Here is a 56,467-nt window from a genome sequence, read left to right as displayed (position 1 = left end):
GATCGCGAGGCCGAGCGCGAGTGCGATGACGCCGAGAGCGGGGATCACGCCCTGCTTCAGGGCGGCGGAGGCCTTGGAGCGGTCGGAGAGGATGAGCACGAGGCTGGCCGCGACCATGGAACCTGCTCCGGTGAAGACGAGGGCCGCGCCGACCGGGACGTTCCCGGCGATGACGAATGCGATGCCGATGAACACCGTGATCGCGAGGAAGAGGTTGTAGAAGCCCTGGTTGAAGGCGAGGGCCTTCTGCGTCTCGGCCTGCGCGACCGTTCCGGTGCCGAACGTCTTGCGGGCCCGCTCGCTCGTCCAGACGATGGACTCGAGGTAGAAGATGAAAACGTGGATGAGCGCTGCGAGGCCCGCGAGCGCAAGACCGACGATGATCATGAGCTGTTCCCTTCCGGCGGTGGACACCGCAGTTTCTGTATCGCTTGGTTCAATATATACTGAACTGACCGATACACAAAAGGGGGCGCGGCGCATGGGCCGAACGCAGAGCTACGACCGCGACGACGTCGTTCGCGCGGCGCGGAGCGTCTTCTGGGAGCAGGGCTACGAAGGCGCGCCGTTGCCCGAGCTCGAGCGCGTCACCGGCCTGAACCGATCGAGCATCTATCACGCATTCGGCTCCAAGCGCGGCCTTTTCGACGCCGCGGTCGAGAGCTACCTCGACGAGATCATCCGGCCCCGACTGTCGCCTCTGACCGTCGATGAGGTCGCCCCGGGCGCCCTGGAGGAGTACCTCCTCGGCCTGCGAACCGCCCTCAAGCAGCCCGCTTCGCTTCCGGCGTCGAGCGGGTGCCTGCTCGTGAACACGGCAGCGGCGCCCATCGGGCGCGACGAAGCCGTCGCGCACGTGATCGCCGGGTACCGATCCGAATTGCGCTCAGCCTTCGGTCGCGGTGTCGCCGCCCGCCGCTCCGACCTCGACGGTGCTCAGGTCGCGACCCTGGCGGACGCGTGCACGGGGTTGGTCGTGTCGGCCTTCGCCCTCGCGCGCGTGGATGCCGCCGGTGCGGCGGACGCTGTCGGCACGGCGATCGCGCTCGTCACAGGGTCGCCGCAGTCCTGACAGCGGCGGGCGGGTCCGCAGGGCGTCGGCCGGTGATCCGCTTTACGCCCCTCCCTTGACTTTTGGCAAGCGTTCGCGCCGAGTTTCGGCCGAGACCTACGGTGAGCCCGTGGAGCACAGCGATCAGTACACCTTCGACAACCCGGTGACCCGATACGACCGGGTCGAGCCGCCCGTCCAGCACCAGCCCGAGCCGGGCATCCAGGCCAACATGCAGCCGGTTCCCGACCTCGGCGAGCAGACGTACCGCGGTTCGGGGCGCCTGTTCGGTCGCAAGGCCCTGATCACCGGCGGAGACTCCGGCATCGGCGGCGCCACCGCGATCGCCTTCGCCCGGGAGGGGGCCGACGTCGTGATCGTCCACCTGCCCGCCGAGCAGCGCGACGCCGACCGCATCCTCGGCCTCATCGCCGACGCCGGCGTGCGCGGGCATGCCATCGCCGCTGACATCTCGACGGCCGAGGCGTGCCGTGCGCTCGTCGCGGAGGCCGCCGACTTCCTCGGGGGCATCGACATCCTGGTCAACAATGCGGGAAAGCAGGTCGCGGTCGAACGGCTCGAAGATTTGACCGACGAGCAGTTCGCCGCGACCTTCCACACGAACGTCTTCGCGAACTTCTGGATCACGAAGGCGGCTCTGCCCCACCTCCCGGCGGGCGCCTCGATCATCAACACCGCCTCGCTGGAGGCGTACAAGCCGGCACCCGACCGGGTCGACTATGCCGCGACGAAGGCCGCGATCAACAATCTCTCGAAGGGGCTTGCACAGCAGCTCGCGCCCCGCGGCATCCGGGTCAACGTCGTCGCGCCCGGTCCGACGTGGTCGGCGCTCCAAGTGAGCGACGGCGTCTCGGACGACCAGATGCAGGCCTTCGACGACGAGAGCACCTACCAGCGCGCCGGCCAGCCCGCCGAGATCGCTCCCGCCTTCGTCTTCCTCGCCTCTGCCGAGTCGAGCTACGTCTCCGGCGAGACCCTCAACGTCAACGGGGGCATGGTCACCCCGTGAGCGACACCCCCTTCGCGGTCGTCTCGCTTCGCGGGGACGTACCGCAGCTCGACGACGCATCGGACGATTCCGTCGGGGCGTTCCGGCAGATCACGGTCGACCCGGCGCTCGGCGCCGACGCTCTGATCGAGGCCATCGCCGCTGCCGAGATCACCACGCCGTGGATCCTCGTGGCCGGCCACGACGATCACGGGCTCGCGGAGGATCTCGTCGAGCGGATTCTCGACGGCGCGCTCGGCGTCTTCGGTCTCGCCGGGCTCGTGGTCGAGGGGGCGGTGATCCCCGACGGCATCCGCGAGCACGAGGTGCCCGCGACCCTCGTGACGGAGGACGTCGCGGCGTCGGTGCGCGACCTCGCGGCCGACATCGCCGCGTGGGGGCCGCGCGTTCCCGAGGCGTGGGCGCAGGTCATCGCGTCGTCACGGACGGATGCCGCCGTGCGCGCCACCCTCGCCCGACGTGCGCTCGTCGACGATCCGGCCTACCGTCCGACGGCCCTCACTCCCGCGCAGCTGGCGCTCCTGCGCGACGTTGCGCGCCGCATCATCCCGCAGGGCGCAGGAGCGACGATCGATCTCGCTGCCCGCCTCGACCGCATGATCGAAGCGGGGGAGAGCGACGGCTGGCGTCCCACCGGCATGTCGACCGATGTCGAGGCATACCGGGCAGGACTCGATGCACTGGCCGCCATCTGGATGCGCGGACCTGCCGCCCAGGATGCCGTCATCCGTCAGGTGATCGATGGCGAAGCCCCCTCCGGCACGGTCCTCACCCCCGATCAGCTGAGCCTGTGGTTCGAGGACGCCCGCAACGACCTCGCCCGCGTCTGGCTGTCGCACCCGGCGTCGCTCGCACGTGTCGGCTACACCGGCTTCGCGACCGGCGGAACCGGGCCGGAGCCCGCCGGCTACCTCGTGCTGGCCGCGGGCGAGCGCGAGGAATGGGAACCCGAAGAGCTCGGACGCCTCGGCGCCGCGAAAGGACGCACCGCATGAACCTCTCCGGAATGCGCCGATACGACCTCGACGAGGTCGTGGATGTCGTCGTCGTCGGGACCGGAGCCGGCGGCGGGCCGTTGCTCAGCAGGCTCGCCGAGCGCGGACTGCGGGTCGTCGCGCTGGAGGCCGGACCGAACCTCGAGATGGACGAGTTCACCCCCGATGAGCGCGAGGCGACGCGCATCAACTGGATGTCCGACCGGTTCAGCGGCGGCGACACCCCCACAGCCTTCGGCCCGAACAACAGCGGCTGGGGCGTCGGCGGTGGGACGCTGCACTGGGGTGCGTTCACCCCGCGCCCGGACCGCCGCGACCTCTCGTTGCACAGCGAGACGGGGCAGGGCCACGACTGGCCGGTGGACTACGACGAACTCATCCGGTACATCGTCGAGGTCGAGCGGGTCATCGGCGTCAGCGGTCCGACTCCCTACCCGTGGGATCCGCAGCGCGAATACCTCGACGGTCCGACCCGCCGTAACGCGCCGGCCGATCTCGTGCTGCAGGGCTGCGAGCGTCTGGGGATCACCGCGACGGACGCTCCGGCCGCCATCATCACCAGCGATCGCGACCAGCCGCACTACGGCCTGCGTAAAGCGAGCATCGACGTCGGCGGCATCCATCAGGGCGACCGATTCGGGTACAAGGCGACGACAGCCATCACCTATCTGCCCGTCGCGGTCGCTCGCGGAGCGAAGATCCGGCCGGACTCGATGGTGCACCGCATCGAGCAGGATGCCGCGGGCCGCGTGACGGGCGTCGTCTACCTGCACGAGGGCGTCGAGTACCGGCAGCGCTGCGCTGCTCTGGTTCTCGCGGGCGGGGGCATCGAGACGCCGCGGCTCCTGCTGAACACCGGGATCGCGAACTCGAGCGGACAAGTGGGGCGGAACTTCCTCGCCCATGGCGCCGTGCAGGTGTGGGGCCGGTTCGACGAGAGCGTCCGGGGCTACCGCGGCTATCCGTCTGCGGCGATCACGGAGGACTTCGTGCGGCCCGAGGGCGTCGATTTCGCGGGCGGCTACCTCATTCAGAGTCTCGGTGTCATGCCGCTGACGTACGCGACATCGCTCGTGCGGGGCGGTTCGCTCTGGGGACAGGACCTCATGGACGCCCTCGACGCCTGGCAGTTCTCCGCGGGCATCGGGATCAACGGCGAGTGCCTCCCGTCCGACGACAACCGGCTGATCCTCTCGGACGAGACCGACGAGTGGGGCATCCCGCGCGCGGAGATCAGCTTCTCGCCCGGGCCGAACGAGAAAGCGATCGACGACCACGCCGTGGGAATCATGACGCGGATCCTTGACGCTGCGGGCGCACGCGAGACGCGCGTCCTCGCGCGGACGGCCCACACGATGGGCACGTGTCGCATGAGCAGCGATCCCGGTGACGGCGTCGTCGATCCGGAGGGTCGGTCTCACGACATCCCCAACATGTGGATCTGCGACAACTCGACGTTCCCGAGCGCGCTGTCGGCGAATCCGGGACTGACGCAGATGGCGCTGTCACTGCGCACGGCGGATCGGCTGCTCGCCTCGGCCTGATCGGCGGGAAGACGGGGAAGGGCGGATGCCGCGTGCTGCGGCATCCCCCTTCCCTCGTCCGTGCCGTGTTCGATCAGCTCTTCACGAGCTGCTTCTCGCGCTTGCGGGCGACGACGCGGCCCCGCACCGAGACGATCAGCACGAGCGCGAGGAGCGCGTAGAGCACGATCGTGATCGGGCTCTGGACGAGCACGGAGAAGTCGCCGTTGGAGCTCATCGCCGCGTCGCGCAGGCTCGTCTCGGCCAGCGGCCCCAGCACCATGCCGATGATCAGCGGCGCGAGCGGGAAGTCGAGCGCGCGCATGAGGAACCCGAGCAGTCCGATGCCCAGCAGCATGAGCAGGTCGAACGTCGAGCCCGAGGTCGCGTAGATGCCCAGGCCGCAGAACACCGTGATCCCCGCGTAGAGGTACGGGCGCGGGATCAGCAGCAGCTTCGCCCACAGCATCGCGAACGGGAGGTTCAGGATGAGCAGCACGACCATCGCGATGAAGAAGCTCGCCAGCAGCGACCAGACGAGGTCGGGCGCCCGGTCGAACAGCAGCGGGCCGGGCTGCAGGCCGTACTGGCGGAAGGCGGCCAGCATGATCGCGGCCGTCGCCGAGATCGGCAGCCCGAGCGCGAGCAGCGCACCCATCGCCATACCCGTCGTGGAGTTGCCGGCGGCTTCCGGAGCGGCGAGACCACGGATGGCGCCCTTGCCGAACTGCGGGTTCTTGCGCCGCGCGTCGAGTCGCTTCTCCAGGCCGTAGGCGAGGAAGGTCGGGATCTCCGAACCGCCGGCGGGCACGACGCCGAACGGCAGACCGATCGCGGTGCCGCGTGCCCAGGCGGGTGCGGCTTCTTTCAGCTCGCGACGCGAGAGCCACGGCCGTCCCGTCGGCTTGATGAGCGCTTTGTTCGAGGTATGCCGTTCGAGGCAGGCGACGTAGATGACCTCGCCGAGGGCGAGGATCGCGACCGTCACCGTGACGAGGGAGATGCCGTCGAACAGGTTGGGGGAGTCCATCGTGAAGCGCGGAGCGCCCGACACGCCGTCGATGCCGATCACGGCGATGCCGAGGCCGATGAACAGAGCGGTGAGGCCCTTGACGACGTTGTCGGTGACGACCGACGACGTGGCCGCGAACGCGAAGACGGCGAGCGCGAAGAACTCGGCGGGGCCGAACCTGCTCGAGAAGTCCGCGAGGGCTGGAGCGACGAAGACCACGACGATCGACGCCACGAAGCCGCCGATGAACGCGCCGATGGCTGCCGTTGCGAGTGCCTGTGCCGCGCGTCCGTTCAAGGCCATCTTGTGGCCCTCGAAGGTCGACGCGATCGCCGAGGCCTGGCCGGGCGTGTTCATGAGGATGCCCATGGTCGAGTCGCCGAACAGGCCGCCGAAGTACACGCCCGCGAACATGATGAAGGCGGCCGTCGGGTCGAGCGAGAACGTGATCGGCAGCAGCAGGGCGACCGCCATCGAGGAGCCGAGGCCGGGAAGAACGCCGACGGCCGTGCCGAGGAGGCATCCCACGAGCACCCAGAGCAGGTTGGCGGGGGTCAGTGCGCCGGCGAAGCCCTCGCCGAGAAGCTGAAGCACATCCATGTCAGAACCCTCCGAGGTTGCCGGAGGGGAGCGGCATCCCGAGCACCATGTCGAAACCGATGTAGGCGATCGAGCTCACCGTGAGCCCGACGACGAGTCCGCCGAGATGCCTCGTCGAGCCGAAGGCGCGCGCGACGCACCAGAAGAGGAGACCTGCCGCGATGATCCACCCCAGGACCTCGAGCAGGAAGGCGAAGCCGAGGAACGACAGGACGACCCACAGCAGCGAACGCACGTCCACCCGGACGGCCCGGGCGGGAGCGGAGCCGTCGGATTCGGCATCCGCTTCGTCGCCGCCGATGACGTCGGCGCTGACCGCTGCGATGTCGGGCTGTGCCGCCCTCGTCTCGCGCATCTCCTTCACCGCCGACACGACGAGGGCGGCCGCGAAGATGTAGAGCCCTCCGGCGATGATCGCGGGGAAGAACTGGGGACCGGGGAACACGGCGTTCGCCGGCACCTTCATCGTGAAGATCCCCACCAGCAGATAGGTGGCGAATGCGGCGATGATCACCGGCATCGTCAGCCCCTTGAGCAGGGCGGCGATGCCGGGGCCCGAGACGAGCCGCAAGCGATCGCCGACGACGGCCGAGGTCGCGGTCGGGTTCGGGGGGAACGTCATAGTCCCATCTCCTCGTACAGGTTCGTGATGCGCTCTTCCTCGTCGTCGAGGAACGCGGTCAGCTCGTCTCCGGTGATGATGCGCTCGGTCCAGCGGTAGCGCTCGATCGCGTCCTGCCACTCCGGGGTGGCGACAGAGTCGAGCACGAGCTCGGTCAGAGCGGTCACGTCGGCCTCATCGAGCCCCGAGGGCGCCGCGAGCATGCGCCAGTTCGACAGCGAGATGTCGTAGCCCTGCTCAGCGGCGGTGGGGATGTCGATGCCGTCGATCGGTTCCTTCGCGACGAGCGCGAGCGCCCGCAGTCGGCCCGCCTCGATCTGATCGATGTTGTCGGGGTAGCCGCCGGCGGCCGCTTTCGCGGTGCCGTTGAGGAGCGCCTGGATGGCCTCACCACCGCCGTCGGACGAGATGTAGGTCGTGTCGACGGGGTCGATGCCTGCGGCGAGGGCCAGGTCGGTGACCACGAGCTGATCGAACGATCCGCCGCCCGTCCACGGAATCGACTTCGGGTTCTCGCGCCAGGCGTTCACGAGGTCGTCGAGAGTCTCGTACGGCGAGTCGGCCGGCACGACGATGACGTCGTACTCCTCGACGACGACCGCGAGCGGAGTCACGTCGCTGAGCTTGGCGGCTGAGTCGAACTGGATTGTCGCCGCAAGCAGCCCGGTGCCGCCGACGAGCATGTTGCCCGGTTGGCCGTCGAGCACCGAGACGTTGCCGAGCGCGATCGTCCCGCCCGCGCCCGGCATGTTCACCACCTGCACGTTGTTGACGAGGCCGTTGGCCTTCTGCGCCTGCTGCAGCTCGCGGGCCACGCCGTCCCAGCCGCCGCCGGCGGCCGCGGGGGCGATGATCGTCATCGAGGCGTTGATCTCCTGGCCGGTGGCGGCCGAGGTGACCGAGCCGACCGCAGCGGTCGTGATGGCCGCCGCCGCGACGGCGCCCCCGATGATGCGGGCCGCGAGCGTGCGGCCGCGGTGCGCCGGGCGCGCGCCGGCGTCTGTCGCGCTATGCGTCATGATCACTCCATTCGCGCGGACATCGTCGTCTCCGCGAGATCGAATTAGGATGGCACTTCGCTGAGCCGCCCCCGAGCGTGGCGGCATTTGTTCTCATAGATGCGCACGGGCACGGCCCGACAGCGTCCGATCGCACGAGGAAGTGGACAGGATGCCGTTCACGGTGAGAGCGTCTGCCGCGCGCCTCGTGCTGCTCGTGCTCCCGTCGGTGGTGACCCTCGCGGCGTTGTCGGCCACGGTGGCCACAGCCCTCGCGGCGCAGGAACGGACGATCCGAGAGGCGACGACCGAACGCGTGCTCGAGGTGGCGTCGAGCCTCGCCGACCTTCCGGAGGTGCGCGAGGCCGTGACCGGAGCGATGAGCGCGGGGTCGCCGAGCGTGCTCGCCGACGCGGCCGATCTCGCGCCGGCGACCGCGATCCTGCAGCCGATCGCCGAGCTCGTGGGCGAGGCGGCCGGCGTCTACTACGTCGTCATCACCGACGACGAGGGTGTCCGGATCACCCACCCCCTCGCGTCCGAGCGCGGCGTGCAGGTCGAGACCGCCAACGCCTCCGTGCTCGCGGGCGAGACGTTCGTCGGCACGGAGGTCGGCGCCTCGGGGCCGTCGCTGCGCGCGAAGGTCCCGGTGCGCGGTTCGGACGGAACACCCATCGGGATGGTGGCTGTGGGGGTGCTCGAGTCCCAGATCGCCGGCGAGCTCGACGAGGCCGTCGGCGCCCTGCTGCCCTGGGCGATCGGTGCGCTCGTCGTCGCGACGCTCGCGAGCTCGATCCTGACCGCCGCGGTCGAGCGCCGGTTCCGCCGGCTGGATGTCATCGCCGCGGAGCACGCGCAGATGCGGCGGACGGCGACGGCGCTGCGCGAGCAGTCGCACGAGTTCAGCACACGGCTGCACGTCATCCACGGCCTCCTGTCGCGCGGCGACACCGACGAGGCTCGCGGATACATCGAAGACATCGCGAGCGTGCGCCGCCCCCTCGGCACCGGCGACGACGGGGCCCGCGACGACCAGCCCGTGCTCGCCGCGATGATCCCCACCGTGCGTGCCGAGCTGCACGAGATCGGGGCTCGGGTGCGCTTCGACCTCGACATCGATGACGACATCGACGAGGGGGTCGTGTCGGTGGTGTCGAACCTGTGCCGCAACGCGGCGGAGGCGGGCGCGGCGAATGTGATCTGCGAGCTGGGCCGCCGGGGGTCCCGCATCGTGGGCTCGGTCGACGACGACGGCCCGGGTGTCGAGCCGCGCGTCGCCCGCCGCATCTTCGCGCCCGGTTACTCCTCGAAGACCGACACGACGGGCCTCGGTCGAGGCTTAGGACTGGATGTCGTACGCCGAATCGTCACGGCCCGATCGGGCTCGGTCGAGGTCGGGAGATCGGCGCTCGGGGGAGCGCGATTCGCCTTCGAGCTGGAGGCTGCGCGATGACCGGACCGATCCGGGTCCTCGTCGTCGATGACGACCGCGGTGCGCGCGCCCTCCACGCGGGATTCGTCTCCGACACCCCCGGCTTCGTCATCGTCGCCACCGCGGGTACCGGCGAGGCGGCTCTCGAGCACAGCCGGTCCGGGGTCGACCTGATCCTGCTCGATATGCGGCTGCCCGGCATCAGCGGCATCGAGGTGCTCCACCGGCTGCGCACGCTCGGCGACGACGGACCCGACGTGCTGGTCATCAGCTCGTCGCAGGATCAGACCACCGTGCGTCAGGCTCTCGCGGCGCGGGTCGTCGGCTACCTCGTCAAGCCCTTCACGCAGGCCGCGCTGAGCGAGCGACTCGAACGCTATGCCGCCGACCGCGAGCGGATCGTCAGCGGCGACCGTGACGCGCTTCTGGCTCAGGGCGAGATCGACCGGCTGCTGTCGACCGGCACCATCCGAACCGCGTCGGTCGCGGCATCCGGATCGCACCGGGGGGAGGGACGGATGACGGGCGGTGGTGACCACGCCGGCCTGCCGAAGGGCCTCGCTGCGCCGACGCTCGCGCAGGTCGTCGCCGCCCTCGACCCGGTCGTCGCGCTCACGGGAGCCGAGGTGGCCGCGGCCTGCGGCATCTCTCGCGCTACCGCGAACCGCTACCTGACGCACCTGGTCGACACCGGCGTCATCCATCTCTCGCATCGCTACGGCAAACGCGGCCGTCCGCAGGTGCTGTACCGGCTCGCCCCGTCGCCCGAGCGGTGAGCGTCGCCGCGTCGTCGGCGGCTTCGGCGTGCCACCGACGCGCGGGCGTAGCCTGAACGGATGAGTACGCCCGAGGTCTTGCGATACACCGCGTTCAGCACGCGACCCGAAGGTGGGAATCCCGCCGGCGTGGTCCTGGATGCCGGCGCACTCGATGCCAGCGCCATGCAGCGCATCGCTGCCGACGTCGACTACGCCGAGACGGCCTTCGTCACCGGCACGACCGCCGACGGTGCACGCTCGGTCCGCTACTTCTCGCCCATCGCCGAGGTTCCGTTCTGCGGCCATGCGACGGTGGCCACGGCGGTCGCGCTCGCCGCGCGGGGCCAGGTCGCCTCCGACGGTGCGGTTCGTTTCGATACCCCCGTCGGCGTCGTGTCGATCGCGGTCTCGCGCGACGACGACGGCATCCGCGCGTCCTTCACCAGCATCGAGCCGTCGGTCCGCGACCTCGACGACGCCGATCTCGAGGCGATTCTCGGTCTGCTCGGCCTCACGCGGGCCGACCTCGACCCCGAGCTGCCGCCGCGGCTCGCGAACACGGGCAACACGCATCCGGTCATCGTGCTGGCAGAGCAGAGGACCTTCGACGACTTCTCGTTCGATCCCGACGCGGTTCGGGCGCTGCTCGACGACCGCGGGTGGCCCGCCACCATCACCGTTGCTTTCCGTGCGGCATCCGATCGCTTCCAGGCGCGAAACCTCTTTCCCGTCGGTCGAATCACGGAGGACCCGGCCACGGGTTCGGCGGCCGCATCGTTCGGTGCCTACCTGCGCTCGCTCGGGGCCGTCGACGCTCCCGCGGTCGTGGTCATCGAGCAGGGGGCCCATGTCGGCAGGCCGGGGGAGCTGACCGTCGACATCCCCGTGGAGGGCGGCATCACCGTCTCGGGTCACGCCGTCGCCATCGTCTGATCAGCTGCGCCTCGCCGTCGCGGTCACAAGCGATCGGTGCGGATGCGAGCGTTACGGCCGCCGAGCCACCAGACGAGCGGGCCGGCGATCGGGAAGACGAAGATCCCGATGATCCACAGCAGCTTGCCCCCGCCGGTGTAGCGAGGCGAGGCGAGGATCGAGATCAGGCTCGAGATGAACAGGATCGCGACGACGGCAGCGACCACGGCAGCGACCACGGCGGATACCACGGCGACCGACGTCGTCACCCCCGGCATCCACTCGCGAGGCAGCCACTCGTCTGAGACGACGAGGAATCGTGCGGTTTCGATCATGCTTCCAGCCTCGCCCCAGGCAGGGCTCGTGTCGTGAGCCTGTCGATGGTTCTCGCCTACGCCGGCAGGATGACGTTCAATCCGCGAAGAGAGTGATCAGCGAGATCGCCACGAACGCGATGAGCGGCAGCATCAGGATGCCGAGCGCGACGGCGTTGAGCACGAGGTGGTCGCGCAGCAGGGCGAGGTACTCGCGCAGCAACGCGCTCGGCCGGTAGTAGCGGGCGGTGCGCGCGCCGATCGCGTGGCCCGGCATGCCGAGGGTGCGCAGCAGCGTCGCGGCGCGGAACGCGTGATAGTCGCTCGTCACGGCGAGCACCGGGCCGGTGATGCCGCGTTCTGCGAGGATCGCGCGAGTCAGTGTGAGGTTCTCCTCGGTGGTGCGAGATGCACTTTCGACGAGCAGCCGATTCGCGGGCGCGCCGAGCTCGCCGGCGTACTCCGCCATCGCCGCCGCCTCGCTTCGCGGTTCGTCTGCGCCCTGGCCGCCCGAGACGACGAGCATCGCGCCGGGGGAGCGCTGCAGGGTCTCGACCCCGAGCGCCACGCGTTGGGCGAGCAGCGGCGGCACGCTCCCGTCTCGGCGCAGACCCGACCCGAGGGTGACGATCGCTGCCGGCGCGGGCGCGCGTCGCGCGAGGCGCGCGTACACCGCCGACCAGCAGAGGTAGGCGACGAACCCCATGCCGACGTAGCCGATCGGAGCGGCGAGCAGCAGAAGGATGACGGCGAGCTCGAACCATCCCGCCGTGACGGCGACGATGCCGAGCGCGAGGATGGCCAAGACGCCGACTCCGGCCAGGAGCGAGAGGCGGTTCGCCAGCGACCGTCCTTCGCGCTGGATCATCACCACGCCGTTGGCGAGCAGCGCGACGCCGAGTCCCACCGCTGCGAGCAGGGGGATGCTGAAGATCAGCACGAGCGAGACGACGCTGTTCCCGGGAACGGTCAGTGTCGCCAGGACGAGGCCGACGCCGAGGATGAAAACCGCCACCTCGGCCACGAGCGCACTCGCCGCGAGCGTCAGCAGGACGCCCGGCAGCAGTCGTCGCGGATCGCGGGCGGCGAGCAGGATGCCGAGCGCGGCAAAGAGCAGTGTGAAGAAGCCGGGCACGACCTCAGCTTAGAGACGGGGGATAAGACGCCGGATCCGGAGCTGGTTCATCGCCGACGGCGCGGGGCTGCCGCAAAGACCGCGCCATTCGCCGCAGCGCCCGGAACGTCGTCAGCCTGTCGGTGTCGTCGAGCCCCGCCAGCATCCGCAGTTCCACTCCGCGCACCGCCGCCGTCGCCGCGGCCAGTCGTTCACGCCCGCGCGCGGTGAGCTCCGTCGGCAGGGCCTTGCCGGCCGCGGGGGTGCTCGCACGCGTGACTTCGCCGTCTCGCTCCAGTGTCTGCAGCAGGACGTTCATGCTCTGCCGCGTGACGAACGTGCCGCGAGCCAGCTCGGAGTTCGACAGTCCGGGGCGCTGTGCGAGCAGCTCCAAGCACGAGTAATGGGTGATGTTCATGCCGAACGGGCGCAGCACGTCTTCCATCGCCGATCGAAGGGCACTCGATACCTCCTTCACGAGGTACCCCATCGACGTCTCGAGGTCGATGCCGTCACGGTCTTGACTCATGTCAGTATTCTGACATAGTAGTGGGTGTCAGATAACTGACATACGAAAGGATTCTGCTCATGCCCGTCACCGGACCCGACTTCATCTCCCTCCAGGTGCGCGATCTCGCGGCTGCCCACGCGTTCTACGAGCGGTTCCTCGGGCTCGAGCGATCGCCGCAGGGGCCGCCGCATGCCGTCGTCTTCTCCACCTCGCCGATCGCGTTCGCCCTGCGGGACCCGATGCCCGGCGTCGACCTCGACGCGCTCGAGCAGCCCGGCCAGGGCGTCGCGCTGTGGCTCCACGCGACCGGCGTGCAGGATATCCACCGCGAACTTCTTGCTGCCGGCCACCGAATCGTGTCTGAGCCTGTCGACGGGCCATTCGGGGTGACCTTCACCTTTGCCGACCCCGACGGGTACCACGTCACGCTCCACGACCGGGCCTGATCGACTGTTAGGTTCGCTGGGTGCAGAGTCTGTGGCAGCGAATCGGAACGGCCTCCGCCGCAACCCCGTTCGGCGTCATCGTCATGCAGACGATCGTCTGGGTGGGGATGTCGGCGATCTGGATTCCGTGGGCGATCAACGGTGGCGACGTCATCCGCATCGTGCTTGCCGTCATCTCGCCATTTCTCGCGCTCTACTGGGTGGTGGCGCTGATTTTCGGCATCCGTCGGCGGCGAGCATCGCGGACGTCCCGCGATTGATCATCTCCGCGCAGGACTTCGCCGCATCCGCGTGACCGCATCCGGGATTTCCGCGCGGGGCCGTGACCTGCGCGTTCAGCCGCCGGCATCGGCGTCATCCGCCTGATCGCGGCGACGCGCGTCGGCCGCGACGCCCAGCACGATCCCGAGGGAGAGGCCGATCGCGCCGCCGAGCGCGATGTTGTCGAACGCGAGCATGCCGATGGCGCTGCCGAGCGGAAGGCCGAGCGCGATTCCGATCGCGACCCCGTTCACGCCGCCGCTCTTGCTCGCGCTATCGCTATCGCTATCGCCGGATGGCGGCTGGGTCATGGGATCCTCCGTCCATCGAGGAGAACGAGAAATGGCTCAGGCCTGGAGGTGCCTGAGCCATTTCTGCGATCGGATGGGGTCAGTTCGCGGCGCGGTACGCCTCGATGACAGCGGCCGGAACGCGGCCGCGCTCGTTGACGGTGTGACCGTTCGAACGCGCCCATTCGCGGACGGCCGTCAGATCGAGGTCGCTCTTGTTCGCGCGCGAAGAGCGCGAACGCGAAGGCGTGTTCGCGCGGATCGAGCGGGCGACGTCCACGAACGGTGCCAGCGCCTTGTAGAACTTCTCGGCGTTGTCATCCGAGAGGTCGATCTCGTAAGCGCGTCCCTCGATCGAGAACGTGATCTGCTTTCCTTCGCCGCTCTCGAGGACGGTTCCGTCGAGATCGTCGATGAGCTGGGTGATTTGTTTGCGGGCCATGGCTGACATGTTAGCGGTTTCATCGCCTTGCGCATCACCAATTGAGAACACTATTTCGTGTCGTCGCCCCCGGAAGGCTCAGACCTCCTGTGCGCGCGCATTGGGAACGCAATGAGTCATCTGAAGACCGGCCACATCGCGCGGGCCGTTGTGCCCGAGATTGCGCAGTCGCTCGAGTTCGTCCTCGTTGAGTGTTTGGGATTGCAGAGGCGGCAGATCCTTGATCTCGTCCAGCGTGATTCCCAGGCCCTCACCGACGCGACGGCCGAGGTCGTCCTCCACCAGGTAGAAGTGCCAGAGCATCCGCTCCTGGACGGGACGAGCGGCCTGCCCGATCAGGTCGACGAAGTTCGCCACGAGGTCGTCGCGCTCCCAGTCCTCCATCAGCAGATAGCGCTGTCCAGCCTGCGTGTAGTCGTCGGTCCGGGGAATCCGCTTGCGCGTCAGCCGCCCCACGATCTCCGGCCCCTGCTCGTCGTGCGTCGGGTACTGGGCCTCCCGGAGTCCGCCGGTGATCGACGGCTCGTAGTTGACGTGGGGATTCTCACCGCCGTTGTCGACGTGGTACGCCATCTGTCCATCGCGGAGGTTCGTCGCCACCGATGCGTTCTTCGGGGAATTGACCGGCAGCTGCAGGTAATTCGGACCGACGCGGTAGCGCTGAGTGTCGGAGTACGAGAACGTGCGCCCTACCAGCATCTTGTCGTCGGAGAAGTCGAGGCCGTCGACGAGGACGCCGGTGCCGAACGAGATCTGCTCGTTCTCGGCGAAGAAGTTCGACACGTTCCGGTTGAGCACCATCTTGCCGACCACGCGCGGCGGGAACTCGTTCTCGGGCCACACCTTCGTGTCGTCGAGCGGGTCGAAATCGAGCTCGGGATGGTCGTGGTCGTCCATCATCTGCACCCGCAGCTCCCATTCGGGATACTCGCCGCGCTCGATCGCCTCGTACATATCGCGGGACGCGTGACCGAGATCACCGGCTTGCACGGCGGCGGCATCCGCTTCGGTCATCGAGCGGACGCCGACGGAGGGGATCCAGTGATACTTGACGAGCTTCGTCTCGCCTTGCTCGTTGACCCATTTGTAAGTGTTGACCCCGAAACCCTGCTGGGTGCGATAGTTCGCCGGGATGCCGCGGGGGCTGAAGAGGTTGACGAGCATGTGCATCGACTCGGGCGTCTGCGACATGAAGTCGAAGATGCGCGCCGGCTCCTGCCGGAAAGTGATCGGGTCGGGCTTGAGCGAGTGGATGACGTCGGGGAACTTGATCGCGTCACGGATGAAGAAGACACCGAGGTTATTGCCGACGAGATCCCAGTTGCCGTCTTCGGTGTAGAACTTCACGGCGAAGCCGCGCGGGTCGCGCGCCGCCTCCGACGAATCGCGTCCGCCGATGACGGTCGAGAACCGGACGGCGAGGTCGGTGCGCTTGCCCGGCTCCTGGAAGAGCTTCGCGCGCGTGAACTGCGAGATGGGCTCGTCGCCCCACATCCCGGTCGCCTCGAAGTAGCCGAAAGCGACGAAGCCGCGCGCGTGCACGACCCGCTCGGGGATGCGCTCGCGGTCGAAGTGGCTGATCTTCTCGAGGAAGTGGTAGTTCTCGAGCGTCGCCGGCCCGCGAGCTCCGACCGTCCGCTGATTCTGGTTGTCGTAGACGGGGTGTCCCTGTCGGGTCGTCAGCTCGGGACGGTCGTCGCCCTCAGCCGGGCCCTGGTTCGATACATCGGTCATCGCGTCCTCCGTATGGTTCGCATCGTCGTGGGGATGCGGGCGACGCTACGGGGGAGCGGATGCGGTCGGAAGGGGGTTGCGGGGGTGCCCCGCCGCCGAGCATCAAGAATGCCCCCTTCGCGGGCCGGGTCCCCGAGAGGAGTGTCCGAGCCGCGGCGGGGGCGGTGGTCGTGAACGCTCAAGCGCCGGTGGAGGCGAACTCCGGATGCAGCACCACCTTCGTCCAGCCGTAGTCGCGGTTGTCGAAGTGCTCGTAGGACCGCGGCGCGTCATCGAGGCTGAGGTCGTGGCTGACGACCTGCGACGGCGTCGCCTCGCCGCTGACGATCAGATCGCGAAGCGCCCGGTTGTACTTCTTCACCGGACACTGGCCGCTGCCGAGCTTCTGCCCGCGGAACCAGAACTCGCCGAAGTCGAAAGCGACCTGTCCCTGCTTCCCGAGCGGATCGGGCGAACCGAGGTCCTGCGGGACGAACACCCCGACGACGCCGATCTCGTCGGTGAACCTCACCGACTTCACGAGGCGGTTCAGGGTCAGGTTCGGCGGCCCGCTGCCGTCGGCATCGTGCGCGTGGTAGCCGACGCACTCGAATCCGTTGTCGGCGCCCAGCCCCATCGTCATCTCGTTCACCGCCTCGACGGGGTCGACCTTCGAGTCGTCGATCGTGATGCCACCGATCTCCTCGATCTTGCGCAGACTGTCGGGGTGGCGGTCGACGACCATCACCTTCGACGCACCCTTGATGATCGCGGAGTAGGCGGCCATCCATCCGACCGGACCGGCCCCGTAGATGACCGTCGGATCGCCGGGCTTCACGTGAGCGAGCTCCGTCGCGTGATAGCCGGTCGGGAAGATGTCGGCCAGGATCACGTAGTCGTTCTGCTTCTGCGCGGCATCCTTGCCGAGGCGCAAGCAGTTGAAGTCGCCCCCACGGAACGCGCAACAGCTCGGCTTGCCCGCTGGACCGTGGGCCATGTCGGCGAACCCGTAGGCGACACCGGCCCACGCGGCGTTCGGTTGAGCCGTCAGACAATGGTTCGTCAGCCCGCGTTCGCAGGCGCCGGTCCTAGCTGCACCACGCTGGGTTCGAGGTGCTCCATCACTGTGAGCTCAGAGATGGACATATCTCATACGTAGTGGACTCAGCGATGGCATCGTGGTACCGGCGCGCGCATATCGACGAACGGAACCGAATGACTCACGCACAATCCTTCCGCGTGCTCTGGCAGAGACGAAGCTGATTCGTGCTCGCGCATGATGCCCTGCCCGGTGGTGTGGGACTTAGACGAGTGGAGCTACTCAAGGGCCGAGGACACGTCGTTGTTTGCTCGCGAAAGCAAAGTGGTGATCGGCCGGCGTTCAGAGCTGGGCAACGCTGAGCAGTTGATGGAGTTTGGCAGCGTGCACCTCGTAGTGCCGTGCGGGCCCGATCTTCGAACTCTTCAAGCTCTCTTTGATGGTTGCGACTATTGCGCCTCGCTGCTTGGCGGTGTCCAGCTCTGAGTACCCGTCGCGCGACGCGTCGTTTAGGTATCGCGTCGCCTGCTCGCGAAGCTCGGCAGATGGCGCGAGGTAAAGCGCCGATTCAGCGCAAGCACCGCGCCCGGTAGCATGTCGATCTGCTTCTGGCAGCATTCCTAGCGACCAAGCGAGACCGCTGAGGGCGCGGGTGGCTTCATCAGAGGTCAATGCTCCCATGTCCGGCACATCGAGCAGTGCACACGCATTCAAGGCGGCTGAGTCCCGGTATTGACCAGCGCGTCCGGCTACACGAGCCCACGTGATCAGGAACTTTCGAAGAGTGAGCCTTAGGTCATCGAATCGATCGATAGACGTCCACGCTCTTTCCGCTATCAGTAGCGCATCGTCTATCTCGTCGAACTCCCGGTAAACGCTAACGCGGTAATTGACGAGTCGAAGCTGGCGGTCGTCGCCCCTCACCGCACCATCGGCCGCAGCGATAGCCAACGACTTACTCTCCAGATTCTGGCCTGCGTAAACGACTGCCAGGATGTCCTCGTCCCAACGCGAACCACGCGCGCCGCGGACCACGCTTGCGACGACTTCGCGCATCAGATCGACCTCATTGATCGCAAATTCCGGAAGCAGGTCGACTACCTCCTGCGCGATGCGGCGATGTCGCGGAACGATCGAGTCGCCGTGACGCTCGGCCGCAGCTTCACGACCGAGTCGGTAGACGACGAGACCCTCTACCTCCGTTTCGGACATGTCGAGCCACTCACCGAGGTAGGTCAACGGTAGGCGGGAGATGCCGTGGCGGTAAACGAGGCAGATGGCACCGTATGCCTCAAGCAGACTTCTACCGCCTGGCAACTTCACATGGTTCAGCCGCTTCATGAGCTCCCAGATATGCTGCCGAAAGTCATTGCCATAACGAGTCTCAAGCATCGCTCCCAGGAGTGCGCCCTCAGAGTTACCTTGGCTTGCTCCGAAAAGTGCGGAGGCGCGGTCTGCCGGCGTGAGCGTAAGCAACTTTCCCAATGCGCGATCGCCGAATTGCCCCCACGCTCGCGTTATTTGCTTCGCATCGCTCTGCGTGATCCCTCCTACTTTGAACACGCGCAACGCGCGCGACGGGATGCTCGCTGACTCCATCTGCACGGCCCGAGCCCAATCTCCATCACGAGCTGCAAGGAGAAGCTGGATGTCCGAGCGCCCGACACGATCTAGCTCTCTGACGACAGTTGCAATACGCTTAGCAAATAGGTCTGCGTCATCAATCACCACCCATACTCTTGAGCTTGTCACCGGAAGGCTTGTTACGTCGTGCGGTTCGAAACCTCCTGCCGCGCTCATCCAAAGCACCCGATTGCCAAGGTCCTCAGAAAGTCGCCCGGCGATCTGGCGAAGCATGGTGGACTTTCCTTCGCCAGTTGGCCCCGAAAGCAGGTACGCTACATGGTGCGCCGGCTGTTCCTTCAGAACGCGATCTATCTCCTGCGTGAGGTCAAGGCGGGGTGCACGATTGCCGATTGCATCCACCCAGGTCGGCGATCTCCCATCAAAATATGAGATCGCGGAGATTGGTGACGTGTCACGGGATAGGTGGCTCTCGATGAACTCAGAATCTATGTCTTCGAATGCTGGTACCCCAGAGCGTCCGGGCCGCCCGCTAGTCGTCTTACGAGAGCCGGGCCTCAACCGGTCTCGAACCGCCGTTTCGACTGCAGGAAGCAAGCTGTTCGCATCAACGTTCACGTAGGGCTGCAGGCGTCCCGGCAGTGCCTTGTCTGTGAGTCGCCCCAGCTCGGCCGTCGGACCGTGGCAACCCCAAAGTATCTCTATGTCGCGCTCGGCCCCCTCCTCTACGAGGCGCCAGATCGACTCGGTCAGGAGATCATCCCACCCGCCGTAACCGAGGACGATGCACGTCGTCCGAGTTAGCACCTGGCGCAGGCTACCCAGAAGTCGAGGTCGACTTCTGGTTAGTTGTGCGCCCGTGTGCAACGTGTCGCCTTGGTTCCAGTAACCGTGCAGATGGTTCACGGGTACCACACTCGGGAGTGGAGGCGTTGTTGGGATCGCGCCATCGACGTCTGCGCAGACGAGATGCGGAACGAGACCGGCGGCCCTCAGACTCGATTCAATCAGCGGGTCAAAGTTCGTCGTGAGAATCGGCCCTCGTGACTCGTGTGGAACGAGTTCAATCAAGCGCCCAAGTGCACCCAGCCCGCGCGGAATGAGCCAGCCGCGCCAGTCGCTGTCTAGTTGCTCCAGTTGAGCAGAGTCACCGAGGTACTCGCTGGCCACATCGGGGGGAATTTGGGGAGAGCGCGCAGTGAGGACAGCTAGGCGCACAACCCGGTTCAAACGGGATATTCCAGCCCGCTCGATTACGAACTGCGCTGCCGTTTGGTAGTGATCACGGGGCTGCGTTTGAGCGAGCAACTGCTCGAGGTCTCGCTCATCCTCGGGATCCTTGGACATCGATCGCTGGAACAGTTCCACCATTCGCTTGGTCGACGGAGCCGCTCCGTTCGAAATGCCGGCGCCGAGGATGAACGATATCGGTCGCTCGCCCTCGCTGACGACTGCGCTGCGCAGCCGGTGGACCATCGCCGCCTCTTGTGGGGTAGTTGTCACAGCTGCATCCAACCACATGGGCTCTTGCATCTTCGTTGCCAGCGAAGTCGTCATCAGTCCGGACGTCCGTCCATCGGAGCGCCGTCAATCCGCTGCCGTCGTCCGATCGGCGGTCGGTGCACGAGCGGCTAGTGGCGCGCACGACACAGCCGGTGGCCGCCCATGATCACTGGCTAAGAAGAGCCGTCCCATGAAATGCCGGCTGACCGCCCCGCATCTGAGCGGAAGAGAGTCCGGTTCTGGCAACTGCTCCCGCGAGTGAAGAAGCGGCTGCGATCGTGATGCACGCAGGCACTTTTCAATGAGACGCCGTGACCCGTTGTAAGAACTGCTCAAGAGTGTCAACGTCGTTACATGGTCCGAGGGCTCAGTCGCGGAGCTCGCCGGGATCGCAAAGCATCCCGATCTGGTCGTGTTCCTCGCTATACGGGCCTCCGACCGGGCGAGGCCACCGCGCTGCGCATCAAGCACGTCGACACCTTGCGACGCCGAATGAGAGTCGAAGAACGCAGTCGAGGTCGCAGTCAGATCATGATCGGCACACCGTACACGCACGAGAAGCGGACAGTGCCCTACCCGTGTTCTTCGGACCGGTCATCGAGCATCTGGTCGCCACGCGACCGAGAGACGCGCTGCTCTTCGGCGACGGCGACCACTTCATCCGACGAGCCAAGTCGACTACGGGATGGTTCAACAGCGCTGTCATGCAAGTCCGCGGTGAGACGCAGGAGCGCATCGAAGCAGCGACTGCTGCCGGCCTGCGTCCGCCGCATCCGTTCCCGCGCGTCGCACCTCATGACCTGCGCCACACAGCAGCGTCGCTGGCAATCAGCGCCGGCGCCAACGTGAAGGCGGTCCAGCGGATGCTCGGTCACGCGTCAGCCGCAATGACGCTCGACACCTACGCCGACCTATTCGACGACGACCTCGATAACGTGGCTGACGCGTTGGCTCGAGCCGCCGATGCGTCTGGCGTCGGAGACGTTCTCGCCTCGTCGGAGAGCGGCGTACGGGCGCGCAGCCGACGCGCTGCGTCGGCAGGCGACTCGACGACCGGGTACCTCGGACGCGCCCTCACGATCCGTTACCACGGCCGCGGTGCGGCTTGGCGAACTAGCAAACGTCCAGAATCTGACGTCAGAAGTGTTGCCATTCTGTTGCCACGAGGTGGTTCGTGGTGGATCCAGCATCTCAACGTCCCCAAAAAACAAGGGTTTCGACGTTATTTCAGAGGTGGGCCCCGTGGGGCTCGAACCCACGACCCGCGGATTAAAAGTCCGATGCTCTACCGACTGAGCTAGAGGCCCTGAGCTTCCCAGCTTAGTAGCCGCGGGGGAGGGGGCGAACCCGCCGGCATCCCGACCCGCCGACATCCGTCCGGACACGACAAAGCCGCCGGTGTGCTCGCACCGGCGGCTTCGCCTCGGCCACGGAGATACCGAGGCCGTGCCGCGGGAACCCCTCACCGCGGCTGTTCGGGTCACATCGGGGGCATCAGCACCGTGTCGATGAGGTAGACCGTGGCGTTGGCCGTCGTGACGCCACCGCAGATGACCGCGGCGCTGTCGTTGACCATGATGTTGTCGCCCGAGCCGGTGACGGTCAGGTCGGCACCGTTGACGGTGGTGTGGGTGCCGTCGATCTCGTCGGGCGCGATCTGGCCGGGCACGACGTGGTAGGTGAGGATCGACGTCAGCGTCGCCGAGTCGGTCTTCAGCGACTCGATGGTGGCGGGGTCGATCTTGGCGAACGCGTCATCGACGGGGGCGAAGACGGTGAACTCGTCACCGTTCAGCGTGTCGACGAGGTTGACGTCAGGGTTGAGCTGTCCGCTGACGGCGGCGACGAGGGTGGTGAGCAGCGGGTTGTTCGAGGCTGCGGTGGCCACCGGGTCCTGAGCCATGCCGGCGACCGAGCCGGATCCGTCCGGAACGGCTGCGGCGTAGTCGGCACAGCCGGGGCCGACGAGGTTGGCGGCCGGGTCCATCGAAGCGTCGGGCGAAGCCGTCTCCATGGGAGCGGCGGACGACGAGGGGGCCTCGGTCTCCTCGGTCATGGTGTCACCCGATCCCGACGAGCAGGCCGACAGAGCGAGGGCTCCGGCGAAGCCGAGGGCCAGGGCAGCAGTGAACTTCTTCTTGGTGCTGAGCATGATTGCCTCCGTGTGTTCTCCGCCGTGGGTCCGTCCCCGGCGTCGAGGGTTCTTCGGAGGCCCCCACCGATCGGATCGGAAAAAGTTCAAGAAAGTTCGAAACCGAGTTTTCAGGCATCCGAAGCACCCCTCTCATACGAAGAAGGGCGACACGGATGCCGTGACGGCCGTGGCCGCGAAGTGCGGCAGGTAGAGAACCGATAACAGGTCGGCGCTGCATCCGGGAACAGGTCGGAGGATGCGGCATGCTGGTAGCGATGGTCATAGATGGAATGGACGTGCCCGACGACGGGCCGTCGACGGATCACGTCGCGGAGCTGATCCAGCGTTGCGCCGACGGTGACCACAGTGCTTTCGCCCGCCTGTACGACACCCTGTCGGGGCGGGTCTTCGGACTCATCCTGCGCGTGCTGGTCGACCGCGCGCAGAGCGAGGAAGTGCTCCAGGAGGTCTTCCTCGAGGTGTGGCAATCCGCTTCGACGTTCGCTCCGAAGAAGGGGCAAGGAAGATCGTGGGTTCTCACGATCGCCCACCGCCGAGCGGTAGACCGAGTCCGGTCGTCGCAGGCGAGCAGCGATCGCGATGTACGTGCGGGCTACCGAGAGATGGCGACACAGCCCGAAGGCGTCGCCGAACAGGTGGAGCTGCGCATCGAAGGACGGCGCGTCGCTCGGGCTCTCAGCTCTCTACCCGAGGCGCAACGAGAGGCCATCACCCTCGCCTACTACGGGGGTTACAGTCAAAGCGAGATCGCAGCGCTGGTGGGAGCGCCGCTCGGAACGATCAAGACACGGATGCGTGATGGATTGACCAAGCTCCGTAGTGCAATGGGGGTGACATCGTGAACGAACAGACATTCGCCGAGCTCTCGGCAGGGTACGCGCTCGGAGCGCTGTCGCCTGAGGACGAGCTCGCCTATCGCGAGGCCCTCGACGCGCACCCCGAGTGGATGCCCCTGGTCGAGGCGGATGCCGAAGCGGCGGCTCTGCTGTCGGAAGGTGTCGCCGATGTGACGCCCCCGCCCGGCCTGAAAGCGAGCCTGCTCGCGCAGATCGGTGCGTCCGACGCCGTCGAGCCGCAGGCCGAGACGTCCGCATCCGTCGAAGCGCCGCGCCACGAAGACGACATCGCCGACCCGGCGGACGAGCTCCAAGACGACGACCCGCGGGCCGCGGCATCCGGCTACTCCGTCGGCTCTCCCGTGACCGAGGAAGTGCAGCTGGTGCAGCGTCGCAACTGGACGCGCAGCCTGTTCGCCCTGACCGCCTCGATCGCGTTGCTCGTCGGCATCGGCTGGGGCGTCGGCACCCTGACGCAGGGCATGCGCGCGCCGTCCGCCGAGAGCGTGCTCGCACAGATCGAGCGCTCCGACGACGCCCAGTCGAGCACCGCACAACTCGTGGACGGCGGCGAAGCCACTGTTCACTGGTCGCCGAGCGTCGACGGCGTCGTGCTCGTCGCCGAAGGCCTGCCCGAGATCGCCGACGACCAGTCGTACGAGGCATGGTTCGTGCGCGGCAGCGCGCCGATCCCGGCGGGCGCGTTCGAATCGAGCGACGGTTCGGCCGCCATGCTTCTCGAGGGTGACATGCAGCCTGAGGACGTCATCGCTCTCACCATCGAGCAGAGCGGCGGGTCGCCGAGCGGCCTGCCCACCACCGACCCCATCGTCGCGATCCCGACGAGTGCCTGACTGCCCGACCCCGTTATCCGGCAGCGGAACGGCTGGCCCCGCGTGGGCCGGCCGTTTCGTCGTTTCCAGCTTGTGCCCGCGAGGGCCGGAGGGCTGCCGCTCTCGCTTAGCCTGGAATGATGACGGACGGATCCCGGGACTACCACAAGCCCGTTCGGCGACCCGCCGACGAGTTCGATCGGCACTTCGCGGGTGAAGATCCGGCGGAGGTGTCTCGCGTCGCCCACGCGACGGCGGGTGCCCTGTTGTCGCGGGTGCGCGAAGACCCGAGCGACGCCGTGGTCGACCGCCTCGTCGGATTCACCGCCGAGCACGGCATCGACACCGTCGCCGAGCTGTGGTCGCGATCGCCCGCGAAGTCGCTGCCGGGCGCGCTCTGGCGGCTGTACCTCCTGCAGCTGATGATCCACCGCGACCCGCGCACGGCCGCGCTGCTCTACGAACGCGGACGGATCGTGCTGCGTTCTGCCGACGAAGTGATCGCCGGGGCCCCCACACCGGCGGGGCCGGAAGAGCTCGTGGCCCTCATCGACGTGATCATGCGCGGCGTCTTCCGCGGCGACTTCGCCGTCGCGCTCGAACGGGCCGCGTCGTTCTGCCGCGTGCAATCCGCCGGAGCGACCTCGGTGGCCGACGACCACGACGTCAGCGAACCCGACCGTTCGTCGGCGCTGACCGCGCGCGCCCTCCGGCTGAGCACGTACGCCGACGACCTGGGCTCGTGCGCGGGGCTGTGGCGCCGCGAAGCTCTCACCTGAGGCAGCGCCGGCGTCCGGAGAGAAAGCCGGCAAAGACCCCGGAAAAGAGAAGTGCCGGGCCGCAGAACGCCTCTCGGCGCGTGGCCGCTCGCAGCGGCTGAAGATGGAGCCCGGGGTTACTGCGGCCCGGCACATACAGTCTAACGGAGCCTCGGACGTGGGCATTCCCGGGGTAGACAAAACCGGTGGTCGGCCGGTACTGGAGGGGGCTCGCGGGCGGCGGCGGGCGGGCCGCGATGCAAGGGATCGTGGGCGACGCGCCGGGGGGGAGCGGCATCCGTACCGGGGTGTCGCGCAGGATGTCGTGCATCCCGGCACCGGGCGCGTCGTAGGCTCGGCGCATGGCACTGCGTTTCGCGCTGATGATCGACCCGCTCGCGGCGGATGACACCCGGTCGGACTTCGCGTCGACCTTCACCGCGGTCGATCCCGCGGCCCCGGCGCTGACGGTGGGAGAGCTCAGCACCCAGCGCGGCGACGGCATCTTCGAGTCCATCGGCGTGGTCGACGGCCATCCCCAGGAGGTCGAGGCGCACCTCGAGCGCCTGGCGCACTCCGCCGAGCTCTGCGACCTGCCGGCGCCGAACATCGCCCAGTGGTGGGCGGCCGTGGCTGTCGCGGCATCCGAATGCGGTTCGGGAGAGGGAGTCGTGAAGCTGATCCTCAGCCGCGGCATCGAGCACGGACCGACCCCGACGGCGTGGGCGACGGCAGCGGCGGCGGCGGACTTCAGCGAGCCGCGCGCGAGCGGCATCCGCGTCGTGACGCTCGACCGCGGCTACGCCATCGACGCGCCCGCGCAGGCTCCGTGGCTGCTCCTGGGTGCGAAGACCCTGTCGTATGCCGTGAACATGGCCGCGCTGCGCGAGGCGCACCGGCGGGGAGCCGACGATGCGATCTTCCTCAGCTCCGACGGGTTCGTGCTCGAGGCGCCGACGGCATCGCTCATCCTGCGGCGCGGCGACGCATTCGTCACCCCGGCGCCCAACGGCGGGATCCTGCACGGCACGACGCAGCTGAGCCTGTTCGAGCACCTCGCGGAGCGCGGCTTCGAGACGGCGTACGAGACGATTCCGGTCGACGAGCTGCGACGAGCGGATGCCGCGTGGCTGGTGTCGAGCGTCCGGCTCGCGGCTCCCATCATCGAGCTCGACGGCGCCGCTCTCGACATGGACGCCGAGTTCACGGCATCCCTCAACGCCTACCTGCTCTCGCCGCGCGACTGACCCCCGGTCCCGGCGGTCAAGGCCGAGGGTGTGGAGTGGGCATCAGGCGGATGCCGCGAGCTGCAGGCTCGGGTGGGAGCGCAGGGCGCCGAGGACGGCGGACTCGACGAGCTCCCAGTCGTGGCCGACGAGCGCGTAGTCGAAGCGCAGTGTCACGTAACCCCATGAGGCGGCGTTCGCGTCGCGAGTGAGGTCCTTGTGGCGCTTCGCCTCGCCGTGATGATTGGCTCGGCCATCGAGCTCGACGATGAGCCGGTCGCCGATCAGCGCGTCGACGACGCCGACTCCGAAGACGGAGACCTGCGTCCTCACCCGGAGGCCGTGCTTCCGTAGACGCCACCGCAGGAGCGACTCGAGTCCGCTGTCGGCATCCGTTCGAGCGAGGCGCACCGCTTCTCGGCCGCGAGCGTTGGAGTGCCGGCGAAGCCACCGCAGATCGTCCCTCGTGAGTCGGCGCTGTCGCAGCGCGGATTCGAGCGTGACGAAGAAGCGCTCAGGGCCGCGGCATCCGAGGATCTGGCGCAACACCTGCCGGAGGGGAAGAGGACCGGATGCCGCGTCACGTGCATCTCGGTCCCAGTGCTCGATGCACCCGCACGACCCGTGGTGGTGGGCTCGCTGGCCGGTCTTCAGCCATACGTGCGGTTCGTCGTCGTCATCGAGGGTCCAGAGGCCGTGATGCCTCGCGGCCGTCACGCATGCCATCGAGCCGCCGTGCGCTGCAATGGTTCGGGCCGAGGCGCGCGCGCCGGGGGAAGCGTACATGCCGATCCGGATGCGGCTGAGCCGGCCGGAATCGACCGCCGCGGTTCGCCCCGACACCCCGCCCGAACGGCATCCTCACCGGGGTGCCGGCACGGATCCCTTGCATCCGGGCACGACGGCCGCCCGAACGCCCGACGCAGCCCGCCGCACCGGGATGCAAGGCGGAAACGGCGACGCGCCGGGCGAGGAGTCCTCGCACCGGCGCGTCGCGCACGATCCCTTGCATCCCGGCCCTTGCCGGACCCGGCCCACGACGAGCCGGGGGCTCGACTCACCCGAAGCGGCCGGAGACGTAGTCCTCGGTAGCCTGCACGGACGGGGTGGTGAAGATCGACGTCGTGTCGTCGTACTCGATGAGCTTGCCGGGCTTGCCGGTTCCGGCGATGTTGAAGAACGCGGTCTTGTCGCTGACGCGCGACGCCTGCTGCATGTTGTGCGTGACGATGACGACGGTGTAGTCGCTCTTGAGCTCCTGGATGAGCTCCTCGATCGCGAACGTCGAGATCGGGTCGAGGGCCGAGCAGGGCTCGTCCATCAGCAGCACGTCGGGCGAGACCGCGATCGCGCGAGCGATGCACAGACGCTGCTGCTGTCCGCCCGAGAGGCCGGAGCCGGGCTTGTCGAGGCGGTCTTTGACCTCGTTCCAGAGGTTCGCGCCGCGGAGCGACTTCTCGACGAGCGCGTCGGCGTCCGACTTCGAGATGCGACGGTTGTTGAGCTTGACGCCGGCCAGCACGTTCTCGCGGATCGACATGGTCGGGAACGGGTTCGGCCGCTGGAACACCATCCCGACCTGACGGCGCACGAGCACCGGGTCGACCCCGGGTCCGTACAGGTTGTCGCCATCGAGCAGAACGCTGCCCTCGACGCGAGCGCCGGGGATGACCTCGTGCATGCGGTTCAGGGTGCGCAGGAAGGTCGACTTGCCGCAGCCCGACGGGCCGATGAAAGCGGTGACGCTGCGGGGTTCGATGTCGAGGGAGACGCCCTCGACGGCGAGGAAGTCGCCGTAGTAGACGTTGAGGTCGTTGACTTCGATGCTCTTGGACACGGAGGTTTCTTCTTTCGGGTCAGCGGCCGGTCTTGGGTGCGAAGAACTTGGCGATCAGGCGCGCCACGAGGTTCAACAGCATCACGATGACGATGAGGGTCAGAGCCGAAGCCCAGGCGCGGCCGACGAAGGCCTCGGCGGGGATGCCCTGGTTCATGTACTGGGTGTAGGTGAAGACCGGCAGGGTCTGCATACGACCGTTGAAGAGGTCGTAGTTCATGGATGCCGTGAAGCCGGCGGTGATCAGCAGCGGGGCGGTCTCGCCGATGACGCGCGAGATAGAGAGCATCACACCGGTGGTGATACCGGCGATGGCGGTGGGGAGCACGACCTTGGCGATCGTGAGCCACTTGGGCACACCGAGCGCGTACGACGCCTCGCGCAGCTCGTTGGGGACGAGACGCAGCATCTCCTCGGTCGAGCGGACGACGACCGGGATCATCAGCACCGCGAGTGCGACCGACCCCATGATGCCCAGGCGGATGCCGGGGCCGAGGAAGAGCGCGAACAGGGCGTAGGCGAACAGGCCCGCGACGATCGACGGGATGCCCGTCATGACGTCGACGAGGAACGTGATGCCCTGAGCCAGACGCTTCCCCTGGCCGTACTCGATCAGGTAGATCGCGGTGAAGATGCCGATCGGGATCGAGATCACGGCTGCGGCGAGAGTGATCAGGACCGTGCCCATGATGGCGTGCAGCGCGCCGCCGCCTTCACCGACGACGTTGCGCATCGACGAGCTGAAGAACTCGCCGCTCCAGCTGGGGGCGCCGAGCGTGATGACGGTGAAGGCCACCGAGACGAGCGGCACCATCGCGATCAGGAACGCGACGGTGACGACCCCGGTCACCAGGCGGTCGACCGACTTGCGGCGGCCCTCCACGGCGGCCGAGACCGCCGTGATGAGCACGAGGTATGCCACGGCCGACAGGATCAGCCATCCGGGGACGTTGAGCGCATCGCCGGATGCCGCGGCGATGACGCCGAAGAAGATGCCGACGACCACGAGCGAGGCGCCGAGGATCGCCCAAGGACCCCACTTGGGCAGGTGCCCCGTGGTGAGGCTCGTCGAAGCGCTGCGCGCCGACGTGCTCGGGGGAGTGAGAGTCGCGGTCATGTCAGTTGGCCCCCGAGAATTCCTTGCGGCGGCTCACGATGTAGCGCGCGACCGCGTTCACCGCGAAGGTGACGACGAAGAGGATGAGGCCCGTGGCGATGAGGACGTTGACGTTCGTCCCGTAGGCCTCGGGGAAGGTGAGAGCGATGTTCGCCGCGATCGTCGAGGGGTTGCCCGACGTGAAGAGCGCGAACGTGACCCCGCCGGACACGGACAGGACCATGGCGACGGCCATGGTCTCGCCGAGTGCTCGCCCGAGGCCGAGCATGGCGGCCGAGACGATGCCGCTGCGGGCGAAGGGGAAGACGGCCATCCGGATCATCTCCCAGCGTGTCGACCCGAGGGCCAGCGCGGCCTCTTCGTGCAGGGTCGGGGTCTGGAGGAAGATCTCGCGGCAGATCGCGGTGATGATCGGGGTGACCATCACCGCGAGGACGACGGATGCCGTGAAGATCGTGCGGCCCGTGCTCGAGACCGGACCGTTGAAGAGCGGGAACCACCCGACGTTGTCGACGAACCAGCTGTAGATCGGCTGCACCGCCGGTGCCAGTACGCCGATGCCCCACAGCCCGAAGACGACGGAGGGGACGGCCGCGAGCAGATCGACGACGTACCCGAGGGCCTGAGCCAGACGGCGCGGGGCGTAGTGCGAGATGAAGAGGGCGACGCCGAGCGACAGCGGCACGGCCATGAGCAGCGCCAGCGCGGCTGCCCAGACGGTGCCGAAGACGAGCGGCCCGACGTACGACCAGAAGTTGTCGGGCAGGATCGAGGCGTCTTCGTTGGTGGCGACGAAGGCGGGGAGCGACTGGATGACCAGGAAGATCGCGACCGCGGCGAGGGTCACGAGGATCATCGAGCCGGCGAAGAGCGCCGTGCCGGAGAACCAGCGGTCGCCCGCTCGGGTCTTGGCCTTCGGGGCTCCGGTGCGGGTGACCTCGGGTGTGGTGGTCATGGCTTCGATTCTGTGCGACGGACGGGAACCGCGCGAGGTGCCCGGTCCGGCGCGAACCGGACCGGGCACCCGGAGCGTATTACTTGATGGCCTCGATGGCCTCGGTCACCTGCGTGCGCAGGGTCTCCGAGATCGGAGCGGAGCCGGCAGCGGATGCCGCGGCATCCTGGCCCTCGGCGCTCGCGGCGTAGCTGAAGAAGCCCTTGACCATCTCAGCGGTCGCGGCGTCCTTGTACTCGGCGCAGCCGATGAGGTAGCTCACGAGCACGATCGGGTAGACGCCGGCCTCGGTGCTGGTGCGGTCGAGCTTGATCGCGATGTCGGTGGCGGCGCGACCCTCCTCCTCGGGCGAGGCGTCGACGATCGCGGCAGCAGCCTCGGGGGAGTACTCGACGAATTCCTCGCCGACCTTGATCGCGACGGTGCCGAGGTCGCCGGCGCGCGAGGCGTCGGCGTAGCCGATGGTGCCCTGGCCGCCCTCGACGGCCGAGATGACACCCGACGTACCCTGAGCGGCTTCGCCGCCGAGGGCCGGCCACTCCTCGACCGAACCGGCGGTCCAGACGTCGGGAGCGGTCTTGCCGAGGTAGTCGGTGAAGTTGCCGGTGGTGCCCGACTTGTCGGAGCGGTGAACCGGGGTGATCGCGGTCGCGGGCAGCTCGACACCCTCGTTGAGGGCCGTGATGGCCGGGTCGTTCCACGTCGTGATCTGGCCCGCGAAGATCTTCGCCAGCGTCATGGCGTCGAGGTTGAGCGAGTCGACACCGTCGATGTTGAAGACGACGGCGATCGGCGAGATGTAGGTCGGGAGCTCGACGAGGTCGGAGCCCTCGGCGCACGCCTCGAACGGGCCGGCGGTGATCTCGTCGGTCTTGAACGCGCGGTCCGAGCCGGCGAACTGAACGGCTCCGGCCTGGAACGACTCGCGTCCTGTGCCCGAGCCGGAGGGGTCGTAGTCGATCGTGAGACCGGGGTTGGCGGTCTGCAGGCCCTGGGTCCAGGCCTGGACGGCGACCTCCTGCGACGAGGCGCCGCCTCCGACGAGGTTGCCCTCGAGGGAGGGGGCCGAGGAGTCGCTCGAGCCGGCGCCGGCGTCGGGAGCGCCGCCTTCGTTCGCAGCGCAGCCCGCGAGGGCAAGAGAGGCCACGGCGGCCACGGCGCCCAGCTGGGCGAGTCGGGAGAGCTTCACTGTGTGAATCCTTCGCATGTTGATGACGAGAACCCGGTGCAGGTTCGTCCCGAACGGTAGACACCGTCCCTTACGAGAGTGCGCTGTGGGGGTGAACAGAAGGTGAACGGCGCTCCCCAGCCCCGGAAAGACGCGGCTATCGGGGGATCATCGCGTGCGAGATCACACCTTCGGCATGTGGGTTTCGATTGCGACGATCCCGGCCCCGGGGTTCTCCCGCGGCAGGTGCACGACCGAGAATGCGCCCGTCTCGAGCGACGAGGCGCTGCCGAGATACGACCCGCGCAGGGTGCCGGTGGCCAGCGCCATCTCGCTGAGGAGGTCGGGCAGCACCGGGCCGTGGGTGCAGAGCACGACCGGCTTGCGGGCGCGCACGCGATCACCGACGACCGACCGGACATCGGCCTGACCGTTCTCCCAGGCGTCCTGCGAAAGGTGCGGAGACTTGTCGATCCGCTTGCTGATCGCGGCCGCCAGGGGCGTCACGGTGCGCACGCATCGCCGCGCGTCGGACGAGATGATGCGGCGGACGCCGAACGCGACGAGCGGGCCGACGATCGCGTGCGCCTGCTTCTTGCCTCGGGACGAGAGCGGCCGCGCGGCATCCTCGCCGTCCCAGTCCTCGCGAGCCACGGCTTTCGCGTGCCGCAGCGCGATGAGGGGGAATGTGTCGATGGCGCGCTCGTCGACGAGCCGCACGAACTCGTCGAGGATCTCGACGTCGACGGGGTAGCTGAGCGCTTTGCGAGCCTTTTTCAGACTCATCCACTCGAGCGCGGCGATCTCCTTGTTCGGTACGAACGTCGACATCCTGATCGCCAGGTCGGTCGCCTCCGCCGCCCAGTAGTGGACGATCTTCTGCTTCTTGCTCGGCAGGTGGTACCTCGAGACACCGACGGGCGGACCGAGCCGGACCGAGATGCCGGTCTCCTCCCGGATCTCGCGCACGGCCGTCTCGGCGAGCATCTCACCGGGATCGACCTTGCCCTTGGGCAGGGTGAGGTCGCGGTACTTGGTGCGATGGATGATCAGCACCCTGACCTTGTCGTCGACCCACCGCCAGACGACTCCGCCTGCCGCGTACACCGCGGTGTCGGTCATCGCACCGCCCGCGCCCGGCGGCGCCGCTGCACCTGAGCCATGGTGCGGTCCTGCAGATCGACCAGCGGCTTGCCATCGTCGTCGAACGCGTGGCGCGTCCACACCCCGCCGTCACCGAGGTGCCACGAGCTGGTCGAGTCGCTCATCGCCAGGTCGAACAGCGTCGTCAGCTCCTTCACGTGGGCAGGCGCCACGACGCGCACCAGGGCCTCGACGCGGCGGTCGAGGTTGCGGTGCATCATGTCGGCGCTGCCGATGTACGCGATCGTGTCGCCGTCGTTGTGGAACGTGAAGATGCGCGAGTGCTCGAGATAGCGCCCGAGGATCGACCGGACGGTGATGTTGTCGGTGACGCCGGGAAGGTCGGTGCGCAACGAGCAGATGCCGCGCACCCACACGTCGACACGCACCCCCGCCTGGCTCGCCCGGTACAGGGCGTCGATGATCTGCTCATCGACCATCGAGTTGACCTTGATGCGGATGTGGGCGGGCTTGCCGTCGAGCGCGTTGCGGCGCTCGGCGTCGATGTGCCGAAGCAGCCCCTTCCGCAGGTGGAGGGGTGCGACCAGCAGCCGCTTGAACTTCTTCTCGATCGCGTAGCCGCTGAGCTCGTTGAACAGACGCGTCAGGTCGCGGCCGACCTGCTCGTCGCTCGTGAACAGGCCGAAGTCCTCGTAGAGCCGGCTGGTCTTGGGGTTGTAATTGCCGGTGCCGATGTGGCTGTAGCTGCGGAGCGTGCCGTCCTCTTCGCGGATGACGTGCAGCAGCTTGCAGTGGGTCTTCAGCCCCACGAGGCCGTAGACGACGTGCACACCGGCCTTCTCGAGCTTGCGAGCCCACACGATGTTGGCGGCCTCGTCGAAGCGGGCCTTCACCTCGACGAGCGCCAGCACCTGCTTGCCGCGCTCGGCGGCGTCGATCAGCGCCTGCACGATGGGGCTGTCGCCCGAGGTGCGGTAGAGCGTCTGCTTGATGGCGAGCACGTGGGGATCGCGAGCCGCCTGCTCGAGGAACGCGACGACACTCGTGGTGAACGACTCGTACGGGTGGTGGACGAGGACGTCGCCGGCGCGGATGGCGCCGAAGAAGTCGGTGCGCCCGTTCTGCTCGGCGGGCTGGAAGGCGGTCGCCGTCGTGGGGACGTGGGGCTTGTACCGCAGCTCGGGGCGGTCGATGCGCGCGAGGTCGAAGAGTCCGCGCAGATCGAGCAGTCCCGGCAGCCGGTAGACCTCTTGGTCGGTGATGTCGAGCTCGCCGAGGAGCAGGTCGAGCGTGACGTCGTCCATGTCCTCGGTCACCTCGAGCCGGATCGGCGGCCCGAAGCGACGCCGGAGCAGCTCGGCCTCGAGGGCCTGGATCAGGTTCTCGGTCTCGTCCTCCTCGATCACGACATCCTCGTTGCGCGTGAGCCGGAAGGTGTGGTGCTCGAGGATCTCCATGCCGGGGAAGAGGTCTTCGAGGTTGTTCGCGATCAGGTCCTCGAGCGGCAGGTAGCGCTTGACCGACGTGCCGGTGTTCAGCTCGACGAACCGGGGGAGCATCGGCGGCACCTTCAGGCGCGCGAACTCCTGCCGGCCGGTCTTGGCGTTGCGGATGCGGATCGCGAGGTTCAGCGACAGCCCCGAGATATAGGGGAAGGGGTGTGCCGGGTCGACGGCCAGCGGCATCAGAACGGGGAAGACCTGCGCCTGGAAGTAGTCGTACAGTCGGCCGCGCTCGGAATCGTCGAGGTCGTCCCATCCGACGATCTCGATGCCCGCCTCCGCCAGGGCGGGCTGCACCATGTCGCCCCATGCGCCGGCGTGGCGCAGCTGCAGCGCGTGCGCCTCGGCGGAGATGTCGGAGAGCACCTCCTGCGGAGCTCGGCCGACGTTGGTGGGTACCGCGAGGCCGGTGACGATTCGCCGCTTGAGGCCCGCGACGCGCACCATGAAGAACTCGTCGAGGTTGCTCGCGAAGATCGCCAGGAAGTTGGCCCGCTCGAGCACCGGCAGCGTCGGGTCTTCGGCGAGCTCGAGCACGCGCTGGTTGAAGGCGAGCCAGCTGATCTCACGGTCGGTGTAGCGGTGGTCGGGCAGCTGTGCGTCGACGTCTTCGACGGCCGGGTCGAAGTCGTCGTCGTCGGCGTCGCCCAGACCGGAGTCCAGAGCCTCGGTGTCGATCATCCCCTCATCATGGCAGTCCTGCGTGTCCTGCCGGTGAACGAGGCGGAGAGTCAGCTCTGCGCGGATGCGCCGCCGGCGGGAACCGGCTCGTCTTCGTACACGTTGAAGCGGTAGCCGACGTTGCGGACGGTCCCGATCAGCTGCTCGAGGTCGCCGAGCTTCGCGCGCAGTCGCCGGACGTGAACGTCGACCGTGCGCGTGCCGCCGAAGTAGTCGTATCCCCAGACCTCGCTCAGCAGCTGCTCGCGGGTGAACACCCGCGAGGGGTGCGTCGCGAAGAAGTGCAGCAGCTGGAACTCCTTGTACGTGAGATCGAGCGGCCGTCCGTGCACCTTCGCCGAGTACGACGACTCGTCGATCGTGATGCCGGAGGTCTGGATGCGGCTCGAGACCGCCTCCTTGCTGACACGTCCGATCGCCAGACGGATGCGCGCGTCGATCTCGGCGGGGCCGGCGGTCGCGAGGATGACGTCATCGATGCCCCAGTCGGTGGAGACGGCGGTGAGACCGCCCTCGGTGACGATGAGCACGAGCGGTGCGTCGATGCCGGTGCTGCCGAGGATCTTGCACAGCGACTTCGCCCCCACGAGGTCATGACGTGCGTCGACGAAGACGACCTCGGCGCTGGGGGCGTTGACCAGCTGTGCGGGTTCGGCGGGGATCTGCCGCACACGGTGGCTGAGCAGCTCGAGCGCCGGGAGCGCGAGACCACCGCCGTGCGTGGAACTCAGAACGAGAAGCTGTGCCAACGGGGATTCCTCCGGGAGCGGCCGGGACGTGACCTCATCTTAGGCGTTCGCTGGGTGCGGCCTGTGCGCACCGTCGCACCGCGCGACATGGTGGGCCACAATGGGACGGTGACCACGCCCGATCTCGCACCTCCGCGCACCGTCGTCGGAGTCGTCGCCGTCTGGATCGCCGCGGCCGTCGCCGCAGTCCTCGTGGGAATCCTCGCCCCCGCCGAAGACCGGGCGATGTGGATGCCGGTGGCCCTCGGTGGCTGCCTGATCCTCGCCTTCGCGGTCCAGCTGGCGCTGGGACGGGTGCGCGGCTTCATCGAGCGCGTGGCCGTGAGCGTGCTCGGCGCGCTGTTCGTCATGGGCTTCATCGGCATCGGGTTCGGGCTCGCGTCGCTCGTCGGAGCCTGACCGCAACCGCTTGCCACAGGCGTGAACGGTCCGCGCGGGCATAGAGTAGAGACATGGATCTCCTCGCGCTCGAAATCTTCTACGTGGGCCTGCTCGGACTGGCGTCGCTCGCCATCGTCTTCGTGTCGGGTGTCGTCGTGAAGAACCTCTACCGCGGCCAGCGCTGACATCGTGCTCGAGCTGCCCACCGACCTGCCGGCGGACCTCGTCCCGCTGTCGTGGCTGCTCGGAGTTTGGGAGGGCTCGGGCGTCATCGATTACGAGACTGCCGACGGTCATCTGACCGGCGAGTTCGCGCACCAGGTGAGCTTCAGCCACGACGGTGGCGACTATCTGAACTACTCCGCCAGCGCCTGGCTCCTCGACGACAACGGTGCACGCGACCGCCCGCTGGTCGCCGAGACCGGCTATTGGAGGGTCGCGCGTCCGGCAGGAGCCGAGGATGCGGGACCGGGACTGCTTCCGGCATCCGCACCCGGGCGCGAGCGCACCGTCGACGACGTCGAGGCGCTCCGCAACGCTGAAGGCGGCTTCGACCTGGAGGTCGCCCTCGTGCACTCCGACGGCGTGAGCGAGCTCTACCTCGGGCAGGTCCGCGGGCCGCGCATCGACCTCGCGACGGACGCCGTCGTCCGCACGGCGGGGGCGAAGGAGTACACCGCGGCGACTCGCATGTACGGGCTGGTCGACGGCCACCTCCTCTGGGCGTGGGACATCGCGGCGCTCGGCGGCGAGCTCGCCTCGCACGCGTCCGCCCGTCTGGCCAAGGCCGAGTGATGCCGGGCGACGGCGCGACCTTCGCCGGCGTCGACGGAGCGGTGTGCGACGACCTGGGGCTCACGCACATCGGCAATCCGATGCGCGAGCAGCAGCTCCTCGACAGTGGCGGTGCGGTCGCACCCCTGGGCGACCGTGCAGTGGTCACGGTCGCGGGCCCCGACCGGCTCAGTTGGCTCGACTCGCTCACGTCGCAGGCGCTGACGCAGCTGCTCCCGGGGGAGAGCACCGAACTGCTCGTGCTCGACCCGCATGGTCACGTAGAGCACGCGGCATCCGTCGTCGACGATGGCGAGATGACCTGGCTCATCACCGACGTCGAGCGTCTCGAGGCGCTGGTCACCTGGCTCACGCGCATGCGGTTCCGGCTGCGGGTCGAGGTCGTCGATCGTTCCGGCGACACGGCGGCCGTCGGCGGAACGGCATCCGCAGTGGCCGACCTCGCATCGTCCGCCGTGTGGCGCGACCCGTGGCCCGAGGTCTCGATCGGAGGGTGGGGGTACGCGGCCGGTGAGGGGCATCCCGGCGCCGGACGCGACTGGGCCGAGGCGATCGTCGACCGCGAGGACCTCCGCCGGCTCGCCGACGATGCCGCCGCGGGCCGTCGCCGTGTCGCCGGGCGATGGGCTGCGGACGCCCTGCGCGTCGCCGCGTGGCGGCCGCGCGCGGCCACCGAGGCCGACGGCATGACGCTTCCCCACGAGGTCGACTGGCTCCGCACCGCCGTCCACCTGTCGAAGGGCTGCTACCGCGGCCAGGAGACGGTGGCGAAGGTGCACAACCTCGGCCATCCACCCCGACGGCTCGTGGCCCTGCAGCTCGACGGCAGCGACGCGGTGCTTCCTGAACGCGGCGCGGTCGTGCGCCGCGACGGCGACGAGGTCGGTCGCATCACCTCGGTCGCCCGGCACTTCGAGCAGGGCCCGATCGCCCTCGCCATCGTCAAGCGGTCGGTGCCCGTCGACGCCGAGCTCGTGGTGGACGCGGACGGCGAGAGCGTGGCCGCTGTGCAGGAGGTCGTCGTGCCGCCCGACGCCGGGCGCACCGCTGCGCCGCCGAGGCTGCCGCGCCTGAGCCGCCGCACCTGACGTGTCGCCCGAGCGCTCCGACGAGCCGCCCGCCGTCACCGCACCCATCGCGACCGGCTGGCGGGCGCGCGTGCGCCCGCGTCGGGGTTTCGAGCGCGCGCGCGACTCCGCTCCGGCGATCGTGCAGATCGTCGTCGCGGCATCCGCGGCCTACGCCTTCGCGCACCTCGTGCTGGGGCATCCGTCGCCCCTGCTCGCGGCGACCGTGACCATCTCGAGCCTGGGTCTGGTGCGCGACGCGCGGCCTCGTCGGGTTCTCGAGACGGTGATCGGGATGCTGGTGGGCGTGCTCGTCTCGGAACTCATCGTGGTCGTCGTCGGATCGGGAACCTGGCAGCTCGCCCTGGCTCTCGCCGCGACGCTGCTCACCGCACGGGCGCTCTCGGCGCAGCCGAGCTTCGCGATCTCGGCAGCGATCCAGTCGGTGATCGTGATCGCGATTCCCGGAAGCATGCCGTTCCTGCGCCTCGTCGACGGATCGGTGGGAGCGGTGGCCGCGCTGCTGGCGACGGCCCTGCTGCCGCGCCGGCCGCTGCGCGAAGTCTCGCGCGCGGGCCGCGCCCTGTCCGCGAACTTCGACGGCGCGGCGGCGACCGTCATCCAGGCGTTGCGCCGCGGCGACCGCGTGCGTGCTGACCGCGGACTCGAGAAGGCGCGAGCGCTGCAGCCGCTCGTCGACGACTGGGCGACCTCGCTGGACTCCGGGCTCGCCGTAGCGCGCATCTCGCCGTTCCTCCGGCGCCAGCGTGAGGAGCTGCAACGTCAGGACCGGATGCGCGCATCCCTCGACCTCGCGACACGCAACCTCCGGGTCATCGCGCGCCGCGTGGTGTACGCCCTCGAAGACCGCCAGCCGCGCCCGATCGCGGCGGACTTGCTCGCCCAGATCGCGCGCGCCGCCGACCTGCTGGGTCAGTCGATCGACGACATCGCGCTGGAACCGGCCGCCCGAGAGTCGCTGCTCGCGGTCGCCACCCGGCTCGATCCGACCAGTCTGGCGCCCGGTTCCTCACTCGGCGACCAGAACGTCATCACGGCGCTGCGTCCACTGGTCGTCGATCTGCTCACGGCGGCGGGGATGCCGCAGGCCGAGGCCCGCGCGGCGATGCCGCGGATCTGAGCGCCCGCCGACGGTACGGCAGGCAGCAGGGGTTCGCAACCGCCTCGCGCGGCATCCCGGCGCCTCCCTGGCGTGGTCGTCTTCCCCTGGAGTGAGGAGCGATCATGAAGGCAGTGGTCTGGCACGGCATCGGCGACATCCGGCTCGACGAGGTCGACGAACCGCGCATCGAAGACGGGCATGACGCCATCGTCCGCATCACCCGCAGCGCGATCTGCGGCACCGATCTTCATTTCATCCGCGGCACCATGTCGGGGATGAAGGAGGGCACCATCCTCGGACACGAAGCGGTCGGCGTCGTGACCGATGTCGGCGGACATGTTCGCGGCTTCCAACCCGGTGACCGTGTCGTGATTAACTCGACGATGTCGTGCGGCGCGTGCCGCTACTGCCGCGATGGGCACACCGCGCAGTGCGACGTGGCGAACCCGAACGGGCCGCACGCCGGCACATCCTTCTTCGGCGGGCCCGAGGCGACGGGGCCGATCAACGGTCTGCAGGCCGAGTATGCGCGCATCCCGTGGGCGCAGAACACGATGACGAAGCTGCCCGACTCCGTCACGGACGATCAGGCGATCCTGCTCTCGGACATCTTCCCGACGGCATGGTTCGGCGCGCAGCTGGCGGGGGTCTCCCGGGGTGACATCGTCGTCGTGCTCGGAGCGGGGATCGTCGGGCAGTTCTCCGTCGTCTCGGCGTTCAAGCAGGGGGCGGGACGCGTGATCGTCGTCGACGGCGTCGCGGATCGCCTTGCACAGGCCCGGACCCTCGGGGCAGAGATCATCGACTTCAACGACGTCGACCCCGTGTCGGCCGTCATGGAACTGACGAACGACATCGGGGCCGACTGCGTCATCGACGCCGTGGGTGTGGACGCCGAACGTCCGGCTCGTGGGCCGGCCGCTCCGGATGACGACGCCGCGGCGGAATTCGACGAAGAGGTCGCGCAGGTCGCGCCCGACATCGCGCCCCAGGGCGATCTCTGGCGACCCGGCGACGCTCCGTCGCAGGCATCGCGCTGGGTGGTCGAGATGGTCGCCAAGTACGGCCGCATCGGGATCATCGGGGTCTACTCGCCGCTGGCCGAGGTCTATCCGATCGGGCAGGCCATGAACAAGAACCTGACCGTGCGGATGGGCAATTGCGATCACCACAGCGTCACGCCTCCGCTGATCGACATGGTCGCCGCCGGTGTCTTCGATCCCACCGCCCTCATCACGGCGCACGAGTCGCTGGCGGGCGTCATCGATGCGTACGAGGCCTTCGACCGCCGCGAGCCCGGCTGGATCAAGGTCGCCCTCGACATCGGCGGCTGATCCTCGACCCTGCCCTCGGACGTGCTGAGCCGATGCGGCGGCCGCCGATCCTGCCCTGCCGGCGCGCTCGGCCTGTCGACGGAACAAGCGAGCCGGCGAGGGTGTTCGATGGAGGGGAGGGAAGCCACATGACCAGCGAGAACGCCCCCACGGCCGCGGATCTGCTGCGCCGCGCACTGGCCTCACCCGACGGGTCGGAGCGGGTTCGCAGCGCGATGGCGGCGGGAACCTACCCGCGTCCCGAGTACGTTCCGGTGCTCGTCGAGCAGTGCGCGCACGAGCCCGACCTCACCGTTCGCGAGACCCTGACCTGGGCCCTCACCCGGCAGGACCGCGACACGACTCTCGATCGGGTGCTTCCCGAGCTCGGATCGCCGTTCCCGAGGGCACGGGCTCAGGCGCTCCACACGCTCTCGAAGATCCGCGACCCCCGGGCCTGGCCCGCGATCACATCGGAGCTCCTGCACGACGAGAACGCCGAGGTCGCGCGGACCGCGTGGCGTACGGCAGCCGGACTCGCACCCGAGGCCGAGCGCGCCGCGCTCGCATCGGAACTGGCGGCGCACTTCGGCCTCGGGCCGGACGATCTGCAGCAGAGTCTGAGCCGGGCGTTCGTGATGCTCGGCGAATCGGGCCGCGACGCGATCGACCGGGCTGCGGCAGCGGGGGAGTGGAACGTCCGCGTGCACGCCCTCGCGACGGAGCACCTCGTCTCGTACCCCGAGGAGGGCTACGAAGCCGCTGTCGCCGTCGCTCGCCGTGCTGCGGCGCGACGGGACGCCGCTGACTGGAACGAGGGCTGACCTCGCGCGATGACGGACGCGGCGGGCGTCAGTGCGGCGCGACTGCGCTCCACGGAACGGTGAACTCGCCCAGGCGCCACCGTGAACGGTCGCCGAGGTCGATTCCGCGGTCAGCCATCGCCCCCAGGGCCGTCCGCCACCGTTGCACCGGGCCGAAAGCGGATGCCGGCGCGGCCCGCCGCCACTCGTCGTCGAGCGACGACAGCAGCTCGTGCACCCGCTCACCGGCGACGTTCCGGTGGATGAGGGCCTTCGGCAGACGTTCGGCCGCGATCGCGGGGGAGTCGAGCCCCGCGAGACGGAGCGAGATGGTGAGGCTGCGGGGTGCGGCACCCGGGCCCACCTCGATCCAGGTGCTCACCCGGCCGATCTCGTCGCACGTGCCCTCGACGAGCATGCCGTCGGGTGCGAGGCGCGACGTCATCCGGGACCACGCGTCGGCGACATCCGCTTCGTCGTACTGGCGCAATACGTTGAAGGCACGGATGATCGCCGGCCGGCGGCTACCCGGCACGGGCACCTCGAACCCGCCTCGCGCGAATCCGACGCGGGCGTCCGGGGCGAAGGGCGTCCGTCCGACCCGCACCTCCTCGAGTTGCGTGCGCGCGCGAGCGACGCGCTCGGGATCGATCTCGAGCCCGAGCACCTCTACGTCGGGTCGCGCGGGGCGCAGGCGTGCCTCCAGCTCGAACGACGTGACGCCGCTCGCGCCGTAGCCGAGGTCGATCACCAGGGGGTCGGCGCACCGGCGCAGCACGGGATGCCGCGCGATCCAGCGATCGACGCGACGCAGGCGGTTCGTGTTCGTGGTTCCACGGGTGGCCTGCCCGATATGTCCCGGGGCCATGACCCCATGATTGCAGGCCCCGGCTCGATAGACTCGGAGCATGAGTGCGCCCTACACGCTGATCCTCCTCCGCCACGGGCAGAGCGAGTGGAACAAGTCCAACCAGTTCACCGGCTGGGTCGACGTCCGACTCACCGACCAGGGCAAGGCCGAGGCCCAGCGCGGCGGTGAGCTGCTCGCCGAGGCGGGCCTGCTTCCCGACGTCCTGTACACATCGGTCCTCAGCCGCGCCATCCAGACCGCTCAGATCGCGCTCGATGCGGCCGACCGCCTCTGGATCCCGGTCAAGCGTTCGTGGCGTCTGAACGAGCGCCACTACGGCGCCCTGCAGGGCAAGGACAAGGCGCAGACCCTCGCGGAGTTCGGCAACGAGCAGTTCATGCTGTGGCGTCGTTCGTTCGACGTGCCGCCGCCGCCCCTCGCCGACGACGACCAGTACAGCCAGGTGAACGACCCGCGCTATGCCGACATCGACGGCGAGGTGCCCCGCACCGAGTCGCTGAAGCTCGTCATCGACCGTCTGCTGCCCTACTGGGAGTCCGACATCGCCACGGACCTGCGTGCCGGCAAGACCGTGCTCGTCACCGCTCACGGCAACTCGCTCCGCGCGCTCGTCAAGCAGCTCGAGGGCATCAGCGACGACGACATCGCCGAGCTGAACATCCCCACCGGCATCCCGCTGGTCTACAAGCTCGACGAGGACCTGAAGCCGCTCGGTCCGGGAGAGTACCTCGACCCCGAGGCGGCCGCAGCGGGAGCTGCTGCCGTGGCCAACCAGGGCAAGGCCTAAGTACGACACGCACGAAGGGGCGGTGCCGATCGGCACCGCCCCTTCGTCGTCGAGACCGGATGCCGGTCAGAGACCGCTCTCGCTCACGATGACGTTGATCGTCTCGGTGTCGGGGCGCCATTCACCCGTCGCGAGGTAGGCCACGCGCTTGCCGACCGTCACCGCGTGATCGGCGAAGCGCTCGTGGTACCGGCTGGCGAGGGTCGCGTCGACCGTGGCCGCGGCCTCGCCCTGCCAGTTCTCGCTGAGCACCTTCTCGAAGACGCTGAGGTGGAGGTCGTCGAGCCGGTCGTCGAGAGCACGCAGCGTCTCGACGAGCGCGAGGTCTTCCGAGCGCAGCAGCTCGGTCAGCGTGCGCGCGACCTCGACGTCGATCTCGCCCATCTTGGTGAAGGTGCCCTTGAGGCCCTTCGGGATCGCTCGCTCGGGGAAGCGCATGCGGGTGAGCTGCGCGATGTGCTCGGCGATGTCGCCCATGCGCTCGAGCGACGCACTCGTGCGCAGCGCTGAGACGACGATGCGCAGGTCACGGGCGACCGGCTGCTGGCGGGCGAGGATCTCGATCGCCAGCTCGTCGATCGCGATGGCCTTCTCATCGATCACGGCATCCGCGTCGATGACCTCTTCGGCGAGGGTGATGTCGCTCGTGCCGAATGCACGCGTGGCCTTCTCGATCGCGACGGTCACCAGCTCGGAGATCTCGACCAGGCGGGTCTGGACGTCCTCGAGGGACTGGTGGAACACTTCGCGCATCGGAGCACCTTTCCTTCTTGCGGAGACAGCACGACGCCGTACTCACGGCGACGCGATTGTCGCTCGACAAGGTTAACGAACGGTGCCGAGCCGATGAACATCCGCGCGAGTCGGGGTAGGAACGGCCGAGACGCGATGGGCGGACCCTGCGCCGCGTTCTAATCTGGAGGAATGAATCCGACGCAGCTCGCGCTGCTCGCCCTTCTCGCGGGCGTGTTCGTCGGCCTTCTCATCAGCGCCGTGGCCTTCCTCGCCTGGCGTGCTCGCGCTCAGGCGCAGGAACAGGCCGACGGCGAACTGCCTGCGGGCGCGCGTGAGGTTCTGGGCGCCCTCGACGAGGCTGCGCTCATCGTCGATGCGTCGTTCACGATTGTCGCGACGTCGCCCTCCGCCGAGTTGTTCGGTCTCTTCGAGGGCGAGTCGATCCCCGGCGATGAGCTGCGCGAGCTGCTGCGGTCCTCCCGCGGCGTGCCGCATTCCGAGACGGGAACGCTGAAGCTCCGACGCGGCGTCGCGCCGGCGGAACCGCGCCTCATCGTCGCGCGCGCCAGCAGCATCACGCCGCGTTTCACGCTCGTGCTGGTCCGCGACATCACCGAGCGCGAGCGGCTCGCTGAGATGCGCCGCGACTTTGTGGCCAACACGAGCCACGAGCTGAAGACACCGGTCGGAGCCGTCACTCTGCTCGCCGAGGCGATCGAGTCGGCCGCCGACGACCCGGAACAGGTGCGCTCGTTCGCCAGCAGGCTGAGCGCCGAGGCGATGCGGCTCGGCAACCTGACCTCGCGCATCATGAGCCTGTCTCGCCTGCAGTCCTCCGACGAGCTGACCGAGCTGCGCGACGTCGCGATCGACGAGGTCGTCACGTCGGCGATCGAGACGCACGCGATCGCTGCCGAGTCGGCGGGCGTCGCCCTCGTGCGCGGTGGCGACCGCGGGCTCTACGTCCGCGGGGACGTGCAGGTGCTGAGCGAAGCGGTGGGCAATCTCATCGCCAACGCCATCGTCTATTCGCCGCCGGCGAGCCAAGTGGGCGTGGGCATCCGTGGCAACGGCGACACGGTGGAGATCGCCGTCACCGACCGGGGTATCGGGATCCCCGAGAGCGAGCAGCAGCGCGTCTTCGAGCGCTTCTACCGGGCCGACTACGCCCGTTCCCGACGCACCGGGGGCACCGGGCTCGGGCTGTCGATCGTCAAGCACGCCGTCCAGCGCCACGGGGGCGAGGTCCAGCTGTGGTCGCGGCCGGGCCGCGGCTCCACGTTCACCATCCGCCTTCCCGCGATCGCCGCGCCCGACGGCGCGGCGCCGACGCCCCGGAAGACCAGAAAGAAGATCGCCCGGGCCCTTCCCGCCCGGACGAAGGGAGACCCATCATGACCCGTGTCCTGCTCGTGGAGGATGAGCCCGACCTCGCCGACCCGCTGGCCTACCTGCTGCGACGGGAGGGCTTCGAGGTCGAGATCGCCGAGGACGGACCCGCTGCGCTCGAGGCTTTCGAGTCGCGTGGTGCCGACATCGTGCTGCTCGACCTCATGCTGCCCGGGATGCCGGGAACCGAGGTGTGCCGCATCATCCGGACGACGTCGAAGATCCCGATCATCATGCTCACGGCCAAGGACTCCGAGGTCGACATCGTCGTCGGGCTGGAATTGGGCGCCGACGATTACGTGACGAAGCCGTACTCGTCGCGCGAGCTGCTGGCGCGGATGCGGGCTGTGCTGCGCCGTGCGGCGACCGCAGAGGTCGATGTCGACGAACGCGTGCTCGTCGGTGGTCGGGTCACGATCGACCTCGACCGTCACACGGTCGCCGTGGACGGCAGCGTGATCAACATGCCGCTCAAGGAGTTCGAGCTGCTCGAAGTGCTCATGCGCAACGCCGGACGCGTGATGACCCGCGGGCAGCTGATCGACCGCGTGTGGGGCAGCGACTACTTCGGTGACACGAAGACCTTGGACGTGCACATCAAGCGCATCCGCTCGCGTATCGAGAGCGACCCGGGGCAGCCGTCGATGCTGCTCACCGTTCGAGGCCTCGGCTATCGATTCGAAGGCTGACGCTCGCGAGCGCGATGAAAAGAGGGCCCGGCGATGAACGCCGGGCCCTCTGTTCGCGTCAGATGCGCCGAGTCGTCACGGTGTCGGGGTGGCCGACGGGGTGGGGGTCACCGACGGGGTCGGCGTCTCGAGCGGGACGTACTCGGTGTAGTAGGGAAGCTTGCCGTCGAGGACGGGCACGTCGATGCGTACGCCCTCGGCGTCGCCCGACTGGAACGACATCGGAAGGGTCGCGCCGGGCTTGGTGTCGATGCCGTCGAGCAGGATCGGCTCGTTGCCGTCGACGCCCAGGCTGATGCTGTCGCGAGCCGGAACCTCGATCTCGGTGGTGACGCCGTCGAACCCGAAGATGAGCGTGTGGTCCTCGTCGGTGGGGTTGACGATGGCGGCGAGGAAGTTGCCGGCCGTGCCGGACTCGTCGGCGATGACCATCGCGTTGCGGACGTCGAGCGGGCCGGACGGCGGGATGTTCACGCCGTCCGAAGCGGAGAAGTCGATCGTGGTCGCCTGCGGCGCGATCATGCTGCAGCCGGCGGCTCCCAGGGTCAGGGCGGCGCCCACGGCAATCGAAGCGACGATTCGCAGTTTCACGGATCCTCCAGGCAGGCAGACGGCGTCCTCAGCAGTCTAGAGGGTGACGAGGCTGGTCCGCCGACATCGGCTGGATGCTGCGGGGCATAAGCGGCGGCAAACCTTACTGTATGCCCCCTGTGTTATCCTGGATGTTGCCGAAGGGATATAACTCCATGCTTTTTGAGGTTGGCGAAACCGTCGTCTACCCCCACCACGGGGCAGCCACGATCATCGAGGTCAAGGACCGGATCATCAAGGGCGAGACGAAGAAATACCTGAAGCTCAACGTCACCCAGGGAGACCTCATCATCGAGGTCCCGGCTGACAACGTCGACCTGGTCGGCGTTCGCGACGTCATCGGCAAGGACGGTCTCGAGCGCGTGTTCGACGTCCTGCGCGCTCCCTTCACCGAAGAGCCGACCAACTGGTCGCGTCGGTACAAGGCCAACCTCGAGAAGCTCGCCTCGGGCGATGTCATCAAGGTGAGCGAAGTCGTTCGCGACCTGTGGCGTCGCGATCAGGACCGTGGCCTGTCCGCGGGTGAGAAGCGCATGCTCGCCAAGGCGCGTCAGATCCTCGTCTCCGAGATCGCGCTCGCGCTGAAGGCCGATGAGGACCACGCTTCGGGCGTCCTCGACGAGGTCCTCGCCTCCTGAGGCCGATCCGGCATCCGCTGCCGTGGGCATCATCCCCGTTCCGCGCGTCGCTATCGTCGTCGTCGCGGCCGGTTCCGGAACACGATTGTCGGCCGGGGCGCCGAAGGCTTTCGTCGGTATCGACGAGCATTCGATCCTGAGGCACGCCCTCGACGGCATTGCCCCGGCGCCGGCGGCGCAGGTCGTGATCGTCGTTCCCCGCGGACGTCAGGGCGACGCGCAGACCGAGGCCGAAGCGGCGTTCGGCGGGCGGTCCGATCTCGTGTCGGTCGTCGTCGGTGGCCAGACGCGGCAGCAGTCGGTCGCCGCGGGGCTCGCAGCGCTGTGGGCCGACGTCGAGACCGTCCTCGTCCATGACGCCGCTCGCGCCCTCACCCCGCCGGATGTCTTCGAACGGGTGATCGCCGAGGTCGAACGCACCGGCGCCGGGGTCGTCCCCGCCCGGCCGGTCGTCGATACGCTCAAACGCGTGACCGGCGCCGTGGTCGACGAAGCCGTCGATCGCGCTCCGCTCGTAGCGGCGCAGACTCCCCAGGGTTTCCCCCGCGCGCTCCTCGAGGCGGCGTACGCCGCGGCGACGGAGGAGTACACCGACGACGCCGCCCTGTTCGCGGCCGTCGGTCACCCCGTCCACACGGTGATGGGCGACGATCTGTCGTTCAAGATCACCACGCCCGCCGACCTCGATCGAGCGCGTCACCTGTTGCGGCCGGCGACTCCTGCGGCATCCGTGATCCCGCTCGTCGGTATCGGTACCGACGTCCACGCCTTCGGGGGGGACGGGGAATTGCGGCTGGCTGGGCTCGATTGGCCCGGCGAGGCCGGACTGCGCGGTCACTCCGACGGTGACGCCGTCGCCCACGCGATCGTCGACGCGGTGCTCGCGGCCGCGGGCCTCGGCGATATCGGCACCCACTTCGGCGTCGACCGTCCCGAGTACGCGGGTGCCTCGGGCGTCGTCTTCCTGCGGCGGGTGCGCGAGCTCGTGTCTGAGGCCGGGTTCGCGATCGGCAACGTCTCGGTTCAGGTGCAGGCCAACCGCCCGCGATTCGCGCCGCGCCGTGCCGAGGCCGAGGCGGTCTTGACAGATGCCCTCGGGGCGCCGGTTTCCGTCGCCGCGACGACGACCGACGGGCTCGGGTTCACCGGCACCGGCGAAGGCGTCTCAGCGACCGCCGTCGCCCTCGTTCACCGCATCCGCTGACGGGTCAGCCGACATCCGGCACGGGTCGGGCGCAGTTGCGCGGATGAAGCGCGGTTCGAGCTGCGCCTGATGCATCGAAGTGCGCCCGACGTCGACCGTGCTGCGGCTCAGCGAGCAGCGGACTCGGTCGCGGGATCGAGGTCGCGCGTCATGAACACCGACAGCGGATCGGGGGAGTAGTCGCCGAAGGGCGGGCAGCACGAGAACCCGGCGCTCTCGTAGAGTCCGCGTGCCGGGACGAAATCCGCGCCGGAGCCGGTCTCGAGCCAGAGCGAGCGGATGCCGACGTCCCGGGCTTCCCGCTCGAGGTGCTGCAGCATCGCGCGTCCGAGCCCGCGCCCGATGAAGGCCTCGGAGACGCGCATGGACTTGATCTCGGCGCAGTCGCTGCCGAAGACCTTGAGCGCTCCGACGGCGGCGATCTCGTCGCCCAGCCAAGCCGAGTACACCCGCACGGAGGGATGCTGCAGCGCCGTCAGGTCGAGTGCGTGCACGCTCTCGACGGGCGTGTTCGCGAGCATGCCGGCCAGATGTGCGGCCAGCAGCCCGCGCGTCGCGACGCCGGAGAGATCATCTCGGACGATGGTGAGCGATTCCGTCATGTCAGGCCTCCAGGGGTGTCGGGGCAGGGTTGCTACGAGAGCGCGAGGTCGCGGCGAGCAGCACCAGGCCCGCGGCGAGCACCGCCAGCCCAACGAGCGCGAGCGGAGCGAGACGTTCACCGAGCAGGATGACGCCGAGCAGACTTGCCGTCAGCGGTTCGGCGAGGGTGAGAGTCGCCGCGGTCGCGGCGCTCAGACCGCCGAGCCCCCAGGTGAACAGGGCGTAGGCGAGCGCGACGGTCGCGAGCCCGAGCCAGAGAGCCATCGTCCAGCCGCGGGCGTCGGTGAGCCAGCCCATGTCGGTGAAAGGGAGCATCGCGACGCCGCACGCCGCAGCTCCGGCTCCCATCGCGCCCGAGACGGTGAAGGCGTCCCAGCCGCCGGAGATCAGCCGCCGCTGCGCGTTGGCGATCACCGCGAACGAGGCGCCCGCCCCGAGTGACCCCAGCACGCCAAGACCGTCCGCCCCCGCCGAGCCGCCTCCCGCGACGGCGAGCAGGGCGACTCCGGCCGTGGCCAGGGCGGTCGCTGTCATCCACGACGTCGTCGGCCGCCGCCGCGTGAGGGCCCACTCGAGCAGTCCGGCCAGCACCGGCGCGGATCCGAGTGCGATGACCGTCCCTACGGCGACACCGTTGCGCGCCGTGCCGAGGAAGAACAACGGCTGGTAGAGGGCGAGGCAGAGCCCGGTCAGTGCCATGAGGGCGACGGCGCGCGAACTTGCGACCGGGCGGATGCCGTCGCGTGCGAAGCGTGCGCGCTGTCTTCGGGCCCCGACCGAAAGGCCGACGGCAGCGAGCGCCGTGCCGCCGACGATGAGCCGGGCGGCGCCGACCCCCAGCGGTGTGGTGCTCTCGGGGCCGAGAGCCTGTGCGGTGCCGGTCGTGCCGAACAGCACTGCCGCGGCAAGGACGGCGATCACGGGCAGCACCCTCCAGTTCTACCGCGTCTCGGAGCGCGCTCATGCCACGGCGGCGTGGCAGCCCGCCGGTAGGCTGGTGCAGTGACCGTTCGCCTCTACGACACCCGCGCGCAGGCGCTGCGCGATTTCGCGCCGCGCGACCCGTCGAACGTCACGGTCTACGTCTGCGGTCCGACGGTCCAGTCGGGGCCCCACATCGGCCATGTCCGGGCCGCTGTCGGGTTCGACATCCTGCGTCGCTGGCTCGAGTACCGTCACGGGCGGGTGACTTTCGTCCGCAACGTCACCGACATCGACGACAAGATCCTCGCCAATGCGACGGATGCCGAGCCCTGGTGGGCGCTCGCCTACCGGATCGAGCTCGAGTTCACTCGCGCTTATGCGGCGGTCGGCGTGCTCGCGCCGACGTACGAGCCGCGCGCCACGGCATCCGTTCCGCAGATGATCGAGCTCATCGAGACCCTCATCGAGCGCGGCCACGCCTACGCGGCGCCGGACGGATCGGGAGACGTGTACTTCGATGTGCGGTCGTGGCCCGATTACGGTTCGTTGACGCGCCAGTCGCTTGACGCGATGGAGGCCGCGGCGGACGCCGACCCCCGAGGCAAGCGCGATCCGCGCGACTTCGCCCTGTGGAAGGGCGCCAAGCCCGAAGAGCCGTCGGACGCCGCCTGGAGCTCCCCCTGGGGACTCGGCCGTCCCGGCTGGCACATCGAGTGCTCGGCGATGAGCCGGCGCTACCTCGGCGGCGAGTTCGACATCCACGGCGGCGGGCTCGACCTGCGCTTCCCGCACCACGAGAACGAGCTCGCGCAGTCCACCGCCGCGGGTGACGCCTTCGCGCGCTACTGGGTTCACAACGGCCTCGTCACGGTCGGCGATCAGAAGATGTCGAAGTCGCTCGGCAACTTCCTGCTCGCCGACGATGTGCTGCGTGAGCGCGACCCCCGCGTCGTGCGATACGCGCTCGGAGCCGCCCACTACCGCTCGAGCCTCGACCTGACCTCACAGAGTTTCGATGAGGCGGAGGCGGCGCTTGCCCGCATCCAGGCGTTCCTGCAGCGCGCCGCACGCCTGCTTCCCGACGCATCAGCGTCTCGCGACGTCGAACTTCCCGCCGCCTTCGCCTCGGCGATGGACGACGATCTCGCCGTCCCGCAGGCGCTCGCCGTTCTGCATGAGACGGTCCGGGCGGGCAACACCGCTCTCGACGCGGGCGATCGAGACGCAGTGGCGCATGCCGTCGCAGCCGTCTCGGGAATGCTCGCTGTGCTCGGACTCGACGCCGCCGGCGAGGCGCGCGGCGACGACGCCGAGACCATCGCTCTCGATGCGCTCGTGCGCACCATGATCGACCAGCGCGCCGAGGCGCGCGCCACCAAGGACTGGGCGACGGCCGACCGCATCCGCGACGCGATCGCGGCGGCCGGCATCGTCCTCGAAGACGGTCCCGAGGGGACCCATTGGAGTGTGAACCGTGGCTAAGCCAGGAAACCCGTCCGCCGGACGCGGCAAGAAGAAGGGCCCCACCAAGGGCACCGGCGGCAAGAACCGTCGCTCGCTCGAGGGGCGCGGCCCGACCCCCAAGGCCGAAGACCGCGCCTGGCACCCCGCCGGTAAGCGCAAGGCCGCCCAGGAGCGCTACGTCGCTGCCGGCGGCAAGCCGCAGCAGCGCCAAGGCAGCTCGAACCGCGCGCCCAAGTCGAAGTCGGGTGACGACACCGAGACGGTCACCGGCCGCAACAGCGTCCTCGAGGCGCTGCGCGCCAAGATCCCCGCCACCGCCTTCTACATCGCGCAGCGCGTCGAGATGGACGACCGCGTCAAGGAGATGCTGTCGATCGCCACGAACCGCGGCATCCCCGTGCTCGAGGTCACGCGGCAGGAACTCGACCGCATGGCCGGGTTCGACGGCGTGCACCAGGGCGTCGCGATCAAGGTGCCTCCGTACGAGTACGGCCACCCGCAGGATCTTCTCGAGCAGGTCATCGACTCGGGCGAGACACCGCTGCTCGTCGCGCTCGACGGCGTCACCGACCCCCGCAACCTCGGAGCGATCATGCGTTCGGCGGCCGCCTTCGGCAGCCAGGGCGTCATCGTGCCGCAGCGCCGCTCGGCGGGCGTCAACTCGGCCGCCTGGAAGACCAGCGCCGGCGCGGCCGCGCGCATCCCGGTCGTGATCGCACCGAACCTGACGACGACGCTCAAGGAGTTCAAGAAGCAGGGCGTCTTCGTACTCGGTCTCGATGGCGGGGGAGACGTCGCGCTGCCAGCGCTGCAGCTGGCCGACCGCCCGGTCGTCATCGTCGTGGGCTCGGAGGGCAAGGGGCTCTCGCGTCTCGTGACGGAGACGTGCGACCAGGTCGTCTCGATCCCCATCTCGTCGGCGACCGAGTCGCTCAACGCCGGTATCGCGGCGTCCGTCGCGCTCTACCAGGTCGCCACGATCCGCGCCGCCCAGGAGTGATCGCGGTGACGCCGGCTGTGACCGAGCGATGACCTTCCTGTAAATTCCGGGCGGTCCATCAGAGACGACCCCGCGGGATGACGATCCAGCGGGTAGTTTCGAACCGTGAGCGAGAACGACAACACCTCCGGCTCCCGCACGATCGTCGCGACCCACCCGCTGGCGCTCGCGCCGGTGAGCTCGCCTCCGGCCACGGTCGACGGTTTCGTGCGTGAGTTTTTGCTGAACCTCAACATGGAGCGCGGCGTCGCCCTGTCGGCGGCCACCGAGACCGACAAGTACATGGCGCTCGCGGCGACCGTCCGCGATTACCTCGTCGCGCGGTGGCTCGAAGATCAGCGACGTCAGCGCGAGGACCAGCGGAAGGCCGTCTGCTACCTGTCGGCGGAGTACCTGCTCGGGCGCCAGCTCGACAACAATCTGCTCGCGTCGGGGCTCACCGACATCGCCACCGAAGCACTGGCCGCGTGCGGCATCGACATCGACACGATGCGTGCCCACGAGGTCGAGCCGGGCCTCGGCAACGGCGGTCTCGGGCGGCTGGCCGCGTGCTTCGTCGACTCGCTGGCCACCCTCAGCGTGCCGAGTATCGGCTACGGCATCCGCTACGAATACGGCATCTTCCGGCAGGTGTTCCGGGGCGGCGAGCAGATCGAGAAGCCGGATGCCTGGCTCGCACTCGGCTCGCCGTGGGAGTTCCGTCACCCCGAAGCGGCGCAGACCGTGTCGTTCGCGGGTCACACCGAGACCTACGACGATGACGGCGTCATCCGCAGCCGATGGGTGCCGGCCTGGAGCGTCCGTGCCGTGCCCTACAACTACATGGTCCCCGGCTACCAGAACGGTCGTGTGAACACCCTCCGCCTCTGGAGCGCCGAGGCGACGAAGGCCTTCGACCTGCGCACCTTCAACAGCGGCGACTACGTCGAGGCGGTGCGCGCGCAGACCTTCGCCGAGAACATCTCGAAGGTCCTCTACCCCGAGGACTCCACTCCGCAGGGCAAGGAGCTGCGCCTGCAGCAGCAGTACTTCTTCGTCGCGGCATCCATCGCCGACTACATGATGAAGGTGCTGCCGGAGGACTTCGATCTCGAGGATCTGCCCGACCGCGTCATCTTCCAGCTCAACGACACCCACCCCGTCATCGCCGTCCCCGAGATGATGCGCGTGCTGGTCGACGAGCGGAAGCTCGACTGGGATGCCGCGTGGGCGATCACCCAGAAGTGCTTCGCCTACACCTGCCACACCCTGCTGCCCGAGGCGCTCGAGGTCTGGTCGGTCGATCTGCTCGGACGCCTGCTGCCGCGGCATCTCGAGATCATCTACCGCATCAACGACGAGTTCCTGCTGCGTGTGCGCGAGCGGTTCGGCGACGACGAGCAGCGTCTGCGCGACATGTCGATCGTCTCCGAGCACCGGGCCGTGCGCATGGCCTACCTCGCGACGGTCGCCGGGGCGAAGGTGAACGGCGTCGCCGAGCTGCACTCGCAGCTGCTGCGCGAGAAGGTGCTGCATCAGTTCGACGAGATGATGCCCGAGAAGTTCACGAACGTCACGAACGGCGTCACGCCGCGCCGATTCATGCGGCTGGCGAACCCGAAGCTCTCCGAGCTCATCACGGCCGCGCTCGGCACGGGCTGGCTCACCGACCTCGAGCGGTTGCGTGAACTCGAGTCGTACGCGGAGGACCCGGACTTCCGCGCTGCCTTCGCCGACGTGAAGGCCGCGAACAAGCGGCGCCTCAACGACGTTCTGATGAAGCGCGACGGCTTCGAGATCGCCGACGACCATCTGCTGGACGTCATGGTCAAGCGGCTGCACGAGTACAAGCGTCAGACGCTGAAGCTGCTGCACATCGTCACCCTCTACGAGCGTGTCGTGTCGGGCCGAGTGGCGGTATCCGACCTGCAGCCGCGCACCTTCATCTTCGGCGCGAAGGCGGCTCCCGGCTACGCGATGGCCAAGCGTGTGATCCATCTCATCAACGCGGTTGGCGCAGTCGTCAACAACGACCCGCGCCTCGAGGGGCGCCTCAAGGTCGTCTTCCCGCCGAACTACAACGTCACCCTTGCCGAGCGGGTCATCCCCGCCGCCGACCTGTCGGAGCAGATCTCGCTGGCCGGCAAGGAGGCTTCGGGCACGGGCAACATGAAGTTCGCCCTGAACGGCGCGCTCACCATCGGCACCGATGACGGCGCGAACGTGGAGATCCGTGAGCTCGTCGGTGACGACAACTTCTTCCTGTTCGGCATGAGCGAGCCCGAGGTCGAGGAACTCTGGGCCGCCGGCTACCGGCCGGGAGAGTTCGCCCAGGCTGACGACGAGCTGCGCCGTGCCCTGGACCTGATCGGGTCGGGCGCGTTCTCGGAGGGCGACCGCTCGACCTTCGAGCCCGTCGTGTCGAACCTGCTCTACGACGACCGGTTCATGGTGCTGGCCGACTACACGTCGTACATCGCGGCGCAGGAGCGGGTGGATGCCGCCTACGCCGACCGCGATGCCTGGACCCGTTCGGCCATCCTGAACGTCGCCCGCACGGGTTTCTTCTCGTCGGACCGCTCCATCCGCGACTACATCGACCGTATCTGGCACACCCAGCCCGCTCGCTGACTCGCCACACGCGCGGACCGCGGTCTGCGCTCGACACCCAACGGAGGTAACAGTCATGGCACGCATCGCTGTCATCGGAGGCACCGGCTACGCCGGCAGCCACATCGTCGAGGAAGCCGTGTCGCGCGGCCACACCGTGGTCTCGGTCGCCCGCAAGGTTCCCGCTGAGCGCGTCGAGGGTGCGACCTACCTCGAAGGCACCCTGCTCGACGTGCCGGCGCTCGTCGGTCAGCTCGAGGGCGTCGATGTCGTGGTCTCCGCCGTCGCGCCGCGCGGCGACATGCAGGGCCAGGTGCGCCCGAACACGGCGCTGCTGGTCGAGAGTCTTCCCAAGAACGTGCGCGTCGGCGTGGTCGGCGGCGCGGGTGGCAGCCTCGTCGCGCCGGGCGGTCCGCGCCTGATCGACAGCGGCTTCCCCGAGGAGTTCAAGGACGAGGCGCTCGAGGCGATCGGCATCCTCGAAGACCTGCAGGCCGACGAGAGCGGTCGCGACTGGTTCTTCATCCACCCTGCGGGCGGCTTCGGCTCATTCAACCCGGGCGAGCGCACCGGACACTATCGCGACGGTGGAGACGTGCTCGTGACCGACGAGAACGGCGACTCGTTCATCTCGGGCGCCGACTTCGCCATCGCGGTCGTCGACGAGATCGAGAACCCGAAGCACGTCCGCGAGCGCTTCACTGTCGGCTACTGACCGGCCGCACCCCCTCGGAGCGCGGGCGACCTGGCGCTCAGACCAGGTCGCGCCAGTCGACCTCCGCCTCGTCGTCGTCGACCGGGACGGAGTCGGTGACGATCGGCACCGACATCGTCTCGGTCGGCGGCCCCATGACGGTCGCCTCGTCGCGCCGGTGACGGAGCACGTTCTCGACGTACGACGACAGCACCTCCGCGAGGGGAACGGACCGTCCCTCGGTCTGCGAGAGGTACCAGCGGTGCTCGAGCACCTGATGGAAGAGCTCCGCCGGTTCGAGCTTGGCGCGCAGGTCCCACGGCACCGAGAGGACGACGGGCTCGAACACGCGGGTGAGCCACTCGTGCGCGACCATCTCCTCGTTCGACCCGAGGCGTGACACACGCGCGCTGAACTCATCGAGGTCGTTGAGCAGACGGCGGGCCTGGTTCTCCTCGACATCCAGTCCCGTCAGGCGGAGCAGGCGACGCTGGTGGTGGCCGGCGTCGACGACCTTCGGTTGGATCGATACGCGTGTGCCGTCGGCGGCCGCGTCGATCGACATCTCGCCGATGTCGAACCCGAGCGAGTTGAGCTTCTGGACGCGCTCGGTGATGCGCCACGACTCGTTCGCCGAGAACGTCTCCTGGTCGGTGAGGGCCGCCCACAGCGAGTGATACGACGACATGATGCCGTCGGCGATCGCGATGGCGTCCACACCGCCTTCGAGGCGGCCACCGGCTTCGAGGTCCATGATCTCGCCGGCGATGTTCGTGCGTGCGATGTCGAGGTCGTGCATCCGCTGACCGCGCGTGAGGCCCCGCTCATGCAGCTCGCCGGTCTCGGCGTCGACCAGGTACGCGGCGAACGCGCCGGCGTCGCGGCGGAAGAGCGTGTTCGACAGGGAGACGTCGCCCCAGAAGAAGCCGACGTTGTGCAGGCGCACGAGGAGCACGGCGAGGGCGTCGACGAGACGGGTCGCCGTGTCGGGACGCAGCACCTGGGTGAAGAGGGCGCGGTAGGGGAGGGAGAACTTCAGGTGGGCCGTGACGAGGGCAGCGGGCAGTTCCTCGCCGTTCTCGTCGCGACGTCCGTCGATGACTGCGACGCGCTCGACGCAGGGCACGTCGAGGCGCTGCAGCGAGCCGAGCATCTCGTACTCGCGCCGAGCCATCGTCGCCGTCGTCTCCTTGATCGCCACGACGCGTCCGGACAGGTTCGCGAAGCGCACGAGGTGACGCGAGATGCCCTTGGGAAGGTAGACGATGTCGGGCGTCGACCAATCGGCGAGGGTCGTCGACCAGGGGAGGGCGAGCAGACCCGGGTCGACGCTGCTGGCGGTGATCGAGAGCGAGGCGGTCACGGATTCTCCGATCGGATGTGAGGCGCAAAGACTGCGGCGCGGGCGACCAGAGGCCACCCGCGCCGCAGCGTACGAAGATACCGGATCAGGCCGAAGCGATGGCCTTGTCGGTGAGGCGCTCGCCGGTCTCGCCGTCGAACACGTGGACGTGTCCGGTGACGGGGGCGAGGACGACCCGGTCGCCCGCGTTCGGGTGACGGCGGCCGTCGACGCGCGCGACGATGTCGGTGCGCTTGCCGTTGATGTCGGTGTGGCCGTAGAGGTAGCCGTCAGCACCGAGCTCCTCGACCAGGTCGACGTCGACGGTCAGGCCCTGGCCGTCCTCGGGGTTGACGATGATGTCCTCGGGGCGGATGCCGATCGTGACCGTCGA

General features: G+C 68.6%; 56 protein-coding genes, 1 tRNA gene and 1 pseudogene (2 of these 58 cut by a window edge). 29 read left to right on the top strand and 29 right to left on the bottom strand.

What is annotated here, in order from left to right:
• On the bottom strand, window positions 1-387 hold the 5' portion of the coding sequence (locus VC184_RS10510) for a DUF1304 domain-containing protein (protein ID WP_323987759.1). The gene continues 3 nt to the left of window position 1, outside the view; the window shows 387 of its 390 coding nt (coding positions 1-387); its start codon is at window positions 385-387; the stop codon falls past the left edge of the window.
• Window positions 388-481: 94 nt separating this feature from the next.
• Between VC184_RS10510 and VC184_RS10505 the strand changes: the two genes are divergently transcribed.
• From VC184_RS10505 to VC184_RS10490, 4 genes are all read left to right on the top strand, one after another.
• Complete coding sequence (locus tag VC184_RS10505; RefSeq protein ID WP_274178707.1) at window positions 482-1,072, top strand: TetR/AcrR family transcriptional regulator; 591 nt, start codon at window positions 482-484, stop codon at window positions 1,070-1,072.
• A 109-nt stretch (window positions 1,073-1,181) separates the two neighbouring features.
• Window positions 1,182-2,081, top strand: a complete 900-nt coding sequence (locus tag VC184_RS10500) for an SDR family oxidoreductase (RefSeq protein WP_274178706.1) — start codon at window positions 1,182-1,184, stop codon at window positions 2,079-2,081.
• Window positions 2,078-3,076 (top strand): gluconate 2-dehydrogenase subunit 3 family protein, encoded by a 999-nt coding sequence (locus VC184_RS10495; RefSeq protein ID WP_274178705.1) that lies wholly within the window; start codon window positions 2,078-2,080, stop codon window positions 3,074-3,076. Before VC184_RS10500 ends, VC184_RS10495 begins: the two co-directional genes overlap by 4 nt.
• A complete protein-coding gene (locus tag VC184_RS10490; protein WP_323986089.1) occupies window positions 3,073-4,620 on the top strand; it encodes a GMC family oxidoreductase in 1,548 nt (515 codons plus the stop codon). Before VC184_RS10495 ends, VC184_RS10490 begins: the two co-directional genes overlap by 4 nt.
• Window positions 4,621-4,693: 73 nt before the next feature.
• Here VC184_RS10490 and VC184_RS10485 read toward each other — a convergent pair whose 3' ends face one another.
• From VC184_RS10485 to VC184_RS10475, 3 genes are read right to left on the bottom strand one after another with little or no spacing between them, the layout of a single operon-like run.
• Entirely contained in the window at window positions 4,694-6,211 is a 1,518-nt protein-coding gene (locus VC184_RS10485; protein WP_274178703.1) for a tripartite tricarboxylate transporter permease, read from the bottom strand.
• A gap of 1 nt (window position 6,212) precedes the next feature.
• A complete protein-coding gene (locus VC184_RS10480) occupies window positions 6,213-6,833 on the bottom strand; it encodes a tripartite tricarboxylate transporter TctB family protein (protein ID WP_323986087.1) in 621 nt (206 codons plus the stop codon).
• The gene (locus tag VC184_RS10475) at window positions 6,830-7,852 is read right to left on the bottom strand and encodes a tripartite tricarboxylate transporter substrate binding protein (RefSeq protein WP_274178701.1); all 1,023 of its coding nucleotides are present in this window, start codon (window positions 7,850-7,852) and stop codon (window positions 6,830-6,832) included. The genes VC184_RS10480 and VC184_RS10475 overlap by 4 nt, the downstream gene beginning before the upstream one ends.
• A 163-nt stretch (window positions 7,853-8,015) precedes the next feature.
• Between VC184_RS10475 and VC184_RS10470 the strand changes: the two genes are divergently transcribed.
• From VC184_RS10470 to VC184_RS10460, 3 genes are read left to right on the top strand one after another with little or no spacing between them, the layout of a single operon-like run.
• Complete coding sequence (locus VC184_RS10470) at window positions 8,016-9,284, top strand: sensor histidine kinase (RefSeq protein ID WP_274178700.1); 1,269 nt, start codon at window positions 8,016-8,018, stop codon at window positions 9,282-9,284.
• Entirely contained in the window at window positions 9,281-10,039 is a 759-nt protein-coding gene (locus VC184_RS10465; RefSeq protein ID WP_323986086.1) for a response regulator, read from the top strand. The genes VC184_RS10470 and VC184_RS10465 overlap by 4 nt, the downstream gene beginning before the upstream one ends.
• Window positions 10,040-10,099: 60 nt before the next feature.
• A complete protein-coding gene (locus tag VC184_RS10460) occupies window positions 10,100-10,954 on the top strand; it encodes a PhzF family phenazine biosynthesis protein (RefSeq protein ID WP_323986084.1) in 855 nt (284 codons plus the stop codon).
• A 23-nt stretch (window positions 10,955-10,977) separates the two neighbouring features.
• On the opposite strand, the gene VC184_RS10455 is transcribed toward VC184_RS10460, so the two are convergent.
• The 3 genes from VC184_RS10455 to VC184_RS10445 form a co-directional block, all read right to left on the bottom strand.
• Window positions 10,978-11,268 carry a PLDc N-terminal domain-containing protein gene (locus VC184_RS10455; protein ID WP_323986083.1) on the bottom strand — a complete coding sequence of 97 codons (291 nt, stop codon included), beginning with the start codon at window positions 11,266-11,268 and terminating at the stop codon, window positions 10,978-10,980.
• A 76-nt stretch (window positions 11,269-11,344) separates the two neighbouring features.
• Window positions 11,345-12,382, bottom strand: a complete 1,038-nt coding sequence (locus tag VC184_RS10450; RefSeq protein ID WP_323986081.1) for a YdcF family protein — start codon at window positions 12,380-12,382, stop codon at window positions 11,345-11,347.
• Between the two features lie 4 nt (window positions 12,383-12,386).
• Entirely contained in the window at window positions 12,387-12,890 is a 504-nt protein-coding gene (locus VC184_RS10445; protein ID WP_323986079.1) for a MarR family winged helix-turn-helix transcriptional regulator, read from the bottom strand.
• 59 nt (window positions 12,891-12,949) lie between these two features.
• Between VC184_RS10445 and VC184_RS10440 the strand changes: the two genes are divergently transcribed.
• Window positions 12,950-13,318, top strand: coding sequence for a VOC family protein (locus VC184_RS10440; protein ID WP_323986077.1), 369 nt, complete (start codon window positions 12,950-12,952; stop codon window positions 13,316-13,318).
• 20 nt (window positions 13,319-13,338) lie between these two features.
• On the top strand, window positions 13,339-13,578 hold the full coding sequence (locus tag VC184_RS10435) for a hypothetical protein (RefSeq protein ID WP_274178694.1): 240 nt from the start codon (window positions 13,339-13,341) through the stop codon (window positions 13,576-13,578).
• A gap of 75 nt (window positions 13,579-13,653) precedes the next feature.
• Here the strand turns inward: VC184_RS10435 and VC184_RS10430 are convergent, their stop codons facing one another.
• From VC184_RS10430 to VC184_RS10410, 5 genes are all read right to left on the bottom strand, one after another.
• Complete coding sequence (locus tag VC184_RS10430; protein WP_282501239.1) at window positions 13,654-13,890, bottom strand: hypothetical protein; 237 nt, start codon at window positions 13,888-13,890, stop codon at window positions 13,654-13,656.
• A 79-nt stretch (window positions 13,891-13,969) separates the two neighbouring features.
• A complete protein-coding gene (locus tag VC184_RS10425) occupies window positions 13,970-14,311 on the bottom strand; it encodes a histone-like nucleoid-structuring protein Lsr2 (protein WP_036305878.1) in 342 nt (113 codons plus the stop codon).
• Between the two features lie 78 nt (window positions 14,312-14,389).
• A complete protein-coding gene (locus VC184_RS10420; RefSeq protein ID WP_323986075.1) occupies window positions 14,390-16,045 on the bottom strand; it encodes a catalase in 1,656 nt (551 codons plus the stop codon).
• Between the two features lie 178 nt (window positions 16,046-16,223).
• Window positions 16,224-17,021: a zinc-binding dehydrogenase gene (locus VC184_RS10415; protein ID WP_323986073.1), complete on the bottom strand. Its 798-nt coding sequence runs from the start codon at window positions 17,019-17,021 to the stop codon at window positions 16,224-16,226.
• A gap of 384 nt (window positions 17,022-17,405) precedes the next feature.
• Window positions 17,406-20,204 (bottom strand): P-loop NTPase, encoded by a 2,799-nt coding sequence (locus tag VC184_RS10410; protein ID WP_323986071.1) that lies wholly within the window; start codon window positions 20,202-20,204, stop codon window positions 17,406-17,408.
• Between the two features lie 650 nt (window positions 20,205-20,854).
• Between VC184_RS10410 and VC184_RS10405 the strand changes: the two are divergent.
• Window positions 20,855-21,007: pseudogene (locus VC184_RS10405) on the top strand (hypothetical protein); the annotation flags it as partial.
• 377 nt (window positions 21,008-21,384) lie between these two features.
• On the opposite strand, the gene VC184_RS10400 reads toward VC184_RS10405, so the two are convergent.
• Both VC184_RS10400 and VC184_RS10395 read right to left on the bottom strand, forming a co-directional pair.
• Window positions 21,385-21,457, bottom strand: a tRNA-Lys gene (locus tag VC184_RS10400).
• A 173-nt stretch (window positions 21,458-21,630) separates the two neighbouring features.
• On the bottom strand, window positions 21,631-22,302 hold the full coding sequence (locus VC184_RS10395) for a fasciclin domain-containing protein (RefSeq protein WP_269267618.1): 672 nt from the start codon (window positions 22,300-22,302) through the stop codon (window positions 21,631-21,633).
• 245 nt (window positions 22,303-22,547) lie between these two features.
• Here VC184_RS10395 and sigK point away from each other — a divergent pair, with 245 nt between their 5' ends.
• The 4 genes from sigK to VC184_RS10375 all read left to right on the top strand — a co-directional run bounded on the left by sigK (window position 22,548) and on the right by VC184_RS10375 (window position 25,979).
• Window positions 22,548-23,147 carry an ECF RNA polymerase sigma factor SigK gene (gene sigK, locus VC184_RS10390; RefSeq protein ID WP_274178682.1) on the top strand — a complete coding sequence of 200 codons (600 nt, stop codon included), beginning with the start codon at window positions 22,548-22,550 and terminating at the stop codon, window positions 23,145-23,147.
• Complete coding sequence (locus VC184_RS10385) at window positions 23,144-23,995, top strand: anti-sigma factor (protein WP_323986069.1); 852 nt, start codon at window positions 23,144-23,146, stop codon at window positions 23,993-23,995. The genes sigK and VC184_RS10385 overlap by 4 nt, the downstream gene beginning before the upstream one ends.
• Window positions 23,996-24,114: 119 nt before the next feature.
• Window positions 24,115-24,753 carry a DNA-directed RNA polymerase subunit beta gene (locus VC184_RS10380; RefSeq protein WP_274178680.1) on the top strand — a complete coding sequence of 213 codons (639 nt, stop codon included), beginning with the start codon at window positions 24,115-24,117 and terminating at the stop codon, window positions 24,751-24,753.
• 341 nt (window positions 24,754-25,094) lie between these two features.
• On the top strand, window positions 25,095-25,979 hold the full coding sequence (locus VC184_RS10375) for an aminodeoxychorismate lyase (RefSeq protein ID WP_323986067.1): 885 nt from the start codon (window positions 25,095-25,097) through the stop codon (window positions 25,977-25,979).
• 42 nt (window positions 25,980-26,021) lie between these two features.
• On the opposite strand, the gene VC184_RS10370 is transcribed toward VC184_RS10375, so the two are convergent.
• The 8 genes from VC184_RS10370 to VC184_RS10335 all read right to left on the bottom strand — a co-directional run bounded on the left by VC184_RS10370 (window position 26,022) and on the right by VC184_RS10335 (window position 35,071).
• The gene (locus tag VC184_RS10370) at window positions 26,022-26,801 is read right to left on the bottom strand and encodes an endonuclease domain-containing protein (protein ID WP_323986066.1); all 780 of its coding nucleotides are present in this window, start codon (window positions 26,799-26,801) and stop codon (window positions 26,022-26,024) included.
• A gap of 214 nt (window positions 26,802-27,015) precedes the next feature.
• Window positions 27,016-27,795, bottom strand: a complete 780-nt coding sequence (pstB, locus tag VC184_RS10365) for a phosphate ABC transporter ATP-binding protein PstB (RefSeq protein ID WP_112617144.1) — start codon at window positions 27,793-27,795, stop codon at window positions 27,016-27,018.
• A 19-nt stretch (window positions 27,796-27,814) separates the two neighbouring features.
• Entirely contained in the window at window positions 27,815-28,912 is a 1,098-nt protein-coding gene (gene pstA, locus VC184_RS10360) for a phosphate ABC transporter permease PstA (RefSeq protein WP_112617143.1), read from the bottom strand.
• Between the two features lies 1 nt (window position 28,913).
• Window positions 28,914-29,867 (bottom strand): phosphate ABC transporter permease subunit PstC, encoded by a 954-nt coding sequence (gene pstC / locus VC184_RS10355; protein ID WP_112617142.1) that lies wholly within the window; start codon window positions 29,865-29,867, stop codon window positions 28,914-28,916.
• A gap of 79 nt (window positions 29,868-29,946) precedes the next feature.
• Window positions 29,947-31,056 (bottom strand): phosphate ABC transporter substrate-binding protein PstS, encoded by a 1,110-nt coding sequence (gene pstS / locus VC184_RS10350; protein ID WP_112617141.1) that lies wholly within the window; start codon window positions 31,054-31,056, stop codon window positions 29,947-29,949.
• A gap of 162 nt (window positions 31,057-31,218) precedes the next feature.
• Window positions 31,219-32,157, bottom strand: a complete 939-nt coding sequence (locus VC184_RS10345) for an NUDIX hydrolase (protein ID WP_274178676.1) — start codon at window positions 32,155-32,157, stop codon at window positions 31,219-31,221.
• On the bottom strand, window positions 32,154-34,322 hold the full coding sequence (locus VC184_RS10340; protein ID WP_112617139.1) for an RNA degradosome polyphosphate kinase: 2,169 nt from the start codon (window positions 34,320-34,322) through the stop codon (window positions 32,154-32,156). The genes VC184_RS10345 and VC184_RS10340 overlap by 4 nt, the downstream gene beginning before the upstream one ends.
• A 50-nt stretch (window positions 34,323-34,372) precedes the next feature.
• On the bottom strand, window positions 34,373-35,071 hold the full coding sequence (locus tag VC184_RS10335; protein ID WP_112617138.1) for a winged helix-turn-helix domain-containing protein: 699 nt from the start codon (window positions 35,069-35,071) through the stop codon (window positions 34,373-34,375).
• Window positions 35,072-35,179: 108 nt separating this feature from the next.
• Between VC184_RS10335 and VC184_RS10330 the strand changes: the two genes are divergently transcribed.
• From VC184_RS10330 to VC184_RS10305, 6 genes are all read left to right on the top strand, one after another.
• Entirely contained in the window at window positions 35,180-35,470 is a 291-nt protein-coding gene (locus tag VC184_RS10330; RefSeq protein ID WP_274178675.1) for a hypothetical protein, read from the top strand.
• Window positions 35,471-35,641: 171 nt separating this feature from the next.
• Window positions 35,642-36,247: a nitrobindin family protein gene (locus VC184_RS10325; RefSeq protein WP_274178674.1), complete on the top strand. Its 606-nt coding sequence runs from the start codon at window positions 35,642-35,644 to the stop codon at window positions 36,245-36,247.
• A complete protein-coding gene (gene ygfZ / locus VC184_RS10320; protein ID WP_323986063.1) occupies window positions 36,247-37,335 on the top strand; it encodes a CAF17-like 4Fe-4S cluster assembly/insertion protein YgfZ in 1,089 nt (362 codons plus the stop codon). Before VC184_RS10325 ends, ygfZ begins: the two co-directional genes overlap by 1 nt.
• A gap of 1 nt (window position 37,336) precedes the next feature.
• Window positions 37,337-38,455 (top strand): FUSC family protein, encoded by a 1,119-nt coding sequence (locus VC184_RS10315; RefSeq protein WP_274178673.1) that lies wholly within the window; start codon window positions 37,337-37,339, stop codon window positions 38,453-38,455.
• A gap of 104 nt (window positions 38,456-38,559) precedes the next feature.
• On the top strand, window positions 38,560-39,771 hold the full coding sequence (locus VC184_RS10310) for an alcohol dehydrogenase catalytic domain-containing protein (protein ID WP_282501226.1): 1,212 nt from the start codon (window positions 38,560-38,562) through the stop codon (window positions 39,769-39,771).
• A 128-nt stretch (window positions 39,772-39,899) separates the two neighbouring features.
• Window positions 39,900-40,574: a HEAT repeat domain-containing protein gene (locus tag VC184_RS10305; protein WP_274178671.1), complete on the top strand. Its 675-nt coding sequence runs from the start codon at window positions 39,900-39,902 to the stop codon at window positions 40,572-40,574.
• A 28-nt stretch (window positions 40,575-40,602) separates the two neighbouring features.
• Here VC184_RS10305 and VC184_RS10300 read toward each other — a convergent pair whose 3' ends face one another.
• Window positions 40,603-41,421 carry a class I SAM-dependent methyltransferase gene (locus VC184_RS10300; protein ID WP_323986060.1) on the bottom strand — a complete coding sequence of 273 codons (819 nt, stop codon included), beginning with the start codon at window positions 41,419-41,421 and terminating at the stop codon, window positions 40,603-40,605.
• A 40-nt stretch (window positions 41,422-41,461) separates the two neighbouring features.
• Between VC184_RS10300 and VC184_RS10295 the strand changes: the two genes are divergently transcribed.
• Entirely contained in the window at window positions 41,462-42,211 is a 750-nt protein-coding gene (locus tag VC184_RS10295; protein ID WP_112617128.1) for a phosphoglyceromutase, read from the top strand.
• Window positions 42,212-42,277: 66 nt separating this feature from the next.
• Here the strand turns inward: VC184_RS10295 and phoU are convergent, their stop codons facing one another.
• Entirely contained in the window at window positions 42,278-42,964 is a 687-nt protein-coding gene (phoU, locus tag VC184_RS10290; protein WP_274178669.1) for a phosphate signaling complex protein PhoU, read from the bottom strand.
• A gap of 171 nt (window positions 42,965-43,135) precedes the next feature.
• Between phoU and VC184_RS10285 the strand changes: the two genes are divergently transcribed.
• Both VC184_RS10285 and VC184_RS10280 read left to right on the top strand, forming a co-directional pair.
• The gene (locus VC184_RS10285) at window positions 43,136-44,344 is read left to right on the top strand and encodes a sensor histidine kinase (protein ID WP_112617126.1); all 1,209 of its coding nucleotides are present in this window, start codon (window positions 43,136-43,138) and stop codon (window positions 44,342-44,344) included.
• Entirely contained in the window at window positions 44,341-45,024 is a 684-nt protein-coding gene (locus tag VC184_RS10280) for a response regulator transcription factor (RefSeq protein WP_112617125.1), read from the top strand. Before VC184_RS10285 ends, VC184_RS10280 begins: the two co-directional genes overlap by 4 nt.
• A gap of 75 nt (window positions 45,025-45,099) precedes the next feature.
• Here VC184_RS10280 and VC184_RS10275 read toward each other — a convergent pair whose 3' ends face one another.
• Window positions 45,100-45,615 carry a DNA modification methylase gene (locus VC184_RS10275; protein ID WP_114588359.1) on the bottom strand — a complete coding sequence of 172 codons (516 nt, stop codon included), beginning with the start codon at window positions 45,613-45,615 and terminating at the stop codon, window positions 45,100-45,102.
• A 155-nt stretch (window positions 45,616-45,770) separates the two neighbouring features.
• Here VC184_RS10275 and VC184_RS10270 point away from each other — a divergent pair, with 155 nt between their 5' ends.
• Together VC184_RS10270 and ispD are read left to right on the top strand one after the other, a co-directional pair.
• Entirely contained in the window at window positions 45,771-46,253 is a 483-nt protein-coding gene (locus VC184_RS10270; RefSeq protein WP_023954865.1) for a CarD family transcriptional regulator, read from the top strand.
• A 22-nt stretch (window positions 46,254-46,275) separates the two neighbouring features.
• Complete coding sequence (ispD, locus tag VC184_RS10265; RefSeq protein ID WP_282501225.1) at window positions 46,276-47,457, top strand: 2-C-methyl-D-erythritol 4-phosphate cytidylyltransferase; 1,182 nt, start codon at window positions 46,276-46,278, stop codon at window positions 47,455-47,457.
• A gap of 107 nt (window positions 47,458-47,564) precedes the next feature.
• Here ispD and VC184_RS10260 read toward each other — a convergent pair whose 3' ends face one another.
• Window positions 47,565-48,059 (bottom strand): GNAT family N-acetyltransferase, encoded by a 495-nt coding sequence (locus tag VC184_RS10260; protein ID WP_323986056.1) that lies wholly within the window; start codon window positions 48,057-48,059, stop codon window positions 47,565-47,567.
• A 1-nt stretch (window position 48,060) separates the two neighbouring features.
• Complete coding sequence (locus tag VC184_RS10255; RefSeq protein ID WP_323986055.1) at window positions 48,061-48,981, bottom strand: DMT family transporter; 921 nt, start codon at window positions 48,979-48,981, stop codon at window positions 48,061-48,063.
• An 81-nt stretch (window positions 48,982-49,062) separates the two neighbouring features.
• Between VC184_RS10255 and cysS the strand changes: the two genes are divergently transcribed.
• From cysS to VC184_RS10235, 4 genes are all read left to right on the top strand, one after another.
• The gene (gene cysS, locus VC184_RS10250; protein WP_282501221.1) at window positions 49,063-50,466 is read left to right on the top strand and encodes a cysteine--tRNA ligase; all 1,404 of its coding nucleotides are present in this window, start codon (window positions 49,063-49,065) and stop codon (window positions 50,464-50,466) included.
• On the top strand, window positions 50,459-51,448 hold the full coding sequence (gene rlmB, locus VC184_RS10245; protein WP_274178664.1) for a 23S rRNA (guanosine(2251)-2'-O)-methyltransferase RlmB: 990 nt from the start codon (window positions 50,459-50,461) through the stop codon (window positions 51,446-51,448). Before cysS ends, rlmB begins: the two co-directional genes overlap by 8 nt.
• A 234-nt stretch (window positions 51,449-51,682) precedes the next feature.
• The gene (locus tag VC184_RS10240) at window positions 51,683-54,058 is read left to right on the top strand and encodes a glycogen/starch/alpha-glucan phosphorylase (RefSeq protein WP_282502589.1); all 2,376 of its coding nucleotides are present in this window, start codon (window positions 51,683-51,685) and stop codon (window positions 54,056-54,058) included.
• A gap of 55 nt (window positions 54,059-54,113) precedes the next feature.
• A complete protein-coding gene (locus VC184_RS10235) occupies window positions 54,114-54,752 on the top strand; it encodes an NAD(P)-dependent oxidoreductase (RefSeq protein WP_282501220.1) in 639 nt (212 codons plus the stop codon).
• 37 nt (window positions 54,753-54,789) lie between these two features.
• Here the strand turns inward: VC184_RS10235 and VC184_RS10230 are convergent, their stop codons facing one another.
• Window positions 54,790-56,094 carry a DUF4032 domain-containing protein gene (locus VC184_RS10230; protein WP_112617117.1) on the bottom strand — a complete coding sequence of 435 codons (1,305 nt, stop codon included), beginning with the start codon at window positions 56,092-56,094 and terminating at the stop codon, window positions 54,790-54,792.
• 85 nt (window positions 56,095-56,179) lie between these two features.
• Window positions 56,180-56,467: the 3' portion of an ABC transporter ATP-binding protein gene (locus VC184_RS10225; protein WP_274178662.1), read on the bottom strand. Its footprint extends 816 nt past the window's final position; only the last 288 of its 1,104 coding nucleotides appear in the window; its start codon lies off the right edge, out of view; it ends in the stop codon at window positions 56,180-56,182.

Source organism: Microbacterium plantarum, assembly GCF_035231185.1.
GTDB lineage: Bacteria > Actinomycetota > Actinomycetes > Actinomycetales > Microbacteriaceae > Microbacterium > Microbacterium plantarum.
The sequence above is the reverse complement of the archived record's forward strand: the minus strand, read 5'-3'. Positions and strand labels throughout refer to the sequence as shown.

Bases quoted from the DNA above. Each gene is read 5' to 3' on its own strand.
- VC184_RS10505 (WP_274178707.1), top strand. From the start codon at position 482: ATGGGCCGAACGCAGAGCTACGACCGCGACGACGTCGTTCGCGCGGCG.
- VC184_RS10490 (WP_323986089.1), top strand. From the start codon at position 3,073: ATGAACCTCTCCGGAATGCGCCGATACGACCTCGACGAGGTCGTGGAT.
- VC184_RS10485 (WP_274178703.1), bottom strand. From the start codon at position 6,211: ATGGATGTGCTTCAGCTTCTCGGCGAGGGCTTCGCCGGCGCACTGACC.
- VC184_RS10480 (WP_323986087.1), bottom strand. From the start codon at position 6,833: ATGACGTTCCCCCCGAACCCGACCGCGACCTCGGCCGTCGTCGGCGAT.
- VC184_RS10475 (WP_274178701.1), bottom strand. From the start codon at position 7,852: ATGACGCATAGCGCGACAGACGCCGGCGCGCGCCCGGCGCACCGCGGC.
- VC184_RS10465 (WP_323986086.1), top strand. From the start codon at position 9,281: ATGACCGGACCGATCCGGGTCCTCGTCGTCGATGACGACCGCGGTGCG.
- VC184_RS10460 (WP_323986084.1), top strand. From the start codon at position 10,100: ATGAGTACGCCCGAGGTCTTGCGATACACCGCGTTCAGCACGCGACCC.
- VC184_RS10455 (WP_323986083.1), bottom strand. From the start codon at position 11,268: ATGATCGAAACCGCACGATTCCTCGTCGTCTCAGACGAGTGGCTGCCT.
- VC184_RS10445 (WP_323986079.1), bottom strand. From the start codon at position 12,890: ATGAGTCAAGACCGTGACGGCATCGACCTCGAGACGTCGATGGGGTAC.
- VC184_RS10440 (WP_323986077.1), top strand. From the start codon at position 12,950: ATGCCCGTCACCGGACCCGACTTCATCTCCCTCCAGGTGCGCGATCTC.
- VC184_RS10430 (WP_282501239.1), bottom strand. From the start codon at position 13,890: ATGACCCAGCCGCCATCCGGCGATAGCGATAGCGATAGCGCGAGCAAG.
- VC184_RS10425 (WP_036305878.1), bottom strand. From the start codon at position 14,311: ATGGCCCGCAAACAAATCACCCAGCTCATCGACGATCTCGACGGAACC.
- VC184_RS10420 (WP_323986075.1), bottom strand. From the start codon at position 16,045: ATGACCGATGTATCGAACCAGGGCCCGGCTGAGGGCGACGACCGTCCC.
- VC184_RS10415 (WP_323986073.1), bottom strand. From the start codon at position 17,021: ATGGCCCACGGTCCAGCGGGCAAGCCGAGCTGTTGCGCGTTCCGTGGG.
- VC184_RS10410 (WP_323986071.1), bottom strand. From the start codon at position 20,204: ATGACGACTTCGCTGGCAACGAAGATGCAAGAGCCCATGTGGTTGGAT.
- VC184_RS10395 (WP_269267618.1), bottom strand. From the start codon at position 22,302: ATGCTCAGCACCAAGAAGAAGTTCACTGCTGCCCTGGCCCTCGGCTTC.
- sigK (WP_274178682.1), top strand. From the start codon at position 22,548: ATGCTGGTAGCGATGGTCATAGATGGAATGGACGTGCCCGACGACGGG.
- VC184_RS10380 (WP_274178680.1), top strand. From the start codon at position 24,115: ATGACGGACGGATCCCGGGACTACCACAAGCCCGTTCGGCGACCCGCC.
- VC184_RS10375 (WP_323986067.1), top strand. From the start codon at position 25,095: ATGGCACTGCGTTTCGCGCTGATGATCGACCCGCTCGCGGCGGATGAC.
- pstA (WP_112617143.1), bottom strand. From the start codon at position 28,912: ATGACCGCGACTCTCACTCCCCCGAGCACGTCGGCGCGCAGCGCTTCG.
- pstC (WP_112617142.1), bottom strand. From the start codon at position 29,867: ATGACCACCACACCCGAGGTCACCCGCACCGGAGCCCCGAAGGCCAAG.
- VC184_RS10345 (WP_274178676.1), bottom strand. From the start codon at position 32,157: ATGACCGACACCGCGGTGTACGCGGCAGGCGGAGTCGTCTGGCGGTGG.
- VC184_RS10340 (WP_112617139.1), bottom strand. From the start codon at position 34,322: ATGATCGACACCGAGGCTCTGGACTCCGGTCTGGGCGACGCCGACGAC.
- ygfZ (WP_323986063.1), top strand. From the start codon at position 36,247: ATGCCGGGCGACGGCGCGACCTTCGCCGGCGTCGACGGAGCGGTGTGC.
- VC184_RS10310 (WP_282501226.1), top strand. From the start codon at position 38,560: ATGAAGGCAGTGGTCTGGCACGGCATCGGCGACATCCGGCTCGACGAG.
- VC184_RS10305 (WP_274178671.1), top strand. From the start codon at position 39,900: ATGACCAGCGAGAACGCCCCCACGGCCGCGGATCTGCTGCGCCGCGCA.
- VC184_RS10300 (WP_323986060.1), bottom strand. From the start codon at position 41,421: ATGGCCCCGGGACATATCGGGCAGGCCACCCGTGGAACCACGAACACG.
- VC184_RS10295 (WP_112617128.1), top strand. From the start codon at position 41,462: ATGAGTGCGCCCTACACGCTGATCCTCCTCCGCCACGGGCAGAGCGAG.
- phoU (WP_274178669.1), bottom strand. From the start codon at position 42,964: ATGCGCGAAGTGTTCCACCAGTCCCTCGAGGACGTCCAGACCCGCCTG.
- VC184_RS10285 (WP_112617126.1), top strand. From the start codon at position 43,136: ATGAATCCGACGCAGCTCGCGCTGCTCGCCCTTCTCGCGGGCGTGTTC.
- VC184_RS10280 (WP_112617125.1), top strand. From the start codon at position 44,341: ATGACCCGTGTCCTGCTCGTGGAGGATGAGCCCGACCTCGCCGACCCG.
- VC184_RS10270 (WP_023954865.1), top strand. From the start codon at position 45,771: ATGCTTTTTGAGGTTGGCGAAACCGTCGTCTACCCCCACCACGGGGCA.
- VC184_RS10260 (WP_323986056.1), bottom strand. From the start codon at position 48,059: ATGACGGAATCGCTCACCATCGTCCGAGATGATCTCTCCGGCGTCGCG.
- VC184_RS10240 (WP_282502589.1), top strand. From the start codon at position 51,683: ATGGAGCGCGGCGTCGCCCTGTCGGCGGCCACCGAGACCGACAAGTAC.
- VC184_RS10235 (WP_282501220.1), top strand. From the start codon at position 54,114: ATGGCACGCATCGCTGTCATCGGAGGCACCGGCTACGCCGGCAGCCAC.